The organism is Pseudomonas brassicacearum (assembly GCF_003732225.1).
In the GTDB taxonomy this organism is placed as follows: Bacteria; Pseudomonadota; Gammaproteobacteria; order Pseudomonadales; family Pseudomonadaceae; genus Aquipseudomonas; species Aquipseudomonas brassicacearum_E.
Map to the genome: position 1 here is coordinate 1 of NZ_MOBJ01000002.1, position 54,944 is coordinate 54,944.

Genomic DNA, 54,944 nt, shown 5'->3' on the forward strand with positions numbered 1-54,944 from the left:
GAAACCCCTATCTGCGACCGCAGGTAGGGGTTTTGTTTTGCCTGCGAGAAAGTGATTCTTACGATTTCTATGCAACGGCTCGGGGCATGGCTATCATGCGGGCCTCATTGTGAGGCGATACTTGCATGCTGACGTTGTTAAAGCTTCTGAAGGACGGTCGTTTCCATTCCGGCCAAGCGCTGGGTGCCGCTCTAGGCATTAGTCGTAGCGCTGTATGGAAGCAACTCCAGCACCTCGAGGCGGAGTTGGGTCTTTCTATCCACAAGGTGCGTGGTCGTGGTTATCAGTTGAGTGCGCCGTTGACTCTGCTCAACGCCGTGGAGATCTGTGAGCATTCACCTGCTTGCGGCTGGCCCGTACTAGTCTTTGATTCGATTGATTCCACCAACGCAGAAGCTTTGCGCTCTATAGAGCGCGGAATGGCTGCGCCGTTTCTTGTGCTTGCGGAGCGACAAACTGCTGGTCGCGGTCGACGCGGCCGCAAGTGGGTGAGTCCGTTTGCCGAAAATATCTACTATAGCCTCGTGCTGCGAATCGATGGTGGCATGCGACAGCTTGAAGGGCTTAGCCTGGTCGTCGGTCTGGCGGTGATGCAAACTCTGCGTGATCTGGGTATTGCCGGAGCTGGTTTGAAGTGGCCTAACGATGTCCTGGTTGGTGAGAAGAAAGTCGCCGGGATATTGTTGGAATTGGTCGGGGATCCCGCTGATGTCTGCCATGTCGTTCTGGGCGTGGGAATCAATGTAAATATGCAGATGGCTGATGAGGTTGATCAGCAATGGACCTCTATGCGTCTCGAAGCAGGTAGGGCGTTTGATCGTAATCTTCTAGTGGCGCGTTTGGGGATTGTTCTCCAGGAGCACCTGCGTCGTCACCAGTCGGAAGGGTTTTCGTCACTTCAGGCAGAGTGGGAGAAAGGACACTTATGGCAGGGGCGCTCGGTTTCACTGATTGCTGGAGTGAACCGAATTGACGGTGAGGTGATAGGGATTGATGGCCAGGGCGCATTGCGTTTGAACGTGGGTGGCGTAGAAAAAGTGTTTAGTGGTGGTGAGCTAAGTCTGAGGTTGCGCGATGATTCTTGAGCTCGACTGCGGGAACAGCTTTATTAAATGGCGTGTGCTGCATGCAGATGCGGCGCGTTTGGTTGCCGAGGGAGTTGTCGACTCGGATCAGGCCTTGCTGGACAGTTTGCACGGTTGTGATCCGCTGAATCTCAAATACTGTCGCCTGGTAAGCGTAAGAACCAATGAAGAGACCGATGCGCTTGTTTCGTTGCTGATTGATGCATTCGGCGTAACGGTGTCCTGCGCGGCGCCGGCCCGTGAAATGTCTGGAGTCCGCAACGGTTACGAGGATTATCAGCGACTGGGTCTTGACCGCTGGCTTGCGATGCTTGGGGCATTTCATCTTGCCTCGGGAGCTTGTCTGGTTCTCGATTTTGGTACTGCGCTTACCGCAGACCTTATTGCGGCAGATGGTGAACACCTGGGAGGGTTCATTTGTCCGGGAATGCCCTTGATGCGTAATCAGTTACGCACCCATACCCGGCGGATTCGCTATGACGATCTCGCGGCATCCAGGGCGCTCGAGAGCTTTGAGCCAGGGCGAAATACGGTGGAGGCCGTCGAGCGTGGCTGTTCATTGATGTTGAGAGGGTTTGTCCTGACGCAGCTGGAGCTGGCGCGCAGCTATTGGGGGCAGGATTTTTCGGTGTTCCTTACTGGTGGTGATGCAGGCCTGGTTTCCGGAATCGTGCCAGAGGCGCGGGTGGTACCGGATCTCGTATTCGTAGGTTTGGCCATGGCTTGCCCATTGTCCTGAGGTTTTTATGCGTTGGTTGTTTCTGCTGTTGCTGGTCCTCAATGTGTTTTATTACGTTTGGCATCAGCAGGAGGCGCCCTTGCGTGCGAAGGACGTCACTCCGTTGAGTTTGTATAAAGGTTCGCAGCAGGACATTCGCCTGTTGAGTGAAACGCCTGACGCAGCAGCTGTGCGTGACAAGGGTAAATCTGCGCAGGCGGATAACAGTTGTCTTTATTTGGGTGGCTTTGCTCGTCAGGAAACGGCGAAGGCGCTCGAGCAGCGATTGACTGCTCTCGACATCAAGGTTCAACAGCTATCGGTTTCTCTTCCTGATTCTGTTGGATATTGGATGCGCGTGACCCCGGAAAGCCGGCGTTTGGCTGATGATTCCGTATTGCAGAACCTTGCTAAAGAATTCAATGAGTTAAAACATAAAATAATGCCGTGCGAGGGGGTTGCAACTGCTGAATAGGTTGCATAGAATGGCGCCCGCTTCGCAGTGAAGACCTTTAACGGTCAGCAGCGCGAAGCGAGGTCAACGCAGCTAACCTCAGGTTTTTAATGAGAAAATGCTTGACAGAAGGCTGGCATGATGTAGAATGCCGGCTCGCTTAGGAGGGGTTCCCGAGCGGCCAAAGGGATCAGACTGTAAATCTGACGTCTACGACTTCGAAGGTTCGAATCCTTCCCCCTCCACCATTTTTAGCGTGAGCTGCAAGCTTACGCGGGTATAGTTTAGTGGTAGAACCTCAGCCTTCCAAGCTGATGATGCGGGTTCGATTCCCGCTACCCGCTCCAAGTTTGCAGGTTGTGCAAAGTGTTTCGCTCTTGTAGCTCAGTTGGTAGAGCACACCCTTGGTAAGGGTGAGGTCAGCGGTTCAAATCCGCTCAAGAGCTCCATATAACAAGGCAGATATGAAAATATCTGCCTTTGTTTTAATGGCTGGTGTGACTTGCTTAATTCTTCTCCTGGGGGTGATTTCGATGGCTAAGGAAAAGTTCGAACGTAATAAGCCGCACGTCAACGTAGGCACCATTGGTCACGTCGACCACGGTAAGACTACCCTGACTGCTGCGCTGACCCGTGTCTGCTCCGAGGTTTTCGGTTCGGCCAAGGTTGACTTCGACAAGATCGATAGCGCCCCAGAAGAAAAAGCTCGTGGTATCACCATCAATACCGCTCACGTTGAGTACGATTCGGCTGCGCGTCACTACGCACACGTTGACTGTCCAGGTCACGCCGACTACGTAAAAAACATGATCACCGGTGCTGCTCAGATGGATGGCGCTATCCTGGTTTGCTCGGCCGCTGATGGTCCGATGCCGCAAACCCGTGAGCACATCCTGCTGTCCCGTCAGGTAGGCGTTCCGTACATCGTTGTCTTCCTGAACAAGGCTGACATGGTTGACGATGCTGAGCTGCTGGAGCTGGTTGAGATGGAAGTGCGCGATCTGTTGAGCGCTTACGATTTCCCAGGTGATGACACTCCAATCATCATCGGTTCGGCTCTGATGGCTCTGAACGGTCAAGACGACAACGAGATGGGTACTACTGCCGTCAAGAAGTTGGTTGAGACTCTGGATAGCTACATTCCGCAACCAGAGCGTGCTATTGACAAGCCGTTCCTGATGCCGATCGAAGACGTATTCTCGATCTCTGGTCGCGGTACTGTTGTAACTGGTCGCGTTGAGCGTGGCATTGTCCGCATTCAGGAAGAAGTTGAGATTGTTGGTCTTCGTGACACTGTCAAAACTACTTGTACTGGTGTTGAAATGTTCCGCAAGCTGCTCGACGAAGGTCGTGCTGGCGAGAACTGCGGTGTGCTTCTGCGTGGCACCAAGCGTGATGACGTCGAGCGTGGTCAGGTTCTGGTTAAGCCGGGGACCGTTAAGCCACACACCAAGTTCACTGCAGAAGTTTACGTTCTGAGCAAGGAAGAAGGCGGTCGTCATACTCCGTTCTTCAAAGGCTACCGTCCACAGTTCTACTTCCGTACTACTGATGTGACTGGTAACTGCGAGCTGCCGGAAGGCGTTGAAATGGTGATGCCAGGTGACAACATTCAGATGACTGTCACTCTGATCAAAACCATCGCGATGGAAGATGGCTTGCGTTTCGCTATCCGTGAAGGCGGTCGTACCGTCGGCGCTGGTGTCGTAGCCAAAGTCATCGAGTAAGTTGTTGTAATGTCTTTTTTAGGCCGGCATAATGGTCGGCCTAATTTTGTTTTAGGTCAGTAGCTCAATTGGCAGAGCGACGGTCTCCAAAACCGTAGGTTGGGGGTTCGATTCCCTCCTGACCTGCCAGATTCACTTGGTGTGTCTGGCTTTCTTTTCACAGGATCTTCATAGATGACTCCTAAAGCTGAAGCTCAAGGCTCTCGCTTCGATCTGCTCAAGTGGCTTGTAGTAGTCGCCTTGGTGGTTGTTGGCGTTGTCGGCAATCAGTACTACCATGCTGTGCCGATCCTGTACCGTGTACTCGCTTTGCTTGTTATTGCTGCTGTAGCTGCCTTTGTAGGCCTGCAGACTGTCAAGGGCAAGTCTTTCTTTGTACTGGTTAAGGAAGCTCGCACCGAGATTCGTAAAGTCGTGTGGCCAACTCGCCAAGAAACCACGCAGACCACCCTGATTGTGGTGGCTGTTGTTCTGGTTATGGCGTTGCTGTTGTGGGGGCTTGATTCCCTGCTCGGCTGGCTTGTTTCCTTGATTGTTGGCTAAGGGTGTCCCGTGGCTAAGCGTTGGTACGTTGTGCATGCTTACTCGGGTTACGAGAAGCATGTCATGCGCTCGTTGGTAGAGCGCGTAAAGCTGGCTGGCATGGAAGATGGCTTCGGCGAAATTCTGGTTCCCACTGAAGAAGTGGTTGAAATGCGTAATGGCCAGAAGCGCAAAAGCGAACGTAAGTTCTTCCCTGGTTATGTGCTGGTCCAGATGGATATGAACGAGGGGACTTGGCACTTGGTCAAGGACACTCCTCGGGTGATGGGCTTCATCGGCGGTACTGCTGATAAGCCGGCACCAATCACTGATAAAGAGGCAGAAGCAATTCTGCGTCGTGTTGCTGATGGTAGCGACAAACCGAAGCCTAAGACTCTGTTCGAGCCGGGTGAAGTGGTTCGTGTCACCGATGGTCCGTTCGCCGATTTTAATGGCACGGTCGAAGAAGTTAACTACGAAAAGAGCCGGATTCAAGTCGCTGTGCTCATTTTCGGTCGCTCTACTCCGGTAGAGCTAGAGTTCAGCCAGGTCGAAAAGGTCTAGCCGAACAAGCATCCCAACCCCGCAGCCCTAGGCTGTGGGGTTTTGTCGTCACTGGGATAAACGCGCAAGTAACCGGGGAGCCTCTCGAGGCGTTCGAACCCGTAATTGGAGTGCCTCATGGCCAAGAAGATTACCGCTTACATCAAGCTGCAAGTGAAGGCCGCTCAGGCTAACCCAAGCCCACCTGTTGGTCCTGCTCTGGGTCAGCACGGCGTGAACATCATGGAATTCTGCAAGGCTTTCAACGCCCGTACTCAGGGTATTGAACCAGGTCTGCCGACTCCAGTGATCATCACTGTCTACAGCGACCGTAGCTTCACTTTCGAAACTAAAAGCACCCCGGCTTCGGTTCTGCTGAAGAAGGCTGCTGGTTTGACTAGCGGTTCCGCTCGTCCAAACACCGTTAAGGTTGGCACTGTAACTCGTGCTCAGCTGGAAGAAATCGCGAAAACCAAAAACGCGGATCTGACTGCAGCTGATATGGAAGCAGCCGTGCGTACTATCGCCGGTTCTGCTCGTAGCATGGGCCTTAACGTGGAGGGTGTGTAATGGCTAAGCTGACCAAGCGCCAAAAGGCTATCGCCGGCAAAATCGAAGCAGGCAAGGCCTACAATTTTGTAGACGCCGCTGCTCTGCTGGCTGAGCTGTCGACTGTCAAGTTCAGCGAGTCGTTCGACGTTGCTGTGAACCTGGGTGTTGACCCGCGTAAATCTGACCAGGTTGTTCGTAGCGCTACTGTGCTGCCACACGGCACTGGCAAGACCGTTCGCGTTGCTGTGTTCACCCAAGGTCCAGCAGCTGAAGCTGCTCTGGCCGCCGGCGCTGATCGCGTAGGCATGGACGACCTGGCTGCCGAAATGAAAGGCGGCGACCTGAACTATGACGTAGTTATTGCTTCCCCGGATGCAATGCGCGTTGTAGGTCAGTTGGGTCAGATCCTCGGCCCACGTGGCCTGATGCCTAACCCTAAAGTCGGCACCGTAACTCCAGACGTAGCTACCGCGGTTAAAAACGCAAAAGCTGGTCAGGTTCGTTATCGCACCGACAAAAACGGCATTATCCACACCTCCGTTGGCAAAGTCGGCTTCGATGCCGTCAAGCTGAAGGAAAACGTTGAAGCCCTGATCGCTGATCTGAAGCGTATCAAGCCAGCTTCCTCGAAAGGTATCTACGTCAAGCGCGTTACCCTGAGCACCACTATGGGCCCAGGTCTGGTCATCGACCAGGGTTCGCTCGACGCATAAGACACAAATTGGCGCGAGCGATCGCGTCAATTGAAAGATTGGGGTCCCTGCCTGGCGGGGGCTATCCAAGACCGTAGGCGACGCAAGTCTTAAACCTCAAGCCTACGCAGATGGTGCTCCCGGTTCCTTACCGAATCAGACACCAAAACGACATCCGGCTTCGGCTGGATGAAACGGTAACAAGCAGGAGTTAAACCCGTGGCAATTAAACTCGAAGACAAGAAGGCCATCGTCGCTGAAGTCAACGAGGCTGCCAAAGCTGCTCTGTCCGCTGTCGTGGCTGATGCCCGTGGCGTAACAGTAGGCGCTATGACCGGACTCCGTAAAGAGGCTCGTGAAGCTGGCGTTTACGTACGTGTTGTACGTAACACCTTGCTCAAGCGCGCTGTTGCTGACACTGAATACAGTGTTCTCAACGACGTGTTCACTGGCCCGACCTTGATCGCGTTCTCCAACCAACATCCTGGCGCTGCTGCCCGTTTGTTCAAGGAATTCGCCAAAGGTCAGGATAAGTTCGAGATCAAGGCAGCTGCGTTCGAGGGCAAGTTCCTCGCAGCTAATCAGATCGACGTACTGGCAACTCTGCCGACCCGTGACGAAGCAATTTCCCAGCTGATGAGCGTGATTCAAGGCGCTACCAGCAAATTGGCTCGTACTCTGGCGGCTATTCGCGACCAAAAAGAAGCTGTTGCAGCCTAAGGCTGAGCACTTCCTTTCGCGCTTTTTTGTTTATTTCGATGGTCGCGTAGGCCGTCCCCAAATCAGGAATTAGAGTCATGTCTATCTCTCAAGACGATATCCTCAACGCCGTAGCTGAAATGTCGGTTATCCAGGTTGTTGAGCTGATCAAAGCTTTCGAAGAAAAATTCGGCGTTACCGCTGCTGCTGCTTCGGCTGGTCCAGCTGTTGCTGCTGCCGTTGCTGAAGAGCAAACCGAATTCAACGTCATGCTGACCGAAGCTGGCGAGAAGAAAGTTAACGTGATCAAGGCTGTACGTGAACTGACCGGTCTGGGCCTGAAAGAAGCCAAGGCTGTAGTTGACGGCGCTCCTGCCATGGTTCTGGAAGCTGTTGCCAAAGACGCAGCTGACAAAGCCAAAGCAGTTCTGGAAGAAGCAGGCGCTAAAGTCGAGCTGAAGTAAGCTTCGACTTTGCGTCTCCAGCCCGAGCGTTAAGCGAAAGGCTGATGGCTGGTGGCTCTTGCCACCGGCCTTTTTCCGTTATTGGCAGCCGACTGGGTCGGTGCCGATAACGAGCTGTACCACCCGATGCGGTGGCGCAAACCATGGGGTTTGCACGATTTTCTGGCTGCTCCCGTCGGGAGGGGCCAAACAAGCAGGTGACCAAGCTGGGGAACGCTGATGGCTTACTCATATACTGAGAAAAAACGTATCCGCAAGGACTTTAGCAAGTTGCCGGACGTCATGGATGTGCCGTACCTCCTGGCCATCCAGCTGGATTCGTATCGTGAATTCTTGCAAGCGGGAGCGACTAAAGATCAGTTCCGCGACGTGGGCCTGCATGCGGCCTTCAAATCCGTTTTCCCGATCATCAGCTACTCCGGCAATGCTGCGCTGGAGTACGTCGGTTATCGCCTGGGCGAACCGGCATTTGATGTCAAAGAATGCGTATTGCGCGGTGTAACTTACGCCGTACCTTTGCGGGTAAAAGTGCGCCTGATCATTTTCGACAAAGAATCGTCGAACAAAGCGATCAAGGACATCAAAGAGCAAGAAGTCTACATGGGTGAAATCCCCCTGATGACTGAGAACGGTACCTTCGTAATCAACGGTACCGAGCGTGTAATCGTTTCCCAGCTGCACCGTTCCCCGGGCGTGTTCTTCGACCACGACCGTGGCAAGACGCACAGCTCCGGCAAACTGCTGTACTCCGCGCGGATCATTCCTTACCGCGGTTCGTGGCTGGACTTCGAGTTCGACCCGAAAGACTGCGTATTCGTGCGTATCGACCGTCGTCGCAAGCTGCCTGCATCGGTACTGCTTCGCGCGCTCGGTTACACCACCGAAGAAGTGCTGGACGCGTTCTACACCACCAACGTCTTCCACGTGCAAGGTGAAAACCTCAGCCTGGAACTGGTGCCTCAGCGCCTGCGTGGTGAAATTGCTGTCCTGGATATCCTGGATGACAAAGGCAAGGTTATTGTCGAGCAAGGTCGTCGTATCACTGCTCGCCACATCAACCAGCTGGAAAAGGCCGGGATCAAAGAGCTGCAAGTGCCTCTGGACTACGTCCTGGGTCGCACTACCGCCAAGGTCATCGTGCATCCGGCTACCGGCGAAATCCTGGCAGAGTGCAACACCGAGCTGAACACCGAGATCCTGGCAAAAATCGCCAAGGCCCAGGTTGTTCGCATCGAGACTCTGTACACCAACGATATCGACTGCGGTCCGTTCGTCTCCGACACGCTGAAGATCGACTCTACCAGCAACCAATTGGAAGCGCTGGTCGAGATCTATCGCATGATGCGTCCTGGCGAGCCGCCAACCAAAGACGCTGCCGAGACTCTGTTCAACAACCTGTTCTTCAGCCCTGAGCGCTATGACCTGTCTGCGGTCGGCCGGATGAAGTTCAACCGTCGTATCGGTCGTACCGAGATCGAAGGTTCGGGCGTGTTGTGCAAAGAAGACATCGTCGCGGTACTGAAGACTCTGGTCGACATCCGCAACGGTAAAGGCATCGTCGATGACATCGACCACCTGGGTAACCGTCGTGTTCGCTGCGTAGGCGAAATGGCCGAGAACCAGTTCCGCGTTGGCCTGGTACGTGTTGAGCGTGCGGTCAAAGAGCGTCTGTCGATGGCTGAAAGCGAAGGCCTGATGCCGCAAGACCTGATCAACGCCAAGCCAGTGGCTGCGGCGGTGAAAGAGTTCTTCGGTTCGAGCCAGCTGTCCCAGTTCATGGACCAGAACAACCCGCTGTCCGAGATCACTCACAAGCGTCGTGTCTCCGCACTCGGCCCTGGCGGTTTGACTCGTGAGCGTGCTGGCTTTGAAGTTCGTGACGTACACCCGACTCACTATGGTCGTGTATGCCCGATTGAAACGCCGGAAGGTCCGAACATCGGCCTGATCAACTCCCTGGCCGCCTATGCGCGCACCAACCAGTACGGCTTCCTCGAGAGCCCGTACCGTGTGGTGAAAGACGCTCTGGTCACCGACGAGATCGTGTTCCTGTCCGCCATCGAAGAAGCTGATCACGTGATCGCTCAGGCTTCGGCCACGATGAACGACAAGAAAGTCCTGATCGACGAGCTGGTAGCTGTTCGTCACTTGAACGAGTTCACCGTCAAGGCGCCGGAAGACGTCACCTTGATGGATGTATCGCCGAAGCAGGTAGTTTCGGTTGCTGCGTCGCTGATCCCGTTCCTTGAGCACGACGACGCCAACCGTGCGTTGATGGGTTCGAACATGCAGCGTCAAGCTGTACCAACCCTGCGCGCTGACAAGCCGCTGGTAGGTACCGGTATGGAACGTAACGTGGCTCGCGACTCCGGCGTTTGCGTCGTGGCTCGTCGTGGCGGCGTGATCGACTCCGTTGATGCCAGCCGTATTGTGGTTCGTGTTGCTGATGACGAAGTTGAAACCGGCGAAGCTGGTGTCGACATCTACAACCTGACCAAGTACACCCGCTCCAACCAGAACACCTGCATCAACCAGCGTCCGCTGGTGAGCAAGGGTGATCGGGTTCAGCGTAGCGACATCATGGCCGACGGTCCGTCCACCGACATGGGTGAACTGGCTCTGGGTCAGAACATGCGTATCGCGTTCATGGCATGGAACGGCTTCAACTTCGAAGACTCCATCTGCCTGTCCGAGCGTGTGGTTCAGGAAGACCGCTTCACCACGATCCACATCCAGGAACTGACCTGTGTGGCGCGTGACACCAAGCTTGGGCCAGAGGAAATCACTGCAGACATCCCGAACGTGGGTGAAGCTGCACTGAACAAACTGGACGAAGCCGGTATCGTTTACGTAGGTGCTGAAGTTGGCGCAGGCGACATTCTGGTCGGTAAGGTCACTCCGAAAGGCGAGACCCAACTGACTCCGGAAGAGAAACTGTTGCGTGCGATCTTCGGTGAAAAAGCCAGCGACGTTAAAGACACTTCCCTGCGCGTACCTACCGGTACCAAGGGTACTGTCATCGACGTACAGGTCTTCACCCGTGACGGCGTTGAGCGTGATGCTCGTGCTCTGTCGATCGAGAAGACTCAACTCGACGAGATCCGCAAGGACCTGAACGAAGAGTTCCGTATCGTTGAAGGCGCTACTTTCGAACGTCTGCGTTCCGCTCTGGTCGGCCACAAAGCCGAAGGCGGCGCCGGTCTGAAGAAAGGTCAGGAAATCACCGACGAAGTTCTCGACGGTCTTGAGCACGGCCAGTGGTTCAAACTGCGCATGGCTGAAGATGCTCTGAATGAGCAACTCGAGAAGGCTCAGGCCTACATCGTTGATCGCCGCCGTCTGCTGGACGACAAGTTCGAAGACAAGAAGCGCAAACTGCAGCAGGGCGATGACCTGGCTCCAGGCGTGCTGAAAATCGTCAAGGTTTACCTGGCAATCCGTCGCCGCATCCAGCCGGGCGACAAGATGGCCGGTCGTCACGGTAACAAAGGTGTGGTCTCCGTGATCATGCCGGTTGAAGACATGCCGCACGATGCCAATGGCACCCCGGTCGACGTCGTCCTCAACCCGTTGGGCGTACCTTCGCGTATGAACGTTGGTCAGATCCTTGAAACCCACCTGGGCCTCGCGGCCAAAGGTCTGGGCGAGAAGATCAACCGGATGATCGAAGAGCAGCGTAAGGTTGCCGAGCTGCGTAAGTTCCTGCACGAGATCTATAACGAGATCGGCGGTCGTCAGGAAAGCCTCGATGACTTCTCCGACCAGGAAATCCTGGATCTGGCGAAGAACCTGCGCGGCGGCGTACCGATGGCCACTCCGGTGTTCGACGGTGCCAAGGAAAGCGAAATCAAGGCCATGCTGAAACTGGCAGACCTGCCAGAAAGCGGCCAGATGCAGCTGACTGACGGCCGTACCGGCAACAAGTTCGAGCGCCCGGTTACCGTTGGCTACATGTACATGCTGAAGCTGAACCACTTGGTAGACGACAAGATGCACGCTCGTTCTACCGGTTCGTACAGCCTGGTTACCCAGCAGCCGCTGGGTGGTAAGGCACAGTTCGGTGGTCAGCGTTTCGGGGAGATGGAGGTCTGGGCACTGGAAGCATACGGTGCTGCATACACTCTGCAAGAAATGCTCACAGTGAAGTCGGACGATGTGAACGGTCGGACCAAGATGTACAAAAACATCGTGGACGGCGATCACCGTATGGAGCCGGGCATGCCCGAGTCCTTCAACGTGTTGATCAAGGAAATTCGTTCCCTCGGCATCGATATCGATCTGGAAACCGAATAACACGTGACGCGAATGAGAGCGGGGCAGGATTGCCCGCTCTCTGCTCCGCCAGGAGGAAAGGCCTTGAAAGACCTACTGAATTTGCTGAAAAACCAGGGTCAAGTCGAAGAGTTCGACGCCATCCGTATCGGATTGGCATCGCCTGAGATGATCCGTTCGTGGTCGTTCGGTGAAGTTAAAAAGCCGGAAACCATCAACTACCGTACGTTCAAACCTGAGCGTGACGGCCTGTTCTGCGCCAAGATCTTTGGCCCGGTAAAGGATTACGAGTGCCTGTGCGGTAAGTACAAGCGCTTGAAGCACCGTGGTGTGATCTGCGAGAAGTGCGGCGTTGAAGTCGCGCTGGCAAAAGTTCGTCGTGAGCGCATGGCGCACATCGAACTGGCCTCGCCGGTTGCTCACATCTGGTTCCTGAAATCGCTGCCGTCCCGTATCGGCTTGCTGATGGACATGACCCTGCGTGATATCGAACGCGTTCTCTACTTCGAGAGCTATGTCGTTATCGATCCAGGCATGACCACCCTTGAAAAAGGTCAGTTGCTCAACGACGAGCAGTACTTCGAAGCGCTGGAAGAGTTCGGCGACGATTTCGATGCCCGCATGGGTGCCGAAGCTGTCCGTGAACTGCTGCACGCTATCGACCTGGAACACGAGATTGGCCGTCTGCGTGAAGAAATTCCGCAAACCAACTCCGAAACCAAAATCAAGAAGCTGTCCAAGCGTCTGAAGTTGATGGAAGCCTTCCAGGGTTCCGGCAACTTGCCAGAGTGGATGGTGCTGACCGTTCTGCCGGTTCTGCCGCCAGATCTGCGTCCACTGGTCCCATTGGATGGCGGTCGTTTCGCGACTTCCGACCTCAACGACCTGTATCGTCGAGTGATCAACCGTAACAACCGCTTGAAGCGCCTGCTTGATCTGTCCGCTCCGGACATCATCGTGCGCAACGAAAAGCGTATGTTGCAGGAAGCTGTCGACGCCTTGCTCGACAACGGTCGTCGTGGCCGCGCTATCACCGGTTCCAACAAGCGTCCTCTGAAATCCCTGGCTGACATGATCAAGGGTAAGCAGGGTCGTTTCCGTCAGAACTTGCTCGGTAAGCGTGTTGACTACTCCGGTCGTTCGGTAATTACCGTTGGTCCGACCCTGCGTCTGCACCAGTGCGGTCTGCCGAAGAAAATGGCTCTCGAGCTGTTCAAGCCGTTCATTTTCGGCAAGCTGGAAATGCGTGGTCTCGCTACCACCATCAAAGCTGCCAAGAAGATGGTTGAGCGCGAGTTGCCGGAAGTCTGGGACGTTCTCGCTGAAGTTATCCGCGAACACCCAGTGCTTCTCAACCGTGCGCCGACCCTTCACCGTCTGGGTATCCAGGCATTTGAACCGGTTCTGATCGAAGGTAAGGCTATCCAGCTGCACCCGCTGGTCTGCGCCGCGTACAACGCCGACTTCGACGGCGACCAAATGGCCGTGCACGTACCGCTGACACTGGAAGCCCAGTTGGAAGCGCGTGCGTTGATGATGTCGACCAACAACATTCTGTCGCCAGCCAACGGTGAGCCAATCATCGTTCCGTCGCAGGACGTTGTATTGGGTCTGTACTACATGACTCGTGAAGCGATCAACGCCAAAGGCGAAGGTCGTGTGTTCGCGGATCTGCAAGAAGTTGACCGTGTGTTCCGTGCCGGCGAAGCCGCACTGCACGCCAAGGTTAAAGTGCGGATCAACGAAACCGTCAACGACCGTGATGGCGGCAGCGTGAGCAACACCCGTATCGTCGACACCACTGTCGGTCGTGCGCTGTTGTTCCAGGTTGTGCCAAAAGGTCTGTCGTACGACGTCGTCAACCTGCCAATGAAGAAAAAGGCGATCTCCAAGCTGATCAACCAGTGCTACCGCGTGGTTGGTTTGAAAGAGACCGTGATCTTCGCTGACCAGTTGATGTACACCGGTTTTGCCTATTCGACCATTTCCGGCGTTTCCATCGGTGTTAACGACTTCGTTATCCCGGATGAAAAAGCCCGCATCATCAGTGCTGCTACCGATGAAGTGAAGGAGATCGAAAGTCAGTACGCCTCCGGCCTGGTAACCCAGGGCGAGAAGTACAACAAAGTGATCGACCTTTGGTCCAAGGCGAACGACGAAGTTTCCAAGGCGATGATGGCCAACCTCTCGAAAGAGAAAGTCATCGACCGTCATGGCGTCGAAGTCGACCAGGAATCCTTCAACTCGATGTACATGATGGCCGACTCGGGCGCACGGGGTTCTGCTGCGCAGATCCGTCAGCTCGCCGGTATGCGTGGTCTGATGGCCAAGCCGGACGGTTCCATCATTGAAACGCCGATTACTGCGAACTTCCGTGAAGGTTTGAGCGTACTTCAGTACTTCATCTCCACTCACGGTGCTCGTAAAGGTCTGGCGGATACCGCGTTGAAAACTGCGAACTCCGGTTACCTGACTCGTCGTCTGGTAGACGTGGCGCAGGATCTGGTAGTAACCGAGATCGATTGCGGCACCGAACACGGTCTGCTGATGACTCCGCACATTGAAGGCGGTGACGTTGTAGAGCCGTTGGGTGAGCGCGTATTGGGTCGTGTTATTGCCCGTGATGTATTTAAGCCGGGTACCGAGGAAATCATCGTTCCTGCCGGCACTCTGGTAGACGAGAAGTGGGTTGAATTCATCGAGCTGAACAGCATCGACGAAGTGATCGTGCGTTCGCCGATCAGCTGCGAAACCCGCTACGGCATTTGCGCCAAGTGCTACGGCCGTGATCTGGCTCGTGGTCACCAAGTGAACATCGGTGAAGCTGTCGGCGTAATCGCTGCACAGTCGATCGGTGAGCCGGGTACCCAGCTGACAATGCGTACGTTCCACATCGGTGGTGCGGCAAGCCGGACCTCCGCAGCCGACAGCGTTCAGGTGAAGAATGGCGGTACCGTCCGTCTGCATAACCTGAAGCACGTTGAGCGAGTGGATGGTTGCCTGGTAGCTGTGTCCCGTTCCGGTGAACTGGCAATCGCAGACGACTACGGTCGTGAGCGCGAGCGTTACAAGCTGCCGTACGGTGCTGTGATTTCGGTTAAAGAAGGTGACAAGGTCGACGCTGGCGCAATCGTGGCCAAGTGGGATCCGCACACTCACCCAATCGTTACCGAAATGAAAGGTACCGTGACCTACGTGGGCATGGAAGAAGGCATCACGATCAAGCGTCAGACTGACGAATTGACCGGTATGACCAACATTGAAGTACTCGATGCCAAAGACCGTCCAGCTGCCGGCAAGGACATCCGTCCTGCTGTGAAGATGGTCGACGACAATGGCAAGGATCTGTTGCTGCCGGGTACTGACGTAATCGCTCAGTACTTCCTGCCTGCCAACGCCCTGGTCGGTGTGGCGGACGGTGCGAAAATCGCGATCGGTGATGTTATCGCTCGTATTCCGCAAGAGACTTCGAAGACCCGTGACATCACCGGTGGTCTGCCGCGTGTTGCCGACTTGTTCGAAGCTCGTCGTCCGAAAGAAGCCTCGATTCTGGCTGAAGTCAGCGGCACCATCGCGTTCGGTAAAGAGACCAAAGGCAAGCGCCGTCTGGTCATTACCCCGAACGACGGTAGTGATCCGTATGAAGAGCTGATTCCGAAGTGGCGTCACCTGAACGTGTTCGAAGGCGAACAGGTAAACCGCGGCGAAGTTATCTCCGACGGTCCAAGCGATCCACACGACATCCTGCGTCTGCTGGGTGTGAGTGCGCTGGCCAAGTACATTGTTAACGAGATCCAGGACGTTTACCGTCTGCAAGGCGTGAAGATCAACGATAAGCACATCGAGACCATCCTGCGTCAGATGCTGCGTAAAGTTGAAATCGCTGAATCCGGCGATTCCACTTTCATCAAGGGCGACCAGATGGAATTGACTCACGTACTGGTAGAGAACGAGCGTTTGGCTGGCGACGACAAGTTCGTTTCCAAGTTCACTCGCGTTCTGCTGGGTATCACCAAGGCGTCGTTGTCCACCGAATCGTTCATCTCGGCGGCCTCTTTCCAAGAGACCACTCGCGTACTGACCGAAGCGGCGGTAACCGGCAAGCGCGATTACCTGCGCGGCCTGAAAGAAAACGTAGTCGTGGGTCGTCTGATCCCGGCTGGTACCGGTCTGGCTTATCACAGCGAGCGCAAGCGCCGCCGTGATGCTGACAAACCGTTGCGCGTAAGCGCCAGTGAAGTGGAAGCTGCACTGACCGAAGCGCTGAACTCGAGCGGTAACTGAGTTCTGCGATAAATAAGTGTGGGGCCCTGGCGGCCCCGCTCATCGAATCGAGACAATTTGTCGAGGTTGGATGAGCGGGGAGGTCGGGGCCTTGCCTTGACTGGGGACAAGATCCTCTTTAGACTCTTGTACCCCTAAATTTGGCGGGAATTCGTTCCTGCCATTTTGCTTTTCTTGCAAGACAATAGCGTCGCAAGACAACAGTGGAGCTAGTAGATGGCAACTATCAACCAGCTGGTACGTCAGCCGCGTAAGCGTATCGTCGAGAAATCCGACGTGCCTGCGCTGCAGAACTGCCCGCAACGTCGTGGCGTATGCACCCGTGTGTATACCACCACGCCGAAAAAACCTAACTCGGCACTGCGTAAAGTATGCCGTGTGCGTCTGACCAACGGTTTCGAGGTTTCCTCGTACATCGGCGGTGAAGGCCACAACCTGCAAGAGCACAGCGTGGTACTGATCCGCGGCGGTCGTGTAAAAGACTTGCCAGGTGTTCGTTACCACACCGTACGCGGTTCTTTGGATACTTCCGGCGTTAAAGGTCGTAACCAGGGTCGCTCGAAGTACGGTACCAAGAAGCCTAAGTAGTAGCGGCTTTTTGTAAATACTGAATTATCTATTTTTCTGAGTCGATAAGAGTAAGGTCGGAGGCGTCCCGAAAGGGCACCGATTCCGAGCGAACCTGAAGACCGTTTGAGGGCTTATCCATGCCAAGAAGACGCGTAGCAGCCAAGCGCGAAGTGCTTGACGATCCAAAATACGGAAGCCAAATCCTGGCCAAGTTCATGAACCACGTGATGGAAAGCGGCAAGAAAGCCGTTGCCGAGCGTATCGTTTATGGCGCGCTGGAAAAGGTTAAAGAACGCAAGAACAGCGACCCCCTGGAAATCTTCGAGAAAGCTCTCGACGCCATCGCTCCGCTGGTCGAAGTGAAGTCGCGCCGTGTAGGCGGTGCTACTTACCAGGTTCCGGTCGAAGTTCGTCCGTCCCGTCGTAACGCCCTGGCAATGCGCTGGTTGGTAGACTACGCCCGTAAGCGCGGCGAGAAGTCTATGGCTCTGCGTTTGGCTGGCGAACTGTTGGACGCTGCTGAAGGTAAAGGTGCTGCTGTTAAGAAGCGTGAAGACGTGCACCGTATGGCTGAAGCCAACAAGGCTTTCTCGCACTACCGCTTCTAATTTTAGCGTCACTCATTTTGCGAGGGCTTTATGGCTCGTACAACACCGATTAACCGCTACCGTAACATTGGTATCGTTGCTCACGTGGATGCTGGTAAAACCACCACCACCGAGCGCGTCCTTTTTTACACTGGCAAAAGTCACAAAATGGGCGAGGTGCATGACGGCGCCGCGACCACAGACTGGATGGTGCAGGAGCAGGAGCGTGGTATTACCATTACTTCTGCTGCTATTACCGCTTTCTGGCAGGGTTCCGAGAAGCAGCACAAGGACCAATACCGTTTCAACGTCATCGACACCCCGGGCCACGTAGACTTCACTATTGAAGTTGAGCGTTCCCTGCGTGTTCTCGACGGCGCGGTCGTTGTGTTCTGCGGTACCTCGGGCGTTGAGCCTCAGTCCGAAACCGTATGGCGTCAAGCCAACAAGTACGGTGTTCCACGTCTTGTTTACGTAAACAAGATGGACCGTGCTGGTGCCAACTTCCTGCGCGTGATCGGTCAGATCAAGCAGCGTCTGGGTCACACCCCGGTGCCAATCCAGTTGGCTATCGGTTCCGAAGACAACTTCCAGGGTCAGATCGATCTGATGGCCATGGAAGCGGTTTACTGGAACGACGCTGACAAAGGCATGACTCCACGTCGCGAGCCTATCCCTGCTGAGCTGCAGGAATTGGCTGACGAGTGGCGCGGCAATATGGTTGAGGCTGCGGCTGAAGCCAGCGAAGAGCTGATGAACAAGTACCTCGAAGGTGAAGAACTCACCAACGCGGAAATCAAGGCCGCTCTGCGTCAGCGTACTATCGCTGGTGAGATCGTTCTGGCTGTTTGCGGTTCTTCCTTCAAGAACAAGGGTGTTCCCCTGGTTCTCGACGCCGTTATCGACTACCTGCCAGCTCCTACCGACATTCCTGCCATCAAGGGTACTGACCCGGATGACGAGACCAAGGAAATGGAGCGTCATGCGAACGACGACGAGCCGTTCTCGGCTCTGGCGTTCAAGATCGCTACCGACCCATTCGTGGGTACCTTGACCTTCGTCCGTGTTTACTCGGGCGTGTTGGCCTCCGGCGACGGCGTGATCAACTCGGTTAAAGGCAAGAAAGAGCGCGTGGGTCGTATGGTGCAAATGCACGCAAACGCCCGTGAAGAAATCAAGGAAGTGCGCGCTGGTGACATCGCGGCCTTGATCGGCATGAAGGACGTCACTACTGGCGAAACTTTGTGCAACGCTGACAAGCCAATCATCCTGGTTCGCATGGACTTCCCGGAGCCGGTTATTTCGGTTGCCGTTGAGCCTAAGACCAAGGATGACCAGGAAAAAATGGGTATCGCACTGGGCAAGCTTGCTCAGGAAGACCCGTCTTTCCGCGTCAAGACTGATGAAGAGACTGGTCAAACGATCATCTCTGGCATGGGCGAGTTGCACCTGGACATCCTGGTTGACCGGATGCGCCGTGAGTTCAACGTCGAAGCCAACATCGGTAAGCCTCAGGTTTCGTACCGTGAGCGCATCACGAAGAGCTGCGAGATTGAAGGCAAGTTCGTTCGTCAGTCCGGCGGTCGTGGCCAGTTCGGCCATTGCTGGATTCGTTTTGCTCCTGCTGACGAAGGTCAGGAAGGTCTGCAATTCCTGAACGAAGTAGTGGGTGGTGTGGTTCCTAAGGAATACATCCCGGCTATCCAGAAAGGTATCGAAGAGCAGATGAAGAACGGCGTTGTCGCCGGCTATCCGCTGATCGGCCTGAAGGCTACCGTGTTTGATGGTTCCTACCACGACGTCGACTCCAACGAGATGGCGTTTAAGGTGGCTGCTTCCATGGCGACCAAGCAACTGGCCCAGAAGGGTGGTGGTGAGTTGCTTGAGCCGATCATGGCGGTAGAGGTTGTTACGCCTGAAGACTATATGGGTGACGTGATGGGCGACCTTAACCGTCGTCGCGGCATGATCCTGGGTATGGAAGACACGGTTTCCGGCAAAGTGATTCGCGCCGAGGTTCCGTTGGGTGAGATGTTCGGTTATGCGACCGACGTTCGCTCCATGTCCCAAGGTCGCGCAAGCTACTCTATGGAATTCAAAAAATACAATACAGCTCCGTCGCATATCGTCGAAACTGTTACCAAAAAACAAGGCTGATTCAGCCCCTTTAGGCTAGGAGTTAATTGTCGTGGCTAAAGAAAAATTTGATCGTTCCCTACCGCACGTCAACGTTGGCACCATTGGTCACGTTGACCACGGTAAAACCACTCTGACTGCTGCTCTGACTCGCGTCTGCTCCGAAGTTTTCGGTTCGGCCGTTGTTGCTTTCGACAAAATCGATAGCGCTCCGGAAGAAAAGGCTCGTGGTATCACCATCAACACTGCGCACGTTGAATACAACTCGGCGATCCGTCACTACGCTCACGTTGACTGCCCAGGTCACGCTGACTATGTGAAGAACATGATCACCGGTGCTGCCCAGATGGACGGCGCTATCCTGGTTTGCTCGGCCGCTGATGGTCCGATGCCACAAACCCGTGAGCACATCCTGCTGTCCCGTCAGGTAGGCGTTCCGTACATCGTTGTCTTCCTGAACAAGGCTGACATGGTTGACGACGCTGAGCTGCTGGAACTGGTTGAGATGGAAGTGCGCGATCTGCTGAGCACTTACGACTTCCCAGGTGACGACACTCCGATCATCATCGGTTCGGCTCTGATGGCTCTGAACGGCCAAGACGACAACGAAATGGGTACCACCGCTGTCAAGCGCCTGGTAGAAACTCTGGACAGCTACATTCCAGAGCCAGTTCGTGTTATCGACAAGCCGTTCCTGATGCCAATCGAAGACGTATTCTCGATCTCTGGTCGCGGTACTGTTGTAACTGGCCGTATCGAGCGCGGTATCGTCAAGGTTCAGGATCCACTGGAAATCGTTGGTCTGCGTGACACTACCGTCACCACCTGCACCGGTGTTGAAATGTTCCGTAAGCTGCTCGACGAAGGTCGTGCTGGCGAGAACTGCGGCGTTCTGCTGCGTGGTACCAAGCGTGACGACGTTGAGCGTGGCCAGGTTCTGGTTAAGCCAGGTTCGGTTAAGCCGCACACCAAGTTCGAAGCTGAAGTGTACGTTCTGAGCAAAGAAGAAGGCGGTCGTCACACTCCGTTCTTCAAAGGCTACCGTCCACAGTTCTACTTCCGGACCACTGACGTGACCGGTAACTGCGAACTGCCGGAAGGCGTTGAAATGGTAATGCCAGGCGACAACATCAAAATGGTTGTCACCCTGATCAAGACCATCGCAATGGAAGACGGTCTGCGTTTCGCTATTCGTGAAGGCGGTCGTACCGTCGGCGCTGGCGTCGTAGCCAAAATCATCGAGTAATCGTTGATTTGATAAAAAGCCTCCGCTTGCGGGGGCTTTTTTATTGGGTTGACACTATGTTGGCCCGTCTATAGAATTGCGCCTCCTTTTAACGGGCGCAGTGCGCCCGGTGGGAATAGCAGCCGGAGTCTGAAATCCAATGCAAAATCAGCAAATCCGTATCAGGTTGAAGGCTTTTGACCATCGCCTGATCGACCAATCCACCCAGGAAATCGTGGAAACCGCGAAACGTACTGGTGCTCAAGTGCGTGGTCCAATTCCACTGCCTACCCGTAAAGAGCGGTTCACCGTTCTGGTCTCCCCGCACGTCAACAAAGACGCGCGTGACCAGTACGAGATCCGTACTCATAAGCGCGTTCTGGACATCGTCCAGCCAACGGATAAAACCGTTGATGCACTTATGAAGCTTGATCTTGCGGCCGGTGTGGAAGTGCAGATCAGCCTCGGCTAAGACTCGGTCTTAGTCGTGTAACGCTCTGAAATGGGCGGCCATAGCGGGTGAAAGCCCCGTACACTCATGAGGTTTACAACATGACTATTGGTGTAGTCGGTCGTAAATGCGGTATGACCCGTATTTTCACCGAAGAAGGTGTCTCCATTCCGGTCACGGTCATTGAGATCGAGCCGAATCGCGTCACCCAGTTCAAAACTGAAGAGACCGATGGCTATCGTGCAGTGCAAGTCACTGTCGGCGAGCGTCGTGCTTCGCGTGTAACAGCTGCTCAAGCTGGCCACTTCGCTAAAGCGAACGTTGCCGCTGGTCGTACCGTAATGGAATTCCGTCTTGAAGAAGGCGAGTACCAGGCCGGCGATCTGATCAACGCTGAAATCTTCGCTGCTGGTCAACTGGTTGATGTAACCGGTCAGTCCAAAGGTAAAGGCTTCCAGGGTACGATCAAGCGTTGGAATTTCCGCGGGCAAGATAACACCCACGGTAACTCCGTATCCCACCGCGTCCCAGGCTCTATCGGCCAGTGCCAGACTCCTGGTCGTGTATTCAAGGGCAAAAAAATGTCCGGTCATATGGGCGCTGAGCGCGTGACCGTGCAGTCCCTGGAAGTAGTGCGCGTGGACGCTGAACGCAATCTGTTGTTGGTCAAGGGTGCTGTTCCTGGCGCTACTGGCGGCAACCTGGTTGTACGTCCAGCAGCCAAGGCTCGCGGTTAAGGGGAAGCTGACATGCAATTAAATGTAAATGACGCTCAAGCGATCGAAGTTTCCGAACTGACATTTGGCGGCGATTTCAACGAGACGCTGGTTCACCAAGCAGTCGTGGCCTACATGGCCGGCGGCCGTCAAGGTAGCAAGCAGCAAAAGACCCGTTCCGACGTTCGTGGTGGCGGTAAGCGCCCATGGCGTCAGAAAGGTACTGGCCGTGCTCGTGCCGGTACTATCCGTAGCCCAATCTGGCGTGGCGGCGGTACCACTTTCGCAGCTCGTCCTCAGGATCACACCCAGAAGCTGAACAAGAAGATGTATCGCGCAGCAATGCGTTCCATCCTTGCTGAGCTGGTGCGTACTGATCGTCTGGTCGTGGTTCAGGACTTCGCTGTTGATGCACCGAAGACCAAAGATCTGCTGAACAAACTGACTGGCATGGGCCTGACTGACGTCTTGATCGTGTCTGAAGTGATTGATCAGAACCTGTACCTGGCTGCTCGTAACCTGCCACACGTTGATGTACGTGACGTGCAAGGTTCCGATCCAGTTAGTCTGATCGCATACGACAAGGTGTTGATCACCGTGTCGGCCGTGAAGAAATTCGAGGAGCTGCTGGGATGAACCAGGAACGCGTATTTAAAGTTCTGCTTGGCCCGCACGTTTCCGAGAAGGCTACGGTTCTGGCTGACAAGAAAGGCCAGTTCGTTTTCAAGGTTGCAACTGACGCAACCAAGCTGGAAATCAAGAAGGCCGTCGAAAGCCTGTTCAGCGTGAAAGTAGAGCGTGTTACTACCCTGAATGTTCTGGGTAAGAGCAAGCGCACTGCTCGCGGTCTGGGCAAGCGTAATGACTGGAAGAAGGCAGTTATCTCCCTTCAGCCAGGCCAAGATCTCGATTTCAGCAGCAGTGCTGAGTAAGGAAGGGGTGCATCATGGCAATCGTTAAATGCAAACCGACTTCCCCTGGCCGCCGTTTTGTGGTCAAGGTGGTCAACCAGGAGCTGCATAAAGGCGCTCCTCACGCACCGCTGCTCGAGAAAAAATCGAAGACTGGTGGTCGTAACAACAATGGTCGTATTACCACTCGTCACATCGGTGGTGGCCATAAGCAGCATTATCGTCTGGTCGATTTCCGTCGCAACGACAAAGATGGCATCGCTGCCACTGTCGAGCGTATTGAATACGATCCAAACCGTACTGCTCACATCGCTCTGCTGCTGTACGCAGATGGCGAGCGTCGCTACATCATCGCCCCTAAAGGCGTGAGTGCTGGCGACCAGCTGATCGCAGGTGCTCTGGCACCGATCAAGCCGGGCAACGCTCTGCAACTGCGTAACATTCCAGTTGGTAGCACCGTACACGGCATCGAATTGAAGCCAGGTAAAGGCGCGCAAATCGCTCGTTCCGCTGGTGCTTCGGCTCAGCTGATCGCTCGTGAAGGTGTCTACGTGACCCTGCGTCTGCGTTCTGGTGAGATGCGTAAAGTGCTGGCTGAATGCCGCGCGACCCTGGGTGAAGTCTCGAACTCCGAGCACAGCCTGCGTTCGCTGGGTAAAGCTGGTGCCAAACGCTGGCGTGGCGTTCGCCCAACCGTTCGTGGTGTTGCCATGAACCCGGTTGACCACCCACATGGTGGTGGTGAAGGTCGTACCTCTGGTGGTCGTCATCCGGTATCGCCATGGGGCTTCCCGACTAAGGGCGCGAAGACTCGTGGTAATAAGCGTACCGACAAAATGATCGTCCGTCGTCGCAAGTAAATAGAGGGATACGACAGTGCCACGTTCTCTGAAAAAAGGTCCTTTTATCGATCTTCACCTACTGAAGAAGATCGAAGTGGCGGCGGAAAAGAACGATCGCAAACCAGTTAAAACCTGGTCGCGCCGTTCGATGATCCTGCCACAAATGGTCGGTCTGACCATCGCAGTACACAACGGTCGTCAACACGTCCCAGTTCTCGTTAACGAAGACATGGTCGGCCACAAACTGGGCGAGTTCGCCGGTACCCGCACATATCGCGGGCACGTGGCTGACAAGAAAGCCAAGCGTTAAGGGGTTAGGAAATGGAAGTAGCCGCTAAGTTGTCGGGCGCTCGAATCTCCGCCCAGAAAGCCCGCTTGGTCGCCGACCAGATCCGCGGGAAGAAGGTGGGCGAAGCGCTCAACCTGTTGGCTTTCAGCAGTAAGAAAGCCGCCGAGATCATGAAGAAAGTGCTGGAGTCGGCCGTAGCCAACGCCGAGCATAACGAAGGCGCAGACGTTGATGACCTTAAAGTCAGCACCGTTTTCGTCAACGAAGGGCGTTCGCTGAAGCGCATCATGCCACGTGCCAAAGGCCGTGCTGATCGCATCGTCAAGCGGTCTTGCCATATCACTGTCAAGGTTGCTGACAAGTAACGGAGTCGAAGAGATGGGTCAGAAAGTACATCCCATTGGCATTCGCCTGGGAATCGTCAAGGAGCACACCTCCGTCTGGTACGCAGACGGTCGGACTTATGCGGACTATTTGTTCGCTGATCTGAAGGTGCGTGAGTATCTCCAAGACAAACTAAAAAGCGCGTCCGTAAGCCGTATCGATATCCATCGTCCGGCCCAAACTGCACGTATCACCATCCACACCGCTCGTCCAGGTATCGTTATCGGGAAGAAAGGTGAGGATGTTGAGAAACTGCGTCAGGACCTGACCAAGCAAATGGGTGTGCCTGTGCACATCAATATCGAAGAGATCCGTAAGCCGGAACTCGACGGTATGCTGGTTGCGCAGAGCGTAGCTCAGCAGCTGGAGCGTCGTGTAATGTTCCGTCGCGCTATGAAGCGCGCTGTTCAGAACGCCATGCGCATTGGTGCCAAAGGCATCAAAATCCAAGTGAGCGGTCGTCTCGGCGGTGCTGAAATCGCACGTACTGAATGGTATCGCGAAGGTCGTGTGCCACTGCACACCCTGCGTGCCGACATCGACTATGCCAACTACGAAGCTCACACCACTTATGGTGTGATCGGTGTAAAGGTTTGGATCTTCAAAGGCGAAGTAATTGGTGGTCGCCAAGAAGAGCTGAAACCACAAGCACCAGCGCCTCGTAAAAAAGCTGCTAAGTAAGGGGTACGCCAAATGTTGCAACCAAAGCGTACGAAGTTCCGCAAGCAGATGACTGGCCACAACCGTGGTCTGGCATTGCGCGGTAGCAAAGTCAGCTTCGGCGAGTTCGCGCTGAAGTCTGTTGCTCGTGGTCGTCTCACCGCTCGTCAGATCGAGTCAGCGCGTCGTGCTCTGACCCGTCACGTAAAACGTGGCGGCAAGATCTGGATCCGTGTGTTCCCGGACAAGCCTGTAACCAAAAAGCCACTCGAAGTTCGGATGGGTAAAGGTAAGGGTAACGTGGAATACTGGGTTGCCCAGATTCAGCCAGGCAAAGTCCTGTATGAAATCGAGGGCGTTTCTGAAGAGCTGGCGCGTGAGGCTTTCGCCCTGGCTGCTGCAAAGCTGCCGCTCGCCACCTCCTTTGTTAAACGGACGGTGATGTGATGAAAGCGAATGAACTTCGTGAAAAAGACGCGCCGCAGCTAAACGAGCAACTGCTCGGCCTGCTGCGCGACCAGTTCAATCTGCGTATGCAGAAAGCAACTGGCCAGTTGGGGCAGTCTCACCTGCTCCGGCAAGTTAAGCGTGACATCGCTCGCGTGAAGACTGTGCTCAAACAGCAGGCAGGTAAGTAATCATGGCTGAAGCCGAAAAAACCGTCCGTACGCTGACTGGCCGTGTTGTCAGCGACAAAATGGACAAGACCATCACCGTTCTGATCGAGCGTCGCGTAAAGCACCCGATCTACGGTAAATACGTTAAGCGTTCGACTAAGCTGCACGCGCACGACGAAACCAATCAGTGCCACATCGGCGACAAAGTCACTATTCGTGAAACTCGTCCTTTGGCCAAGACCAAGTCTTGGGCACTGGTTGATGTTCTCGAACGCGCTGTGGAAGTCTAAGGACTAGGGGTCGGAGAAATTATATGATTCAGACTCAATCCATGCTCGATGTGGCCGATAACAGCGGCGCTCGCCGTGTTATGTGCATCAAGGTGCTGGGTGGCTCCCATCGTCGTTACGCTGGTATCGGTGACATCATCAAAGTTACCGTCAAGGAAGCAATTCCTCGCGGTAAAGTGAAAAAAGGCCAAGTGATGACTGCTGTTGTAGTCCGCACTCGTCACGGCGTACGTCGTGCTGATGGCTCCATTATCCGCTTTGATGGCAACGCTGCTGTTCTTCTGAACAACAAGCAAGAGCCGATCGGCACCCGTATCTTTGGGCCAGTGACCCGTGAACTTCGTACTGAGAAGTTCATGAAGATCGTCTCGCTCGCCCCAGAAGTGCTGTAAGGAGATCCGACATGCAAAAGATTCGTCGTGACGACGAGATCATCGTGATCGCCGGCAAAGACAAAGGTAAGCGCGGTAAGGTGCTTAAGGTTCTCGCTGACGACCGTCTGGTCGTTGGTGGTCTGAACCTGGTTAAGCGTCATACCAAGCCTAACCCGATGTCGGGCGTACAAGGCGGTATCGTCGAAAAAGAAGCGCCACTGCACGCTTCCAACGTCGCCATTTTCAACGGCGAAACCAACAAGGCTGACCGCGTTGGTTTCAAAGTAGAAGACGGCAAGAAAATTCGTGTCTTCAAGTCGACCCAAAAAGCGGTTGATGCTTGAACACTGCTAGGTAGAAGACCATGGCACGACTAAAAGAGATTTACCGGAAGGAAATCGCACCGAAACTTAAGGAAGAACTTAAGCTTTCGAACGTGATGGAAGTTCCGCGCGTTACCAAAATCACCCTGAACATGGGTCTGGGCGAAGCGATCGGCGACAAAAAAGTCATCGAGCACGCTGTTGCTGACCTGGAAAAGATCACCGGCCAGAAAGTCGTTGTGACCTACGCTCGGAAATCCATCGCTGGCTTTAAAGTCCGTGAAGGTTGGCCGATCGGCGTCAAAGTGACCCTGCGCCGTGAGCGTATGTACGAGTTCCTGGATCGTCTGCTGTCGATCTCCCTGCCTCGGGTTCGCGACTTCCGCGGCCTGAATGCCAAGTCCTTCGATGGTCGTGGTAACTACAGCATGGGCGTAAAAGAGCAGATCATTTTCCCGGAAATCGATTACGACAAGATCGATGCTCTCCGCGGTCTGGACATTACCCTGACCACCACTGCCAAGAACGATGACGAAGGTCGCGCATTGCTGCGTGCTTTCAAATTCCCGTTCCGCAACTGATTGGAGTAGGAAAATGGCCAAGATGAGCATGAAAAACCGCGAGCTGAAGCGTCAGCTCACGGTTGCCAAGTACGCCAAAAAGCGTGCAGCACTGAAAGCTATCATCGTTGATCTGAACGCAAGTCCAGAAGCGCGTTGGGAAGCTACAGTAGCTCTGCAGAAGCAGCCACGTGACGCAAGCGCTTCGCGCATGCGTAACCGCTGCCGCCTGACCGGTCGTCCACACGGCGTTTACCGCAAGTTCGGCCTCGGCCGTAACAAACTGCGTGAAGCGGCAATGCGTGGTGACGTACCTGGTCTGGTTAAAGCCAGCTGGTAAGCACTATCAAAGTCTCGGTGCTCGGGGTCGCAAGATCCTGACCGCCGGTGACCTTGAACTTGAATCAAGCCCCTATTGGGGCTTGATTCATTTGTGGGGTGTGTCTAGAATACCCGGCTCGCCTGAGCCCGTGCTTTTTTCGTGCGGAGTTTCTCGGCGAAGGTAGTAGCCGCAAGGCTTATTTTTTTGTATTAGGAGCGTCTAGCCCATGAGTATGCAGGACCCGTTAGCGGACATGCTAACTCGAATCCGTAATGCCCAGATGGCTGAAAAGTCCGTCGTAAGCATGCCATCTTCTACTTTGAAGGTAGCTGTTGCCAAAGTCCTGAAGGACGAAGGTTACATTGCGGGTTATCAGATCAGCAGCGAAATCAAACCACTGCTGTCCATCGAGCTGAAGTACTTCGAAGGCCGTCCGGTCATCGAGGAAGTGAAGCGCGTTAGCCGTCCAGGCCTGCGTCAGTACAAGTCCGTCGATGATCTGCCAAAAGTTCGTGGCGGTCTCGGTGTGTCTATCGTCTCCACCAACAAAGGTGTGATGACGGATCGTGCTGCGCGCGCTGCCGGTGTCGGCGGCGAAGTTCTTTGCACTGTGTTCTAAGGGGGGATAAGCATGTCACGCGTCGCTAAGAACCCCGTTAAGCTGCCAGCCGGTGTCGAAGTTAAATTCGCAGGCCAACAGCTTTCGGTGAAGGGTGCCAAGGGCACTCTTGAACTGAACATCCATTCGTCCGTTGAGATCGTTGAAGAAGCTGGTGAGCTGCGTTTCGCTGCTCGCAATGGCGATCAACAAACTCGCGCAATGGCTGGTACCACTCGTGCGTTGGTAAACAACATGGTCCAAGGCGTAAGCCAAGGCTTCGAGCGCAAGCTCCAGCTGGTCGGTGTTGGTTACAAAGCGCAAGCAAAAGGCACAGTGCTGAACCTGGCTCTTGGCTTCTCGCACCCAGTGGATTACGAACTGCCGGAAGGCATCACCGCTGAGACTCCTAGCCAAACCGACATCCTGATTCGGGGTATCGATAAGCAGCTGGTAGGTCAAGTGGCCGCCGAGATCCGCGACTTCCGTCCACCAGAGCCTTACAAAGGTAAAGGTGTGCGCTACGCGGACGAAGTCGTCCGTCGTAAAGAAGCCAAGAAGAAGTAGGGCATAGCAAATGACCGACAAAAAAGTTACTCGACTGCGTCGCGCTCGCAAAGCACGCCTGAAAATGCACGAACTCGAAGTCGTGCGTCTCTGCGTGTTCCGTTCGTCGCAGCACATCTACGCCCAGGTCATTTCGGCCGACGGCAACAAAGTCCTGGCAAGTGCCTCGACTTTGGATAAAGAACTGCGTGATGGCGCCACTGGCAACATCGACGCGGCCACTAAGGTTGGCCAGCTGGTCGCTACGCGTGCTAAAGCCGCTGGCGTCTCGCAGGTGGCTTTCGACCGCTCTGGCTTCAAGTACCACGGTCGCGTCAAGGCGCTGGCTGATGCTGCTCGTGAAGCTGGGCTGGAGTTCTAAGTTATGTCAAATAACGACCAAAAGCGCGACGAAGGCTACATCGAGAAGCTGGTTCAAGTTAACCGCGTAGCCAAAACCGTTAAAGGCGGCCGTATCTTCACTTTCACCGCGTTGACCGTGGTTGGTGATGGTAAAGGGCGCGTTGGCTTCGGCCGTGGCAAGTCGCGTGAAGTGCCTGCTGCGATCCAGAAGGCAATGGAAGCTGCTCGCCGCAACATGATCCAAGTTGATCTGAACGGCACCACTCTGCAGTACGCAATGAAGTCCGCCCATGGCGCTTCGAAGGTGTACATGCAGCCTGCTTCTGAAGGTACCGGTATCATCGCTGGCGGCGCTATGCGTGCTGTCCTCGAAGTTGCTGGCGTTCAGAACGTTCTGGCCAAGTGCTACGGCTCGACTAACCCGGTAAACGTGGTTCACGCCACTTTCAAAGGTTTGAAAGCTATGCAGTCTCCTGAATCCATTGCCGCCAAGCGTGGCAAAAGCGTCAAGGAGATCTTCTGATCATGGCTACCGTTAAAGTAACGCTGATCAAAAGCATGACCGGCCGCATCCCTAACCACAAACTGTGCGTTAAGGGTCTGGGTCTGCGTCGCATCGGTCACACTGTAGAAGTGCTGGATACTCCCGAGAATCGCGGGATGATCAACAAGGCTTACTACATGCTGCGTGTCGAGGGTTAATCGATGAAACTCAATGATCTGAGTCCAGCGCCGGGTTCCCGTCGCGAAAAGCATCGTCCGGGCCGTGGTATCGGTAGTGGTTTGGGTAAGACTGGTGGCCGTGGTCACAAAGGTCAAACCTCCCGCTCCGGTGGCACCATTGCTCCAGGCTTTGAAGGCGGTCAACAGCCGCTGCATCGTCGCCTGCCGAAGTTCGGTTTCGTTTCCCTGAAAGCCATGGATCGCGCAGAAGTGCGTCTGTCCGAGCTGGCTAAAGTGGAAGGCGACATCGTCACCGTGCAGTCCCTGAAAGATGCCAACGTAATTAACGTCAACGTTCAGCGTGTGAAAATCATGCTGTCCGGCGAAGTTACTCGCGCTGTCACCATCGGAAAGGGAATCGGCGCCACCAAAGGTGCGCGTGCGGCTATCGAAGCAGCTGGCGGCAAGTTCGAGGAATAAATGGCTAAGCAAGGTGCTCTCTCTGCGCTCGGCAAAGGCGGTATGTCTGAACTCTGGGCTCGTCTGCGTTTTCTGTTCCTGGCGATTATCGTCTACCGAATAGGCGCACACATCCCGGTTCCAGGTATCAACCCGGACCGACTCGCAGACCTGTTTCGACAGAATGAGGGGACCATTCTTAGCTTGTTCAACATGTTTTCCGGCGGCGCGCTGGAGCGGATGAGCATCTTTGCACTGGGGATCATGCCGTACATTTCGGCATCGATCATCATGCAACTGATGACAGCCGTCAGCCCGCAGCTGGAGCAGTTGAAGAAGGAAGGTGAAGCTGGCCGTCGCAAGATCAGCCAGTACACCCGCTACGGCACTGTCGTTCTCGCTCTCGTTCAGGCTATTGGCATGTCCATTGGCCTGGCGGGGCAGGGCGTTGCGTTCACTGGTGACTTTGGCTTCCATTTCGTCGCGGTATCCACTTTTGTGGCTGGTGCGATGTTCATGATGTGGCTGGGTGAGCAGATTACTGAGCGTGGTGTTGGCAACGGTATCTCGATGTTGATTTTTTCGGGTATCGTCGCCGGTCTTCCGAGAGCAATCGGGCAGTCTTTCGAGTCTGCGCGTCAGGGTGATATCAACATCTTCGCCCTGGTTGCCATCGGTTTGCTGGCAGTAGCGATTATCGGTTTCGTGGTGTTCATTGAGCGTGGTCAGCGTCGTATTGCTGTTCACTACGCCAAGCGTCAGCAGGGCCGCAAGGTGTTTGCTGCGCAGACTAGCCACTTGCCGCTGAAAGTGAACATGGCCGGTGTTATCCCGGCTATTTTCGCGAGCAGCATTTTGCTGTTCCCGGCTTCGTTGGGTGCCTGGTTTGGTCAGTCTGAAGGTATGGGCTGGTTGCAGGACATCTCGCAGTCGATCGCTCCTGGTCAGCCGTTGAATATTCTGCTGTTTAGTGCAGGGATTATTTTCTTCTGCTTCTTCTATACGGCGTTGATGTTCAATCCGAAAGACGTAGCGGAAAACCTGAAGAAGTCCGGTGCCTTTATTCCGGGTATCCGTCCAGGTGAGCAGTCTGCGCGCTATATTGATGGCGTTCTGACTCGCTTGACCATGTTCGGTGCTCTTTATATGACGGCCGTGTGCTTGTTGCCCCAGTTCCTGGTGGTTGCAGCAAACGTTCCGTTCTACCTTGGCGGGACCTCGTTGCTGATCGTGGTCGTGGTTGTGATGGACTTCATGTCCCAAGTACAATCGCACCTCGTTTCGCACCAGTACGAATCCCTGATGAAGAAAGCCAACCTGAAGGGTTACGGCAGCGGCATGCTGCGCTGACCCATAAGGTTCGAGGAGTTGGTGATGAAAGTTCGTGCATCGGTGAAAAAGCTGTGCCGTAACTGCAAGATTATTCGCCGCGAAGGTGTTGTTCGAGTAATTTGCAGCGCGGAACCGCGTCACAAACAGCGCCAAGGCTGAGTGTGATTGTGCTTCAAGCCCAGCAGCTAGTGCGCTGCTGGGTTGATTATTTGTTATTACAGCGATATTATCTCGCGCCCTATTTCTTGGCTTCCGGGGCGTAGGTAGCTGTCAATTGGAGTCCCACTGAATGGCCCGTATTGCAGGCGTCAACATTCCAGATAACAAGCATACTGTTATCTCGCTGACCTACATCTATGGTGTTGGTCGCACAACTGCACAGAAGATCTGTGCAGTGACTGGGGTAAACCCAGCCGCAAAGATCAAGGATCTGAGCGACGAGCAGATTGAACAGCTGCGTGGCGAAGTGGCGAAGTTCACCACTGAAGGTGACCTGCGTCGCGAAATCAACATGAAAATCAAGCGCTTGATGGACCTCGGTTGCTATCGCGGTCTGCGTCATCGTCGTGGTCTGCCAGTACGCGGTCAGCGTACCAAGACCAACGCGCGTACCCGTAAAGGTCCGCGTAAGCCGATCCGCAAGTAATCGCCCCAGCGAATCGACAGGAATTTAATCATGGCAAAACCTGCTGCTCGTCCTCGTAAAAAAGTCAAAAAGACAGTGGTTGATGGCATCGCCCACATCCACGCGTCTTTTAACAACACAATCGTGACCATCACCGACCGTCAAGGTAACGCTCTTTCCTGGGCTACCTCTGGTGGTTCGGGTTTCCGCGGTTCCCGCAAGTCCACCCCGTTTGCTGCTCAAGTAGCTGCTGAACGTGCTGGTCAAGCTGCGCTGGAATATGGCCTGAAAAACCTCGACGTTAACGTCAAAGGTCCAGGTCCAGGTCGTGAGTCCGCTGTCCGTGCTTTGAACGGCTGTGGCTATAAGATCGCCAGCATCACCGACGTGACGCCAATCCCGCACAACGGGTGCCGTCCGCCGAAGAAGCGCCGCGTGTAATCCAGGAGATTGTAAAGAATGGCTCGTTACATTGGTCCAAAATGCAAACTCGCTCGTCGCGAAGGCACCGATCTCTTCCTGAAGAGCGGCGTGCGCGCGATCGAATCGAAGTGCAACATTGAAGCAGCACCTGGTATCCACGGCCAACGCCGCGGTCGCCAGTCCGATTACGGCACCCAACTGCGTGAAAAGCAGAAGGTCCGTCGTATCTACGGCGTTCTCGAGCGTCAATTCAGCGGCTACTACAAAGAAGCTGCTGGCAAGAAAGGCGCAACTGGCGAAAACCTGTTGCAGCTGCTCGAATGCCGTCTGGACAACGTTGTATACCGTATGGGCTTTGGTTCGACTCGTGCCGAATCCCGTCAGCTGGTATCGCACAAATCCGTCAGCGTTAACGGTCAGACCGTAAACGTTCCGTCCTACCAGGTTCGTGCTGGTGACGTGGTCGCGATTCGCGAGAAAGCAAAGAACCAACTTCGCATTGTCCAAGCTCTCGATCTGTGTGCCCAACGTGGCCGCGTAGAATGGGTAGAAGTAGACACTGAGAAGAAGTCGGGCGTTTTCAAGAACGTTCCAGCTCGCAGTGATCTGTCCGCCGACATCAACGAAAGCCTGATTGTCGAGCTCTACTCCAAGTAAGGGCTAGAAAATAGGTGCATCCATGCAGATTTCGGTAAATGAGTTCCTGACACCCCGCCATATTGATGTGCAGGTTGTCAGTCCAACCCGCGCCAAGATCACTCTCGAGCCTCTCGAGCGTGGTTTTGGCCACACCCTGGGCAACGCGCTGCGCCGCATCCTGTTGTCCTCAATGCCCGGCTGTGCAGTAGTCGAGGCCGAGATTGACGGTGTGCTCCACGAGTACAGCGCCATCGAAGGTGTACAGGAAGACGTAATTGAAATCCTGTTGAACCTTAAAGGTCTGGCTATCAAGCTGCACGGCCGTGACGAAGTTACGCTGACCTTGTCGAAGAAGGGTTCGGGGGTGGTTACCGCTGCCGATATTCAGCTGGATCATGATGTCGAGATCGTTAATCCCGATCACGTAATCGCTAACCTGGCGTCTAACGGCGCCCTGAACATGAAGCTAGTAGTAGCTCGTGGTCGTGGTTATGAACCGGCCGACTCGCGTCAGAGCGATGAAGACGAAAGCCGCAGCATTGGTCGCTTGCAGCTTGACTCTTCGTTCAGCCCGGTTCGCCGTATCGCATACGTGGTGGAAAACGCCCGTGTCGAGCAGCGTACTAACCTGGACAAGCTGGTTATTGATCTGGAAACCAACGGTACTCTGGATCCTGAAGAGGCTATCCGCCGCGCTGCAACCATTCTGCAACAGCAGTTGGCTGCGTTCGTCGACCTCAAAGGTGACAGCGAGCCAGTGGTAATCGAGCAAGAAGACGAGATCGATCCGATCCTGCTTCGCCCGGTTGACGATCTGGAACTGACTGTACGTTCGGCTAACTGCCTTAAGGCGGAAAACATTTACTACATCGGTGACCTGATTCAGCGTACCGAAGTAGAACTGTTGAAGACTCCGAACCTTGGCAAGAAATCCTTGACTGAAATCAAGGACGTTCTGGCCTCCCGCGGTCTGTCCCTCGGCATGCGCCTCGACAACTGGCCGCCTGCAAGTCTTAAGAAGGACGACAAGGCGACTGCCTGATCGTCGTAATCACCGAACGTTGTGTTTGGTAAGGAATGAACCATGCGTCATCGTAAAAGTGGTCGTCACCTGAGCCGCACCAGCTCGCACCGCAAGGCCATGTTTCAAAACATGGCGGTGTCGCTGTTCGAGCACGAGCTGATCAAAACTACACTGCCAAAAGCTAAAGAACTGCGTCGCGTTGCTGAGCCGCTGATCACTTTGGCCAAGACAGACAGCCTGGCTAACCGCCGTCTGGCTTTCGACCGTACTCGTTCGAAAGCTATCGTTGGTAAGCTCTTCAACGACCTGGGCAAGCGTTACGCTACCCGTGAGGGTGGCTACCTGCGCATCCTCAAGTGCGGTTTCCGCGCTGGCGACAACGCGCCTATGGCGTACGTCGAGTTGGTTGATCGTGCTGTCGGCGGTGAAGCTGTATCCGCTGAGTAAGACGTCAGTCTGAAACGAAGAACCGGGCCTAGTGCCCGGTTTTTTGTGCCTGCAAGAAAAGTGCACTGAAGCGTTACGTTGATACCCTTGCTGACTGCAAGGGTTGATCGTTAGTTAATTTCTATCGATCAAGACAATTTAATGAATTTGATGCTGCCATGTTCGTGTTCAATACTCCCTCCCAGCCGATTAGCCGGCAGTTTCCAAGACGGAAGAGGAAGATTGAGCATGAGCCAGAGTAAAACGCTTACTACCGCCAGTGGCGCACCCGTCGCCGACAACCAGAATTCCCGCTCTGCCGGCCCTCGTGGCCCGCTGCTGCTCGACGACTTTCACCTGATCGAGAAGCTTGCCCACTTCAACCGTGAAAACATCCCGGAGCGCCGTGTACATGCCAAGGGCTCGGGTGCTTACGGTACGTTCACCGTGACCCGCGACATTACCCAGTACACCAGCGCCAAGCTGTTTGAATCCGTTGGCAAGCAAACCCCGACCTTTTTGCGTTTCTCCACTGTCGGCGGTGAGCGCGGTTCGGCAGATACCGAACGCGATCCGCGTGGTTTTGCGTTGAAGTTCTACACCGAAGAAGGCAACTGGGACATCGTTGGCAACAACACGCCAGTGTTCTTCATTCGTGATCCGCTGAAATTTCCAGACTTTATCCACACCCAAAAACGTCTGCCGCAAAGCAACCTGAAAAGCGCGCAGATGATGTGGGACTTCTGGTCGCATTCGCCTGAGGCGCTGCACCAGGTCACCATTCTGTTTTCCGATCGCGGTATCCCTGACGGCTACCGTCATATGCACGGCTTCGGCAGCCACACCTACAGCCTGATCAACGCCAAAGGCGAGCGTCACTGGGTGAAGTGGCACTACAAGACCAAACAAGGCATCAAGAACCTGGCGCCGGCAGAGGCTGCACGCCTGGCCGGTACTGATCCTGATTACGCTCAACGCGACCTGTTCGGTGCGATCGAGTGCGGTGACTTCCCGAAATGGCGCGTGTGCGTTCAGATCATGACCGAGGCCCAGGCCGCGGCGCATTACGAGAACCCGTTCGACGTGACCAAAACCTGGTCGCAGCAAGAGTTCCCGTTGATCGAAGTCGGTGAGCTTGAGCTCAATCGCAACCCGCAGAACTACTTCGCTGAAGTCGAGCAGGCGGCGTTTGGTCCAAGCAACATGGTGCCCGGTGTAGGTCTGTCGCCGGACCGTATGCTGCAAGGTCGGGTATTCGCCTACGCTGATGCGCATCGCTACCGTGTTGGTACCAATCACCAGCAATTGCCGGTGAATGCGCCACGTAGCCCGGTCAACAGCTATCAGCGCGACGGCTCCATGGCATTTGGCAGCAACGGTGGCAGTACACCGAACTACGAGCCCAATAGCTACGCCGGTGCGCCGAAGCAAGCTCCACAATACGCAGAGCCAGCACTGGCCCTGAGCGGCGCGGCCGATCGTTACGATCACCGTGAAGATACTGATTACTACAGCCATGCCGGTGCGTTGTTCCGCTTGATGAGCAATGAGCAGAAAGCCCTGCTGATCAACAACATTGCCGGTGCAATGTCCGGCGTTTCCAGTGATGTGGTTCAACGTCAGCTGCAGCACTTCTACAAGGCAGATGCTGCTTACGGAGAAGGCATCGCAAAGGCCTTGGGTGTACAGCTTAACTAAGTCTAAACGATAAGCAGAACCGCCCTCATTTGGGCGGTTTTTGCGTTATTTGAACCACTTTTCTCAGAATATCTTCGCTTTTATCGCGCTATTCGAGTGACCAATCGGTCCGCTTGGTTCAAACTACAGCCTTTCAAGCAGGGAGATGTAGGGCGATGCAAGGCCACCCAGACGTAATCGATTACCTCAACACGTTGCTCACGGGCGAACTGGCAGCACGTGATCAATATTTCATCCATTCGCGGATGTATGAGGACTGGGGCTTTACCGAGCTCTACGAGCGCATCAATCACGAGATGGAAGAAGAAGCCCAGCACGCCGATGCACTGATGCGTCGGATCCTCATGCTCGAAGGCACGCCACGTATGCGTCCAGACGATCTGGACATCGGCACCACGGTGCCTGAGATGCTCGCTGCCGACTTGCGCCTGGAGTACAAAGTCCGTGCCGCGCTGTGCAAGGGCATCGAGCTCTGCGAGCTGCACAAGGACTACGTCAGCCGCGAGATCCTGCGGGTTCAACTGGCCGACACCGAAGAAGATCACACTTACTGGCTGGAGAAGCAGTTGGGTCTGATCAAGCTGGTCGGTCTGGAAAACTACCTGCAATCGCAGTTCTAACGGCGATTGAGTGTGGGAGTGAGCTTGCTCGCGATGAGGCCATAACATTCGACATCGATGTCGACTATTACACCGCTATCGCGAGCAAGCTCGCTCCCACAAAAGCAAAAAGCCCCGGTCACTGATGAAGTGACCGGGGCTTTTTCATGTGCCGACGTTAAGCCCGGTCGCGCTCCAGCAGCGGCTTGAGGTAATAGCCGGTATAAGACTGCTTCATCTCGGCGACTTCCTCCGGTGTACCCACGGCGATGATTTGCCCGCCCTTGGAACCGCCTTCCGGCCCAAGGTCCACCAGCCAGTCAGCAGTCTTGATCACATCCAGGTTGTGCTCGATTACCACGACAGTGTTGCCGTGATCGCGCAGGCGGTGGAGTACATCGAGCAGTTGCTGGATATCCGCGAAGTGCAAACCGGTGGTCGGCTCATCAAGGATGTACAGGGTTTTGCCGGTATCGCGCTTGGACAGCTCGCGGGATAGCTTGACCCGTTGCGCTTCACCGCCCGACAGGGTGGTCGCCGATTGCCCCAGCTTGATGTACGACAGGCCAACATCCATCAACGTCTGAAGCTTGCGCGCCAGGGCCGGAACCGCATCGAAGAACACTCGCGCTTCTTCGATGGTCATTTCCAGAGTTTCGTGGATGCTCTTGCCCTTGTACTTGATCTCCAGGGTTTCGCGGTTGTAGCGCTTGCTCTTGCAGACGTCGCACGGGACATAGATGTCCGGCAGGAAGTGCATTTCTACCTTGATCAGGCCGTCGCCCTGGCAGGCCTCGCAGCGTCCGCCCTTGACGTTGAAGGAGAAACGCCCCGGACCGTAGCCGCGTGAGCGGGATTCCGGCACGCCGGCAAACAGTTCGCGAATCGGTGTGAACAACCCGGTGTAGGTCGCCGGGTTGGAGCGCGGCGTACGGCCGATCGGGCTTTGGTCGATATCGACGACTTTGTCCAGATGCTCAAGGCCCTTGATGCTGTCGTGGGCTGCGGCTTCCAGGGTGGTCGCGCCGTTCAGTGCGGTGGCACTGAGCGGGAACAGGGTGTTGTTGATCAGCGTCGACTTGCCCGAGCCGGACACGCCGGTCACGCAGGTCAGCAAGCCGATTGGAATGTCCAGGTCGACATCGCGCAGGTTGTTGCCCCGAGCGCCTTTGAGCGACAGCGAGAGCTTTTTGTTGCGCGGCGTACGTTTGGCCGGGACTTCGATCTTCACGCGGCCGGACAGGTATTTACCGGTCAGCGAATCAGGGTGCGCCATGACCTCGGCGGGTGTGCCTTCGGCGACGATATGTCCGCCGTGTACACCGGCACCCGGGCCGATGTCCACTACGTAGTCGGCCAGACGAATCGCATCTTCGTCGTGCTCGACCACGATCACCGTGTTGCCGATATCCCGCAGGTGCTTGAGCGTCCCCAGCAGTCGATCGTTGTCACGCTGGTGCAAGCCAATCGACGGTTCGTCGAGGATGTACAACACGCCTACCAGACCAGCGCCGATCTGGCTGGCCAGACGAATACGTTGTGCTTCACCGCCAGACAGCGTGTCGGCGCTGCGGTCCAGCGACAGGTAGTCGAGGCCGACGTTGACCAGGAACTGCAAACGCTCGCGGATTTCCTTGAGAATCTTGTCGGCAATTTCGCCGCGTCGACCGGTCAGTTTCAGCGTGCCGAAGTAATCGGACGCATCGCCAATCGGCAGGTTGGTCACCGCTGGCAGTGTTTTTTCACCGACCCACACATGCCGCGCTTCACGACGCAGGCGAGTGCCGCGGCAATCCGGGCAAGGCTGGGTGCTGAGGAACTTGGCCAGTTCTTCGCGTACCGAAGCGGACTCGGTTTCGCGATAGCGACGGTCCAGGTTCGGCACGATGCCTTCGAACGGGTGCGAGCGTTTGACGATATCGCCACGGTCGTTCAGGTACTTGAAGTCGACGTTCTGCGTGCCGCTGCCGTGCAGGATGACTTTCTGCTGGTCGGCCGGCAGCTGGTTGAACGGCACTTCCAGGCTGAAGCCGTAATGCGAAGCCAGTGAACCAAGCATCTGGAAGTAATAGACATTACGCCTGTCCCAGCCGCGAATCGCACCCTCGGCCAGGGTCAGTTCGCCATTGACCAGACGCTTGATGTCGAAGAACTGTTTAACCCCCAAACCGTCGCAGGTCGGGCAGGCGCCGGCCGGGTTGTTGAAGGAGAACAGCTTGGGTTCCAGCTCGCTGATCGCGTGACCGCAGATCGGGCAGGCGAAGCGTGCGGAAAAGATCATTTCTTCGCCCGGCTCGTCGTCCATCGGCGCGACCAGGGCAATCCCGTCTGCCAGCTTCAGCGCAGTCTCGAACGACTCGGCCAGCCGCTGTTGCAGGTCGGCGCGGACCTTGAAGCGGTCGACCACGACATCGATCGAGTGCTTCTTCTGTTTATCCAGCTTCGGCAACTCGTCCAGCTCGAAGAGCTTGCCGTTGACCCGAGCCCGGACAAAGCCCTGGGCGCGCAGTTCTTCGAAGACCGAAAGGTGTTCGCCCTTGCGCTCGCGGATCACCGGCGCCAGCAGCATCAACTTGCTGCCTTCAGGCTCGGCGAGGACCAGGTCGACCATCTGGCTGACGGTCTGCGCTTCCAGCGGAATGTCGTGATCCGGGCAGCGCGGAATACCCACGCGAGCATAAAGCAGGCGCAAGTAGTCGTAGATTTCGGTGATGGTGCCGACCGTCGAACGCGGGTTGTGCGAGGTCGACTTCTGTTCGATGGAGATCGCTGGCGACAGGCCTTCGATGGTGTCGACGTCAGGTTTTTCCATCATCGACAGGAACTGCCGGGCGTAAGCCGACAGCGATTCGACATAGCGTCGCTGACCCTCGGCGTACAGGGTGTCGAATGCCAGGGAAGACTTGCCGGATCCGGACAAGCCGGTGATGACGATCAGTTTGTCCCGTGGCAGGGTCAGGTCGATGTTCTTCAGGTTGTGGGTTCGAGCCCCACGAATCAGGATCTTGTCCAAGGTGGCCTCGCTTGGCGGGCGTCGAAAACGTAGGAGTATACGGGCAAATACTGGATGGATGCACACTATCGAATGACGCTTGCTGAACGGCGCCTGACAAGTGCGCGAGGCAGGCTCGCGACAAAGCGTCGCCCTATACCCCGTCAACCGATGGGACTGGTAGAATCGCCGCCGGTTCACATGAGGTTATTCCATGCACGATCCCCACAGCGAACGCATGAGTGGTGGCGAGACCCGCGCAGCAAGCGGTCTGGCCCTGGTGTTCGCCTTCCGTATGCTTGGCATGTTTATGGTGTTGCCGGTATTGGCGACCTATGGAATGGATCTCGCAGGAGCGACCCCGGCCCTCATCGGTCTGGCGATTGGCGCTTACGGCCTGACTCAGGCGATTTTTCAGATTCCGTTCGGGATCATTTCCGACCGTATCGGCCGCCGCCCGGTGATTTACCTGGGGCTGATCGTCTTCGCGCTCGGTAGCGTTTTGGCCGCCAATGCCGATTCGATCTGGGGCGTGATCGCCGGACGAATCCTGCAAGGCGCCGGGGCGATTTCGGCGGCGGTCATGGCTTTGCTGTCAGACCTGACCCGCGAACAGCACCGTACCAAAGCCATGGCAATGATTGGCATGACCATCGGTCTGTCGTTCGCCGTGGCCATGGTGGTCGGACCATTGTTGACCCGCGCCTTTGGTCTGTCCGGGTTGTTCCTCGCCACTGGCGGTATGGCGTTGTTCGGCATAGTGATTGTGATGTTCATGGTGCCGCACTCTACCGGTCCGTTGCAGCACCGCGAATCCGGCGTTGCACGTCAGGCGCTGATCCCGACGCTCAAGCATCCGGACTTGCTGCGTCTGGACCTGGGTATTTTTGTGTTGCACGCGATGTTGATGTCGAGCTTCGTCGCGTTGCCGTTGGCGCTGGTCGAGAAAGCCGGGCTGCCCAAGGAGCAGCACTGGTGGGTGTACCTGACCGCGCTGCTGATTTCGTTCTTCGCCATGATCCCGTTCATTATCTACGGCGAGAAAAAACGCAAAATGAAACGAGTTTTACTCGGTGCGGTCAGTACGCTGATGCTCACTGAGCTATTCTTCTGGCAGTTCGGCGACAGCTTGCGGGCGCTGGTGATTGGTACGGTGGTGTTCTTCACCGCGTTCAATCTGCTCGAAGCTTCGTTGCCGTCGCTGATCAGCAAGGTTTCACCGGCAGGCGGCAAGGGCACGGCGATGGGGGTTTATTCCACCAGTCAGTTCCTCGGTTCGGCACTGGGCGGGATCATGGGTGGCTGGATGTTCCAGCACGGCGGTTTGTCGGTTGTGTTCCTTGGATGCGCAGGACTGGCTGCCCTCTGGTTGGCCTTTGCTGTTACCATGCGTGAACCTCCCTATGTGACGAGCCTGCGCTTGCCGTTATCGCCTGAAGCGATCCGCGAGGCTGGTCTGGTCGAGCGCCTGCTGGCCGTCGTTGGGGTAACAGATGCAGTGGTGGTTGCTGATGAAGCGGCCATTTACATCAAATTGGACACCGAACTATTGGATCGCACGACCCTCGAGAGCCTGGTCAACAACCCGGCCCCGACAGCGTGCGAAGCCTAGGAGAACGTTATGGCCCGTGGGGTTAACAAAGTCATATTGGTCGGCACTTGCGGCCAGGATCCCGAAGTTCGCTACTTGCCTAACGGTAATGCCGTGACCAACCTGAGTCTGGCGACCAGCGAACAATGGACCGACAAGCAAACCGGTCAGAAAGTCGAAAAAACCGAATGGCACCGTGTATCGATGTTCGGCAAAGTTGCGGAAATCGCCGGCGAATACCTGCGTAAAGGTTCGCAGGTCTACATCGAAGGCAAGCTGCAAACCCGCGAGTGGGAAAAAGACGGTATCAAGCGTTACACCACTGAAATCGTGGTCGACATGCAAGGCACCATGCAACTGCTGGGCGGCCGTCCACAGGGCGACCAACAAGGCCAGGGTGGCGGTAACAACTACCAGCAACCCGCTCCGCGTCAGCAGGCCCCGCGTCCGCAGCAGTCGGCTCCGCAACAGCGTTCGGCTCCGGCACCACAGCAGGCCGCACCGCAGCCAGCTCCGGATTTCGACAGCTTCGATGACGATATTCCGTTCTGATTTGTCGCTGCATCCGCTCTAAATAAAAAGGCCCGTCGCTTGATGCGATGGGCCTTTTTTGTGGGCGCGTTTTTCAGTCGAGTATCAGATGCGGCAGGAAGCGGCTTGAGTCTTTGGTGATCAGGCTGTTGTCCTCGCGCACGCCGATGCCGGCGGCCTGATCGCCAATCACCCAGGAGCCGATCAGCGTGTAGCTGTCACCGAACTTCGGCAGCGGGGCGAACTCCTGAAGGATGAACGGTGCATCGGTGTACGGCCCGTCTTCCTTCACGACTTGCCCATCCAGGGTGTGCAGTTCGATGTTGGCGCCTTCGCGGGAGAAGAACGGCTTGCGCACCCAGCCTTTCGGCAGCGCTTTGCCGGGCTCGGGGTCCAGATGGCTGGCGAGCAGGTTCGGGTGCCCTTTGTTGAATTCCCACAGCAGGGGAAGGATGCCTTTGTTCGAGATGATCGATTTCCAGGCAGGCTCGAAAAACTGCGTGTCACTGGCGGCAATGGCTTCACCAAACGGCTCGTGGAAAATGAATTCCCAGGCGTGCAGTTTGAACAGGTGAGGGATCCAGCGCTCTTCGAGATCGACGAAGCGTCCTTCGCTGTTGAGGCCGATGTCTTCGATATCGATGTGGCGTGACTCGATCCCGACTTTTTCGGCGATCAGTCGCAAGTAGTCGGTGGTGCCCTTGTCTTCGACCGAGGTTTTCATCGAGGCGAAGTAGAAAGGCTGCTTGATCTGCAATTGCGCAAAGGCCTGATGCAGCTTGGTGTCGATGCTGTTGAACTGATCGGCATGGCTGGGCAGCAAGCCGCGCTCGATGCATTGCTCCAGCCAGCCCCACTGAAACGCCGACGCCTCGTACAGGCTGGTGGGCGTGTCGTAGTTGAGTTCCAGCAATTTGGCGGGGCCGGTGCCGTTGTAGGAGAAGTCCAGGCGACCGTAAAGGTGCGGATGGCCTTCGCGCCATGACGTACGAATCATGTCAAAGAAGGGCGCCGGAATGCTCAGGCGCTCCAGCAGCTCTTCGCTCTGCACCACCCGGTCGACCAGGTCCATGCACATCTCATGGATTTCGGTGGTGGGGTCTTCGAGATCGTTCTCGATCTGCTTGAGCGTGAATTGGTAATACGCGCTCTCGTCCCAGTAGGGTTCGTCGTCGATGGTGTGAAACATGAAGCCGAGGTTTTCGGCGGTCTGCTTCCAGTCGTGACGTTCCTGGCAGAGGATTTTCTTCATGGCGCTCGCTCCTTAACTGCTCGATCGACCGAAACTGCTTGAGCCACCCCAGCCGCTGCGGGCGCTGGCCTGGCTACCAAATCCGCCCCGGGATGTGGACGACGCCACCGAGATGGGCTTGGAGCTGCTCGACTTGAACGTGGAGCTGTTGTAGCCGTTGCCGTATTTCGCCTGGTCGGATCTGGTGAAGCTCGAGCCCGTGGCGATGCGCTGGCTGAGCGTCGAGGATGAGAAGTCACCGCGTGAGTCGCGGTAGCGGTAAACCGGTTCGGAGGAATAGCTGCCCCGGTTGCTGTTCAGCATGTTGCTGATCAGCATGCCGGCCAGAAGACCGTTTACCATTCCTCCTGAACCGCCAGAGCTCGCTGCGGAGGCGGGCAGTTGTGCGTTGGCGGCGTCCAGTTGGGTCTGCGTGACCTGGCCATTGGCTGCCAGCTCGAAGCCGCCGAGCTTCGGAATGAACTTGCCGGTGGAGTCCTGCTGGCACCAGTCGGCGACAAAGTCGGCGTCGCAATCGGCCTGGCTGTCGTACAGCGGCGCGAGGCGACGGTGTTCGGCGATGGCGGTCATGTAGGCATCGGAGCAGACATTCACCGGAAACTTTTGATCCACGCACTGCTGCACGGATTGAAAGTTGAACTTTTGATTCACTGCGTAGGTTTTTTCTGTCGGCCCGCAACCTGATATCGCGATGGCGACCGACGCTGCCAGGGACAGTTGAACGTACTTGCTTCGTTTCATCGACGTCTCCGTGTCGCAGTCAGTTCTGGGAAGGGGTCATGCATGCGGCATTGAGCAGGCCAACGCTGATGGCGACAGCTGCGACGTAGATCGCTGCTGCGATTTCACCGTTACGGATGCGCTCGGAGGTGCCTTTGAGCACCAGGCTGGTCATCAGGAATGCCAGCAGTTGCACCACGGCGGCAATCAGCGCCCACACGGCGAAGTCCAGCAGACTGACCGAGTAGGCAATCACATTGCTCGCCGGGATCGCGAAACCGATGATGGCGCCGGACAGGGCGATGGCGGCCGCGGTGTTGCCGGAGCGAATCAGTTCGAACTCTTTGTGCGGCGTGATGCGGGTGTAGACGAACTGGAAAATCGCGAACAGCAGGGCGGCACCGATGATGTACGAAACAAATCCCAGGACGGCGGCTTTGTTCAGCGAGACGGAGAGTGCTTCTAGCATGGGCTGTTCCCTTTTAAAGAGTAGTGAGGTCGGTGGTGTACAGCGAGATACCCAGTGAGGTGCTCAAGCTGATGCTGCCTTCGGCGTCTTCTTCGACGGAAAACAGCAGGAATTCGCGGCGGTCGGTCAGGCCGGTCTCGCGGGCGTAGAGCATTGAGCGATGTTCCACGACGTAGGACTGATCCGGATTACTGACCTGCTCAGTGAAGGCCACCAGCTCGGTCTGCCCGGCCTCGGTGCCCCATTCACGGGTGTATTCGACGCCGTCATGGGTGTAGGTCGGCAGGCCGATCAGGCTGTCCGGCCCCGCGAGCCTGCGCAATTCGGCTTCACTGTTGAGGGTGACGTAGCTTTGATAGTTGAACAGGATCACCGACTCGACCTGGCCGGCGATGGCGCCGGTGGTGTGAACCTGCAGCCAGAAGTCTTCGTCGTCCATGTAGTAGCGCGAAAGCCACGTCGACTGGCCCAGGTTAACAGTGCCGACGCTCCAGATCTGCTGGGTGCCGGGAATGACCACGCTGGTTTTTTCGTCGAGCAATAGCTTAAGAGTGGTGTCGAATATCAGCGCTTTTCCCTGGCCGAGCCCGAGAGGGCCGGCAACCGGCGCACTGTCCTTGGGTGTCGGGGCCTCAAGGCCCATCAACTGTTTAAACCATCCCATTGGCGATTTCCTTCAGGCGGGTGGAGGCAATTTAGATGAGTTCGCCGCCCTGGATGCGGGTGGCGCAGAGAGCAGTAGTCTGGCTGCAATAAAGCCGGCGAATGCGCCGCCAATGTGCCCTTCGACTGAAACGCCCTGGCGTGGGATAAAGCCGAAAATCAGACCTCCGTAGAGGAGGGCGACAGTGCCCGCGATCAGCACGTTGCTCCAGCTGCGGTGGAACCAGGCGCGTCCCAGAAGGTACGCCCAGAGGCCAAAGACCCAGGCGCTGGCGCCCACATGAACGCCGTTGAAACCGAACAGCCAGACCAGCGAGCCGCCGAGCAGAATGATGATTGCGCTGACCGCCGCAAAGCGTTTGAAGCCCTCGGCGATCACCAGGGTTCCCAGCACCAGAAACGGCACCAGGTTGGCGATCAAGTGCGCAAAGGATACGTGCAGAAACGGTGAGGTCACAATTCCGACGAGGCCGTGGGCGGTTCGGGGGACCAGACCAAACATCGTCAGGCTGTAGCCTGTCAGCATGTTCAGCAGGTGTATCGCGACCATCAACATGGCCAGGCCTGCGATGATCTTGAAGCCGGTTACCCTGTCCATCCTTGTCCTCGAATCGACAAAAAGAAGGGCACACCAGTTAATGCCGATCAGTTAAGGCACAAACCTGTGGGAGCGAGCCGGCTCCGGGCGGCGTTCCGACGATGACGGCATCACATTCAACATCAACGTTGACTGACCCACCGCTATCGCGAGCAAGCTCGCTCCCACATGGATTTCGCTTAACTGATCGGCATTAGGCGTGCCGGTGCCCTTCCTTTCGAGTGCGTGCGTGAGCCGGTTACTCGGCCGATTGCTTTTTCAGGCGGTCCAGAATCGCGTTTGCGCTGCCCTGGTCCGGGGTGATGCCGGCTTCGCGCAGCTTGCGCTCCAGGTCGTTACCGGTGGACGCGTCCGCCAGTTCGTCACTCGCTTCCAGCTCGGCAGCACGTTGTTCCTGCTTGGCTTGCAGGCGATTCAAGGTGCTGACCGCGGTTTCCAGCTTGCCGTTGGCGCCGCCGCTGGCGATGGAGGCGCTGACCTGCGCTTTCTGTACACTTTCACGGGCCTTGGCCATGTCCACTTGCTGGCGCAGGCTCTTGATGCGGGCTTCGGCCTTGGTGATGTCCTTGCGCATTTTGTCGGCGTAGGCGCCGAACTCGGTGGTTTGTTTCTGTTCGGCGTCGTGTTCGTTGGTCAGGGTCGAAATGGCTTCGGCCACTTCCAGTGCCAGGTCTTCACGGTTGGCCTGGATCGCGGCCATGGCCTTGGATTCCAGGTCCTTGATCTTGGCGTTGTACTGCGCCACGCGCTCGGCCGAGAGTTTGTGCTTGGCCATGATGGTGACCAGTTCGCGCTTGGCGTTTGCCAGAGCGTTGTCGGCGTCGCGGATTTCCTGGTCGAGGATGCGCAGGGCCTGTTGGTCGGCGATGGCTTCGCCGGCTTCGCTGGCGCCGCCGCGCAGAGCGGTGAACAACTTGCTCCAGATCGATTGGTTTTGCATGACTCGGTACTCCCGGAAATTAGTTGAAGAAGCCTTCGAAGGCTTCGCTGGCGCGCTGAACGTTGTCGACGAGGGTTTTGATTTCGGTCACGACGTTGGTCAGGCTGGACTCGGAACTGAGTGCACCGAACATGCTGTAGACGGTCTGGCCGTTGGGCATGGATTCGATACCGATCGACGACAGCGGGAACATTTCCCGGCTACGCAGCACGGCATCGTTGAAGCGCTGCACATCCTTGATGGATTCGAGATCGACCAGCACGGTGTCGACGATGATTTGCTCGCCGACGACGGCGATGTAAATCGGCAGCCCGCCAAACTCGTTCATTTCCAGCTTGATGCTTTGCTCGGAGCCTTGAATCAGCGTCGGGGTGATTTCATTGGATGTCACCTCATCGAGGGCCTGCAGGGCGCTGAAGAGGCGATCGATGTTCCAGTTGTTACCTGCGCTCATGTAATCCTCCAACATGAATGAACCAGCCAGGATCGGCTGGCGTAGCTGTTTCTCCATTTGCTTGAGCAGGCTTCGGTTTTCGGGAAGCACCCAAGTTTCATGTTTCACATAGCCGGCGGCGCTAAGTCCTCCGCGCATCTGCTTCATGTAGAAGCTCGATGGTTTTTTCGCGGAAGGTTTCGAGCGCTCTCCCTGGCTGCTCGCGGGTGTTGTGTCTGAGGCGGGTGGAGAGCGACGTTTCATAGCAGTGGCTCCGCTTTTATTTGTATCACGCGTGAGAACACTACAGATAAATTCAAGCGCTCTCAACAACTCACGCGTGATATTTTTAATCGACTGATTTTCATCACAAAAAAAGGCCCGCAGCGTGTCAGCGCTGCGGGCCTTCGGGTTTTGCTGGGGGCAGATTCAGTGACTGGCCGCCAGGAAGTCATCGGTGGACAGCACTGTTGCGTAGGCAAAACCCAGGGCCGACATGAAGGCCGCATGTACATGGGCCGCCGGAACCACAACACCGTTGAACTCCAGGTCACGGGTGGCACAGGCGTCGTGGATCACCGTGACGCTGTAGCCAAAGTCGGCTGCGGCTCGAGTGACGCCGTCGATGCACATGTGGCTCATGCTGCCAACGATCACCAGATTTTTGATGCCATGGTGGTCGAGTATCGACTGTAGTTCGGTTTCACGGAACGCGTTGACGAAGTGTTTGAGCAGCACTGGCTCATCGCTGCGGTTGAGGACTTTGCGGTGCAGCTTCGCACCCTCCGAACCCGGCGTGAAGAACGGCGCGGCGTCAGAGGTGAACTCGTGGCGGATATGCACCACCTGATCGCCGGCATCACGGAAGGCCTGGATCACCCGCGCTGCGTTGTCGGCAGCTGCATCGGCACCGACCAGCGGCCACTTGCCTTGAGGGAAGTAGTCATTCTGGATATCGACTACGATGAGTGCTTGCTTGGCCATGGGTGTTTCCTCGGATGGGTTGGTGTGGAACGAAGTATTGGGTTTCGCCGGCCGTTCGAGGATTGGCCGCACCGACAATAGAAGGGGGAAAACTGACAATGGGCATAGAACGCGCAGTCGCCGAATTGGGCGTGCTGATCTATCCCGGCGCGCAGATGGCGGCGGTACACGGTTTGACGGATCTGTTCGGTGTCGCGAATCGCATCGCCGCCGAGCATCAGAGTGCGCAGCTGCCATTGTTGCGGGTCAGCCACTGGCAGGCCGATGCCGAAAACGCGCCTCAACGCATTTACGACAGTCATCCCGTTGCCGACGGCGCACTGATCGCGCTGTTGATCCCGCCGTCGATTGGCGGTTTTTCCGAAGACCAGGCCCCGCCGACGCTGATTCGCTGGATTCGCCAGCAACACGCAGCCGGCGCGACCCTCGGTGGGGTGTGCGTGGGCTCGATTTTGTTGGCCGAAAGCGGTCTGCTCGACGGTCGCAGCGCCACCACTCACTGGACCTCGGCGAAAAAATTCGCCGAGCGTTACCCGAAGATCACACTCAACGCCGACAAACCCATTGTTGACGACGGTGACCTGATTACCACGGCCGGGTTGATGGCCTGGTCGGAGCTGGGGTTGCGCCTGGTCGATCGTCTGATGGGACCGAGCATCGCCACCAGCACCGCGCGTTTTCTGGTGATCGAACACAGTGACAGCGCGAGCGAATGCGGGAGTAACTTCGCGCCGATTCTGAGCCATGGCGATGCAGCGATTCTCAAGGTTCAGCACTGGCTGCAAGCCAACGGGGCGGTGGAGGTGTCGCTGAGCGTGATGGCGCAGCAGGCAGGGCTGGAGGAGCGGACATTCCTGCGGCGCTTTCGAGCCGCGACCGGTTTGAAACCGACCGAGTACTGCCAGCACCTGCGAGTCGGCAAGGCCCGGGAAATGCTCGAGTTCACCAACGGCACCATCGATCACATCGCCTGGAGCGTGGGGTATTCGGACCCGAGCGCGTTTCGCGCCACGTTCAAGAAAATCACCGGCCTTGCACCGAGTGACTATCGAGCACGGTTTGGGGTGTCGGCCCCCGCGCGGGTGTAAGCAACACGGCCCCCGTAGCAGCTGCCGAGCCCGCGAGGCTGCGTTCGGCTGCGCAGCAGTCGTGAAATCAGGCTATGCGGTCTTTCAGTTAAATCGTGCATTTAGTGTTTACGACTGCTGCGCAGCCGAACGCAGCCTCGCGGGCTCGGCAGCTGCTACGTGAAGCACACAAAAACGCAGCCCGAAGGCTGCGCTGGTGTTCAGTCCACTAAGCGTGGGAACAGTCGGTCTGTAGATCAGTGTTGTATCAGCTTTCTGCGAACTTCGGTCGCCGCTGCTTGATCCAGTTCCAGCCAGTAATGCTGCGTGCCGGCGATTTCGGCGGCGGCCGGCAGGCCATCGCGGTACACCAGTCGGTTGCTGGCGAGAGCGGGGACTTTGTGCCCCGGCAGCAGGGTGCCGGCGAGGTTCAGTGGGTCGACGCCGCAGACGCCGATCAGGCTGCCGTCATGCGGGCGGCGGCGTACTTCGCGCAGTAACGGGATCGCTTCGGGCAAGGCGAATTGTTCGCCCGCCAGACCGCTGACAAAGCGCCCGCCGCGAATCTCTCCACGAGCTTCCAGTCGATGAAAAGTGCGCAGCAATTCACGCCAGTTCGGCAGCCAGTCGGCCTCGCGTTCCAGCAAACGCCAAAATACTACGCCATAGCGCCGGAGCAAGGTCCGGGCGATGTGTTCGAGAGTGTCGTTCGCCGTGCCACGGTTATCCACAACCGCTGGCGTCGATTGACGTCGCAGCAAAGCCCAGCGTCCGGCATCGTCCATTCCACCGACAAACGCCCCGCGTCCACGTCGGCTGCTGCGCGCCTGGCGTTTGCTGGCGGGCGTAATCAACGCACGCAGGCCGGCGAAGCTGTCGGCGTTGACCAGTCCGGCGCCGACCAGTTCCTGCAAAGCGATCTCCAGTTCACTGCGCAGCAAATGGGCTTCGTGCAGTAGCTCATCGAAAAACAGCGCGCCATGTTGGCTCAGCGCTTGATGGGCTTTCCGGGTTTTGGGTGACAATTCGCTGACGTCCGGTTGCTCGGTCAGACTGCTCCAGAGCGCCACCTGCGCCCGTGGCAGCAACACAATCGGTGTGCTGCGCAGCGCCACGCCAGCGGCCTTGTTGCGGGCGGTCAGCCGGGTCCAGACCAGTTTGCCGCTGCGGCACAGTTCATCCAGCCACGTCGATGAATAGCCCTTGAGCCGCGCTGGCAGAAGATCGCTGTCCCAGGCCGACGCGGCGGCCGGGTAGCCTTCGAACTGACTGACAATCGCCGGTAATACTGCATTGCCCTGGCCTTGCGTTGCCAGTGACAGATGCTGCCAGTCAAACAGAAAACGCATGAAATCCTGCAACGTCACGGGCTCGATTTCCCGCCGCAGGCGTTTGACCGTGTAGCGATGAATACGCGCCAGCAAGTGCCGTTCGCACCATTCTTCTTGCGTGTCGGCAGGGCTGAAACGCCCACGCATTACGTAACCTTCACGCTCCAGATGCGCCAGGGCTTGCGTGACGTGAGTCGTCGAAAGTCCCAGTGGTTGAGCAATCGCCTGAGTCGGTAGCGGGCCAAAGGCACTGAGGCGCGCGCGGATCAATTCGACCAGCGCCTCATCGACGTCCCAGGTGTCATCGAACCCCGCCAAGGCCTGCAACGGTGGCTGTAACGCAGCGTGTGGATAGATCGCTTGCAGGCAGGTCAGCCGTTCCAGCGCCAGCCATAACGCTTGATTCGCATTGATCTGCAAACGGCTGGCGCGCCCCCCGTCCGCCAGGGCTTGCAGCCAACCCGACCACTGCGGATTGGCCTGCGCTTCGGCGTCGCTGATGGCGGCGAGGCTCATCAACGCTTCATGCATTTCATCGACGTTGGCGGGCTGCGGCCAGGCCTCTTCGCGTACCGATTGAATGGCCTCGGCATCCAGCGCACCGAGGTCATCGGTCGATTGCGGGTCGCTCCAGCGCCGGTTGAGCACCGCTTGGGTACGGCGTTCTTCCAGCGGCGCGTCGTCGAGAAAAGTGTAAGGCCGGGCGCTGAGGATTTCTGCCGCTAGCGGCGAGGGCGCCGGCAAGTCGCGGCTGATCAAGCGCACTTCACCGCGCTCCATGCGCCGCAACAGCGCCAGCCAGCCATCGCAGTCCATGGCTTCGTGCAGGCAATCGTCGAGGGTTTGTTCCACCAGCGGGTGATCGGGAATTTCGCGCTCGCCGGCGAGGTTTTCCAGGCAGGCGATCTGGTCGGGAAACACGCTGGCGATCAGGTCCTCGCTTTTCATCCGCTGGATCTGCGGCGGCACTTTGCGTCCGCCGCTGTAACGCGGCAGTGCCAGTGCAACACCGGCATTCCAACGCCAACGCACGCCAAATAACGGGGCGTCGAGCACGGCCTGAATCAGGATCTGTTCGGCGCTGTTGCTGTGCAGATAACGCCAGACTTCATCCAGCTCGAAACTGTGGCTGGTGGACAGCGACAAGACGATCGCGTCTTCGCTGGCGGCGGCCTGCAATTCGAAGTTGAAGGTGCGGCAAAAACGCTTGCGCAGGGCCAGGCCCCACGCGCGGTTGATGCGGCTGCCGAACGGGGAGTGGATGATCAGTTGAGTGCCGCCGGACTCGTCGAAAAACCGCTCCATCAGCAGCGTGTCCTGAGACGGCAGGGCACCGAGCGTCAGCCTGGCGCGGGCGAGGTAGTCCACCAGTTGCTCGGCGCTGGCAAGGTTCAGGCCGAGGGTCTCGGTCAGCCAGTCGATGCTCGGCTGTACATCGCCGGGCGTGGCGCTCAGCAGCTCATCGAGGTGCGCGTGCAGGCGCGCTACAGCGAACGACAATTCGGCGCTGCGCCCCGGTGCTTCGCCGAGCCAGAAGGGGATGGTCGGCGGCTGGCCTTGAGCGTCTTCGACGCGGATCTTGCCGGTTTCGACCCGCAGGATCCGGTACGAAGTGTTGCCCAGCTGAAAGACATCGCCAGCGATGCTTTCCACCGCGAAGTCTTCGTTGACGCTGCCGATGTTCAACCCTTGCGGCTCCAGCAATACGGCGTAATCGGCGTTGTCGGGAATCGTCCCGCCGCTGGTCACCGCCGTCAGCTTGGCGCCGCGTCGGCCGCGCAAGGTACGCGTGACCGCGTCGCGGTGCAGGTAAGCGCTGCGGATTCCCTGGCGGCCGTTGTAGCCTTCGGCGAGCATTTGCAGCAGCGCTTGATAGTGTTTGTCGTCGAGTTCGGTATAGGGCGATGCGCGGCGCAACATGTCGAGCAGCGCCTGTTCCTGCCATTCCTGACAACTGACCTCGGCGATGATCTGCTGCGCCAGTACGTCCAGCGGCGCTTGCGGGATCAGCAAGGTGTCGAGTTCGCCCCGGCGCACGCAATCAAGCAGGGCGGCGCATTCGATCAGGTCGTCGCGGGTGGTGGCGAACAGGCGGCCCTTGGGTGTGCCGCCGACCTGATGCCCGGAGCGTCCGACCCGTTGCAGAAAACCGGCAATCGAGCGCGGCGAGGCGATCTGGCAGACCAGGTCGACGTCGCCAATGTCGATGCCCAGCTCCAGTGACGCGGTGGCGATCAGCACTTGCAGTTCGCCGCGCTTGAGCCGCTGCTCGGCATCGAGGCGAAACTCCTTGGCCAGGCTGCCGTGATGGGCGGCGACTGCGTCTTTGCCCAGACGCTCGCTGAGGTGGCGGCTCAAGCGCTCGGCCAAACGTCGGGTGTTGACGAAGATCAGCGTGGTCCGGTGTTCGCGTGCCAGTGCGGCGATACGGTCGTAAACCAGCTCCCAGACATCGTTGGCCATCACCGCCGACAACGGCACCGGCGGCACTTCGATGCCGAGGTCCCGTGGACGGGCATGGCCGATATCGACGATCTCGCACGGGCGGTCGGTGCCCACCAGAAAGCGCGAAACCGCTTCGATGGGTTTCTGCGTGGCGGACAGGCCGATGCGCATCAGCGGCTCGCCGCCCGTCTTACTTGAGGTCAGCGCCTGCAAGCGCTCCAGGCTCAGGGCCAGATGGCTGCCGCGTTTGCTGCCGGCGATGGCGTGGATTTCGTCGACAATCACCGTGCGGGTGCTGGCGAGCATGCGCCGGCCAGAGTCGGAGCCGAGCAGCACGTACAGCGATTCCGGGGTGGTGACCAGTATGTGCGGCGCGCTTTTGCGCATTGCCAAACGGTCCTTTTGCGGCGTATCGCCAGTGCGCACGGCGGTGTTGATCTGTAATTCGGGGAAGCCCAGCCGTTGTAGTTGCTCGGTGATACCGGCCAACGGGTTTTGCAGGTTGATCTGAATGTCGTTGGACAGCGCCTTGAGGGGCGAGACGTAGACCACCAGGGTTTCATCGGGCAGCTCGCCACCCTGAGCCAGGCCTTGATGGACCAGGTCATCGATGACCGCGAGAAACGCCGTGAGGGTTTTGCCTGAGCCGGTAGGCGCGGCGACCAGCGTTGAGCGACGCTGGCGGATCAACGGCCACGCGCCGGCTTGAGCGGCGGTGACCGCCGGGAAGGTGCTGTTGAACCAGGCGCTGACGGCAGGGTGAAAGCCGCTCAGGACGCTGTCCGCGGATTCGGGGAGATTCATGGGGGTAATTTATGCGGCTGTAAGCGCGAAGTTGCAAGTCATACGCCGCCCCGTAGCAGCTGCCGAAGGCTGCGTTCGGCTGCGCAGCAGTCGTAAAATCATACTGCGTGGTTTTTCAGGAGGATGGTAATTACCGGATTACGACCGCTTCGCGGCCGAACGCAGCCTTCGGCAGCTGCTACGGGGGTAGTCGTGGGGGCTGTGCAGCACTTTATAAGTGACGGTTGCGCTTTAAACCCGCAAAATGCAACGATTCTGACAATCAAACAGACTGGGCCTGCTGACTCTATGCGAATGCGCCTTATGTTACTGGGTGGCGGAAATGCCCTTGGGCAGGCGCTGATTCGCCTCGGTGCGGAGGAAGACATCAGTTTCCTCGCTCCCCGTCCACCGCAAGACGGCTGGGACGCCGCGAGCCTGACGCAACTGCTCGACGACACGCGTCCGGACGCGCTGATCAATCTCGCCTACTACTTCGACTGGTTTCAGGCGGAGAGCGTGGCCGAGGCGCGCCTCGCTGCACAGGAGCGGGCGGTCGAGCGGCTGGCCGAACTGTGCCAGCATCACAATATTGTCCTGGTGCAGCCTTCCAGCTATCGGGTATTCGATGGTTCGCGGGCGACCGCCTATAGCGAAAAAGACGAACCCGTACCGCTGGGCCTGCGTGGTCAGGCCTTGTGGCGCATCGAGCAAAGCGTGCGCGCCACTTGTCCGCAACATGTGATGCTGCGATTTGGCTGGTTGCTCGATGACAGCGTCGACGGCACGCTCGGGCGTTTTCTTGCGCGCGCCGAACTGCCTGAAGAACTGTTGATGGCCGACGACCGGCGCGGCAACCCGACGCCGGTGGACGATGCCGCGCGGGTGATCATTTCGGTGCTCAAGCAACTCGATTGCGCAGCACCACTGTGGGGCACTTACCACTACGCCGGGCATGAGGCGACCACGCCGCTGGCGCTGGGGCAGGCGATCCTCACGGAAGCGCGCAATCTGCACCCGCTGGCCATCGAAGCTCCGACCGCGCAGGCCCACGCCGCACGGCCGGATGCCGCCGAAGAACCGCAGCACGCGGTACTGGCCTGCAAGAAAATTCTGCACACTTTCGGGATCAAGCCGCGCGCCTGGCGCGCAGCACTCCCGGGCTTACTGGATAGGTTTTATCGTCATGGCTGATGGCCCTGTTTTGATCACCGGCGGTGCCGGTTTCATTGGTTCGCACCTTGCTGACGCCTTGCTCGCCAAGGGCCATTCGGTACGTATCCTCGATGACCTGTCCACCGGTAAACGCAGCAACCTGCCGCTGGATGATCCACGGGTCGAGCTGATCGAAGGTGACGTTGCCGATGCCGCTCTGGTGGCCCAGGTGATGATCGGTTGCAGCGCCGTGGCGCATTTGGCCGCCGTGGCTTCGGTGCAGGCATCGGTGGACGATCCGGTGCGCACGCACCAGAGTAATTTCA

At 56.8% G+C, this 54,944-nt stretch carries 61 protein-coding genes and 4 tRNA genes (1 of these 65 running past the window's edge); 55 read left to right on the top strand and 10 right to left on the bottom strand.

Annotated elements, in window-relative coordinates:
* The first annotated feature begins 125 nt into the window (after window positions 1-125).
* The 50 genes from birA to bfr all read left to right on the top strand — a co-directional run bounded on the left by birA (window position 126) and on the right by bfr (window position 36,685).
* The gene (birA, locus tag BK659_RS01475; RefSeq protein WP_123423420.1) at window positions 126-1,085 is read left to right on the top strand and encodes a bifunctional biotin--[acetyl-CoA-carboxylase] ligase/biotin operon repressor BirA; all 960 of its coding nucleotides are present in this window, start codon (window positions 126-128) and stop codon (window positions 1,083-1,085) included.
* Window positions 1,075-1,824: a pantothenate kinase gene (locus tag BK659_RS01480; RefSeq protein ID WP_123423421.1), complete on the top strand. Its 750-nt coding sequence runs from the start codon at window positions 1,075-1,077 to the stop codon at window positions 1,822-1,824. The genes birA and BK659_RS01480 overlap by 11 nt, the downstream gene beginning before the upstream one ends.
* 7 nt (window positions 1,825-1,831) lie before the next feature.
* Window positions 1,832-2,278, top strand: coding sequence for a hypothetical protein (locus tag BK659_RS01485; RefSeq protein WP_123423422.1), 447 nt, complete (start codon window positions 1,832-1,834; stop codon window positions 2,276-2,278).
* Between the two features lie 142 nt (window positions 2,279-2,420).
* A tRNA-Tyr gene (locus tag BK659_RS01490) sits at window positions 2,421-2,505 on the top strand.
* 25 nt (window positions 2,506-2,530) lie between these two features.
* A tRNA-Gly gene (locus BK659_RS01495) sits at window positions 2,531-2,604 on the top strand.
* A gap of 26 nt (window positions 2,605-2,630) precedes the next feature.
* Window positions 2,631-2,706: transfer RNA gene (locus BK659_RS01500), tRNA-Thr, on the top strand.
* A gap of 84 nt (window positions 2,707-2,790) precedes the next feature.
* Window positions 2,791-3,984, top strand: a complete 1,194-nt coding sequence (gene tuf / locus BK659_RS01505) for an elongation factor Tu (RefSeq protein ID WP_123423423.1) — start codon at window positions 2,791-2,793, stop codon at window positions 3,982-3,984.
* A 53-nt stretch (window positions 3,985-4,037) separates the two neighbouring features.
* A tRNA-Trp gene (locus tag BK659_RS01510) sits at window positions 4,038-4,113 on the top strand.
* Window positions 4,114-4,158: 45 nt separating this feature from the next.
* On the top strand, window positions 4,159-4,527 hold the full coding sequence (secE, locus tag BK659_RS01515) for a preprotein translocase subunit SecE (RefSeq protein ID WP_123423424.1): 369 nt from the start codon (window positions 4,159-4,161) through the stop codon (window positions 4,525-4,527).
* 9 nt (window positions 4,528-4,536) lie between these two features.
* On the top strand, window positions 4,537-5,070 hold the full coding sequence (gene nusG / locus BK659_RS01520) for a transcription termination/antitermination protein NusG (protein WP_003186097.1): 534 nt from the start codon (window positions 4,537-4,539) through the stop codon (window positions 5,068-5,070).
* A 117-nt stretch (window positions 5,071-5,187) separates the two neighbouring features.
* Window positions 5,188-5,619, top strand: coding sequence for a 50S ribosomal protein L11 (rplK, locus tag BK659_RS01525; protein ID WP_008008888.1), 432 nt, complete (start codon window positions 5,188-5,190; stop codon window positions 5,617-5,619).
* Window positions 5,619-6,314 (top strand): 50S ribosomal protein L1, encoded by a 696-nt coding sequence (gene rplA / locus BK659_RS01530; RefSeq protein WP_019693883.1) that lies wholly within the window; start codon window positions 5,619-5,621, stop codon window positions 6,312-6,314. Before rplK ends, rplA begins: the two co-directional genes overlap by 1 nt.
* Before the next feature lie 198 nt (window positions 6,315-6,512).
* On the top strand, window positions 6,513-7,013 hold the full coding sequence (gene rplJ / locus BK659_RS01535; RefSeq protein ID WP_123423425.1) for a 50S ribosomal protein L10: 501 nt from the start codon (window positions 6,513-6,515) through the stop codon (window positions 7,011-7,013).
* 77 nt (window positions 7,014-7,090) lie between these two features.
* Window positions 7,091-7,456, top strand: coding sequence for a 50S ribosomal protein L7/L12 (gene rplL, locus BK659_RS01540; RefSeq protein WP_123423426.1), 366 nt, complete (start codon window positions 7,091-7,093; stop codon window positions 7,454-7,456).
* 219 nt (window positions 7,457-7,675) lie between these two features.
* Window positions 7,676-11,749 carry a DNA-directed RNA polymerase subunit beta gene (gene rpoB, locus BK659_RS01545; protein ID WP_123423427.1) on the top strand — a complete coding sequence of 1,358 codons (4,074 nt, stop codon included), beginning with the start codon at window positions 7,676-7,678 and terminating at the stop codon, window positions 11,747-11,749.
* 63 nt (window positions 11,750-11,812) lie between these two features.
* Window positions 11,813-16,012 (top strand): DNA-directed RNA polymerase subunit beta', encoded by a 4,200-nt coding sequence (rpoC, locus tag BK659_RS01550; RefSeq protein ID WP_123423428.1) that lies wholly within the window; start codon window positions 11,813-11,815, stop codon window positions 16,010-16,012.
* A gap of 216 nt (window positions 16,013-16,228) precedes the next feature.
* Window positions 16,229-16,600 carry a 30S ribosomal protein S12 gene (gene rpsL / locus BK659_RS01555; RefSeq protein ID WP_002555494.1) on the top strand — a complete coding sequence of 124 codons (372 nt, stop codon included), beginning with the start codon at window positions 16,229-16,231 and terminating at the stop codon, window positions 16,598-16,600.
* A gap of 119 nt (window positions 16,601-16,719) precedes the next feature.
* On the top strand, window positions 16,720-17,190 hold the full coding sequence (rpsG, locus tag BK659_RS01560; RefSeq protein WP_093426586.1) for a 30S ribosomal protein S7: 471 nt from the start codon (window positions 16,720-16,722) through the stop codon (window positions 17,188-17,190).
* Window positions 17,191-17,220: 30 nt separating this feature from the next.
* Window positions 17,221-19,326, top strand: coding sequence for an elongation factor G (gene fusA, locus BK659_RS01565; RefSeq protein WP_123423429.1), 2,106 nt, complete (start codon window positions 17,221-17,223; stop codon window positions 19,324-19,326).
* A 31-nt stretch (window positions 19,327-19,357) separates the two neighbouring features.
* A complete protein-coding gene (gene tuf / locus BK659_RS01570) occupies window positions 19,358-20,551 on the top strand; it encodes an elongation factor Tu (protein WP_123423430.1) in 1,194 nt (397 codons plus the stop codon).
* A 139-nt stretch (window positions 20,552-20,690) separates the two neighbouring features.
* Window positions 20,691-21,002 carry a 30S ribosomal protein S10 gene (gene rpsJ / locus BK659_RS01575; RefSeq protein WP_003186070.1) on the top strand — a complete coding sequence of 104 codons (312 nt, stop codon included), beginning with the start codon at window positions 20,691-20,693 and terminating at the stop codon, window positions 21,000-21,002.
* A gap of 80 nt (window positions 21,003-21,082) precedes the next feature.
* A complete protein-coding gene (gene rplC, locus BK659_RS01580; RefSeq protein WP_003186059.1) occupies window positions 21,083-21,718 on the top strand; it encodes a 50S ribosomal protein L3 in 636 nt (211 codons plus the stop codon).
* Window positions 21,719-21,730: 12 nt separating this feature from the next.
* Entirely contained in the window at window positions 21,731-22,333 is a 603-nt protein-coding gene (rplD, locus tag BK659_RS01585) for a 50S ribosomal protein L4 (RefSeq protein ID WP_123423431.1), read from the top strand.
* Window positions 22,330-22,629, top strand: coding sequence for a 50S ribosomal protein L23 (gene rplW / locus BK659_RS01590; protein ID WP_002555488.1), 300 nt, complete (start codon window positions 22,330-22,332; stop codon window positions 22,627-22,629). The genes rplD and rplW overlap by 4 nt, the downstream gene beginning before the upstream one ends.
* A gap of 14 nt (window positions 22,630-22,643) precedes the next feature.
* Window positions 22,644-23,468 carry a 50S ribosomal protein L2 gene (gene rplB / locus BK659_RS01595; protein WP_003210080.1) on the top strand — a complete coding sequence of 275 codons (825 nt, stop codon included), beginning with the start codon at window positions 22,644-22,646 and terminating at the stop codon, window positions 23,466-23,468.
* Window positions 23,469-23,484: 16 nt separating this feature from the next.
* Window positions 23,485-23,760: a 30S ribosomal protein S19 gene (rpsS, locus tag BK659_RS01600; protein WP_002555486.1), complete on the top strand. Its 276-nt coding sequence runs from the start codon at window positions 23,485-23,487 to the stop codon at window positions 23,758-23,760.
* Between the two features lie 11 nt (window positions 23,761-23,771).
* The gene (rplV, locus tag BK659_RS01605) at window positions 23,772-24,104 is read left to right on the top strand and encodes a 50S ribosomal protein L22 (protein ID WP_003103908.1); all 333 of its coding nucleotides are present in this window, start codon (window positions 23,772-23,774) and stop codon (window positions 24,102-24,104) included.
* Window positions 24,105-24,117: 13 nt separating this feature from the next.
* Window positions 24,118-24,804, top strand: coding sequence for a 30S ribosomal protein S3 (gene rpsC / locus BK659_RS01610; RefSeq protein WP_003176422.1), 687 nt, complete (start codon window positions 24,118-24,120; stop codon window positions 24,802-24,804).
* A 12-nt stretch (window positions 24,805-24,816) separates the two neighbouring features.
* Window positions 24,817-25,230 (top strand): 50S ribosomal protein L16, encoded by a 414-nt coding sequence (gene rplP / locus BK659_RS01615; RefSeq protein ID WP_003186052.1) that lies wholly within the window; start codon window positions 24,817-24,819, stop codon window positions 25,228-25,230.
* Complete coding sequence (gene rpmC / locus BK659_RS01620; protein ID WP_008030901.1) at window positions 25,230-25,421, top strand: 50S ribosomal protein L29; 192 nt, start codon at window positions 25,230-25,232, stop codon at window positions 25,419-25,421. The genes rplP and rpmC overlap by 1 nt, the downstream gene beginning before the upstream one ends.
* A gap of 2 nt (window positions 25,422-25,423) precedes the next feature.
* A complete protein-coding gene (gene rpsQ / locus BK659_RS01625) occupies window positions 25,424-25,690 on the top strand; it encodes a 30S ribosomal protein S17 (RefSeq protein WP_003176419.1) in 267 nt (88 codons plus the stop codon).
* A gap of 23 nt (window positions 25,691-25,713) precedes the next feature.
* Window positions 25,714-26,082, top strand: a complete 369-nt coding sequence (gene rplN / locus BK659_RS01630) for a 50S ribosomal protein L14 (RefSeq protein WP_002555479.1) — start codon at window positions 25,714-25,716, stop codon at window positions 26,080-26,082.
* Between the two features lie 11 nt (window positions 26,083-26,093).
* Complete coding sequence (gene rplX / locus BK659_RS01635; protein WP_007896770.1) at window positions 26,094-26,408, top strand: 50S ribosomal protein L24; 315 nt, start codon at window positions 26,094-26,096, stop codon at window positions 26,406-26,408.
* A 20-nt stretch (window positions 26,409-26,428) separates the two neighbouring features.
* Window positions 26,429-26,968, top strand: coding sequence for a 50S ribosomal protein L5 (gene rplE / locus BK659_RS01640; RefSeq protein WP_003210069.1), 540 nt, complete (start codon window positions 26,429-26,431; stop codon window positions 26,966-26,968).
* A 13-nt stretch (window positions 26,969-26,981) separates the two neighbouring features.
* Window positions 26,982-27,287, top strand: a complete 306-nt coding sequence (gene rpsN, locus BK659_RS01645) for a 30S ribosomal protein S14 (RefSeq protein ID WP_003176414.1) — start codon at window positions 26,982-26,984, stop codon at window positions 27,285-27,287.
* A 208-nt stretch (window positions 27,288-27,495) separates the two neighbouring features.
* Window positions 27,496-27,888 carry a 30S ribosomal protein S8 gene (rpsH, locus tag BK659_RS01650; RefSeq protein WP_003186040.1) on the top strand — a complete coding sequence of 131 codons (393 nt, stop codon included), beginning with the start codon at window positions 27,496-27,498 and terminating at the stop codon, window positions 27,886-27,888.
* A gap of 12 nt (window positions 27,889-27,900) precedes the next feature.
* A complete protein-coding gene (gene rplF / locus BK659_RS01655) occupies window positions 27,901-28,434 on the top strand; it encodes a 50S ribosomal protein L6 (protein WP_007896774.1) in 534 nt (177 codons plus the stop codon).
* 10 nt (window positions 28,435-28,444) lie between these two features.
* On the top strand, window positions 28,445-28,795 hold the full coding sequence (gene rplR / locus BK659_RS01660) for a 50S ribosomal protein L18 (RefSeq protein WP_003186037.1): 351 nt from the start codon (window positions 28,445-28,447) through the stop codon (window positions 28,793-28,795).
* A gap of 3 nt (window positions 28,796-28,798) precedes the next feature.
* A complete protein-coding gene (gene rpsE, locus BK659_RS01665; protein WP_003186035.1) occupies window positions 28,799-29,299 on the top strand; it encodes a 30S ribosomal protein S5 in 501 nt (166 codons plus the stop codon).
* A gap of 2 nt (window positions 29,300-29,301) precedes the next feature.
* Window positions 29,302-29,478, top strand: a complete 177-nt coding sequence (gene rpmD / locus BK659_RS01670) for a 50S ribosomal protein L30 (protein ID WP_003186033.1) — start codon at window positions 29,302-29,304, stop codon at window positions 29,476-29,478.
* Between the two features lie 3 nt (window positions 29,479-29,481).
* Window positions 29,482-29,919 carry a 50S ribosomal protein L15 gene (rplO, locus tag BK659_RS01675; protein WP_003228720.1) on the top strand — a complete coding sequence of 146 codons (438 nt, stop codon included), beginning with the start codon at window positions 29,482-29,484 and terminating at the stop codon, window positions 29,917-29,919.
* Window positions 29,920-31,248 carry a preprotein translocase subunit SecY gene (gene secY, locus BK659_RS01680; RefSeq protein WP_003228718.1) on the top strand — a complete coding sequence of 443 codons (1,329 nt, stop codon included), beginning with the start codon at window positions 29,920-29,922 and terminating at the stop codon, window positions 31,246-31,248. It begins immediately after the preceding gene.
* Window positions 31,249-31,272: 24 nt separating this feature from the next.
* A complete protein-coding gene (gene rpmJ, locus BK659_RS01685) occupies window positions 31,273-31,389 on the top strand; it encodes a 50S ribosomal protein L36 (protein ID WP_002555468.1) in 117 nt (38 codons plus the stop codon).
* A 130-nt stretch (window positions 31,390-31,519) separates the two neighbouring features.
* Window positions 31,520-31,876, top strand: coding sequence for a 30S ribosomal protein S13 (gene rpsM, locus BK659_RS01690; RefSeq protein ID WP_003186020.1), 357 nt, complete (start codon window positions 31,520-31,522; stop codon window positions 31,874-31,876).
* Between the two features lie 30 nt (window positions 31,877-31,906).
* On the top strand, window positions 31,907-32,296 hold the full coding sequence (gene rpsK, locus BK659_RS01695; RefSeq protein WP_002555466.1) for a 30S ribosomal protein S11: 390 nt from the start codon (window positions 31,907-31,909) through the stop codon (window positions 32,294-32,296).
* Window positions 32,297-32,314: 18 nt separating this feature from the next.
* Complete coding sequence (gene rpsD / locus BK659_RS01700) at window positions 32,315-32,935, top strand: 30S ribosomal protein S4 (protein ID WP_003210056.1); 621 nt, start codon at window positions 32,315-32,317, stop codon at window positions 32,933-32,935.
* Between the two features lie 22 nt (window positions 32,936-32,957).
* Window positions 32,958-33,959: a DNA-directed RNA polymerase subunit alpha gene (locus BK659_RS01705; protein WP_007924176.1), complete on the top strand. Its 1,002-nt coding sequence runs from the start codon at window positions 32,958-32,960 to the stop codon at window positions 33,957-33,959.
* 42 nt (window positions 33,960-34,001) lie between these two features.
* Window positions 34,002-34,388, top strand: coding sequence for a 50S ribosomal protein L17 (rplQ, locus tag BK659_RS01710; RefSeq protein WP_007924175.1), 387 nt, complete (start codon window positions 34,002-34,004; stop codon window positions 34,386-34,388).
* A gap of 228 nt (window positions 34,389-34,616) precedes the next feature.
* A complete protein-coding gene (locus BK659_RS01715; RefSeq protein ID WP_123423432.1) occupies window positions 34,617-36,065 on the top strand; it encodes a catalase in 1,449 nt (482 codons plus the stop codon).
* A 155-nt stretch (window positions 36,066-36,220) separates the two neighbouring features.
* A complete protein-coding gene (gene bfr, locus BK659_RS01720; RefSeq protein WP_123423433.1) occupies window positions 36,221-36,685 on the top strand; it encodes a bacterioferritin in 465 nt (154 codons plus the stop codon).
* Window positions 36,686-36,842: 157 nt separating this feature from the next.
* On the opposite strand, the gene uvrA is transcribed toward bfr, so the two are convergent.
* On the bottom strand, window positions 36,843-39,677 hold the full coding sequence (gene uvrA, locus BK659_RS01725; RefSeq protein WP_123423434.1) for an excinuclease ABC subunit UvrA: 2,835 nt from the start codon (window positions 39,675-39,677) through the stop codon (window positions 36,843-36,845).
* A gap of 193 nt (window positions 39,678-39,870) precedes the next feature.
* On the opposite strand from uvrA, the gene BK659_RS01730 reads away from it, so the two are divergent.
* On the top strand, window positions 39,871-41,268 hold the full coding sequence (locus BK659_RS01730) for an MFS transporter (protein ID WP_123423435.1): 1,398 nt from the start codon (window positions 39,871-39,873) through the stop codon (window positions 41,266-41,268).
* A 9-nt stretch (window positions 41,269-41,277) separates the two neighbouring features.
* Window positions 41,278-41,799: a single-stranded DNA-binding protein gene (locus tag BK659_RS01735; RefSeq protein WP_123423436.1), complete on the top strand. Its 522-nt coding sequence runs from the start codon at window positions 41,278-41,280 to the stop codon at window positions 41,797-41,799.
* 73 nt (window positions 41,800-41,872) lie between these two features.
* Here the strand turns inward: BK659_RS01735 and BK659_RS01740 are convergent, their stop codons facing one another.
* The 8 genes from BK659_RS01740 to BK659_RS01775 all read right to left on the bottom strand — a co-directional run bounded on the left by BK659_RS01740 (window position 41,873) and on the right by BK659_RS01775 (window position 47,837).
* The gene (locus BK659_RS01740; protein ID WP_123423437.1) at window positions 41,873-43,030 is read right to left on the bottom strand and encodes a glutathionylspermidine synthase family protein; all 1,158 of its coding nucleotides are present in this window, start codon (window positions 43,028-43,030) and stop codon (window positions 41,873-41,875) included.
* 12 nt (window positions 43,031-43,042) lie between these two features.
* A complete protein-coding gene (locus BK659_RS01745; protein WP_123423438.1) occupies window positions 43,043-43,771 on the bottom strand; it encodes a DUF1190 domain-containing protein in 729 nt (242 codons plus the stop codon).
* A gap of 19 nt (window positions 43,772-43,790) precedes the next feature.
* Window positions 43,791-44,219 (bottom strand): DUF350 domain-containing protein, encoded by a 429-nt coding sequence (locus BK659_RS01750; RefSeq protein WP_123423439.1) that lies wholly within the window; start codon window positions 44,217-44,219, stop codon window positions 43,791-43,793.
* A gap of 13 nt (window positions 44,220-44,232) precedes the next feature.
* Entirely contained in the window at window positions 44,233-44,883 is a 651-nt protein-coding gene (locus BK659_RS01755) for a DUF2491 family protein (protein WP_123423440.1), read from the bottom strand.
* Window positions 44,884-44,895: 12 nt separating this feature from the next.
* Window positions 44,896-45,480 carry a rhomboid family intramembrane serine protease gene (locus BK659_RS01760; RefSeq protein ID WP_123423441.1) on the bottom strand — a complete coding sequence of 195 codons (585 nt, stop codon included), beginning with the start codon at window positions 45,478-45,480 and terminating at the stop codon, window positions 44,896-44,898.
* Window positions 45,481-45,718: 238 nt separating this feature from the next.
* Entirely contained in the window at window positions 45,719-46,420 is a 702-nt protein-coding gene (locus BK659_RS01765) for a PspA/IM30 family protein (RefSeq protein ID WP_123423442.1), read from the bottom strand.
* Window positions 46,421-46,439: 19 nt separating this feature from the next.
* Window positions 46,440-47,117, bottom strand: a complete 678-nt coding sequence (locus BK659_RS01770) for a YjfI family protein (protein WP_123423443.1) — start codon at window positions 47,115-47,117, stop codon at window positions 46,440-46,442.
* Window positions 47,118-47,282: 165 nt separating this feature from the next.
* Complete coding sequence (locus BK659_RS01775; RefSeq protein ID WP_123423444.1) at window positions 47,283-47,837, bottom strand: cysteine hydrolase family protein; 555 nt, start codon at window positions 47,835-47,837, stop codon at window positions 47,283-47,285.
* 98 nt (window positions 47,838-47,935) lie between these two features.
* Here BK659_RS01775 and BK659_RS01780 point away from each other — a divergent pair, with 98 nt between their 5' ends.
* Window positions 47,936-48,925: a GlxA family transcriptional regulator gene (locus tag BK659_RS01780; protein ID WP_123423445.1), complete on the top strand. Its 990-nt coding sequence runs from the start codon at window positions 47,936-47,938 to the stop codon at window positions 48,923-48,925.
* A gap of 236 nt (window positions 48,926-49,161) precedes the next feature.
* On the opposite strand, the gene BK659_RS01790 is transcribed toward BK659_RS01780, so the two are convergent.
* A complete protein-coding gene (locus BK659_RS01790; RefSeq protein WP_123423446.1) occupies window positions 49,162-53,484 on the bottom strand; it encodes a DEAD/DEAH box helicase in 4,323 nt (1,440 codons plus the stop codon).
* A 288-nt stretch (window positions 53,485-53,772) separates the two neighbouring features.
* Between BK659_RS01790 and BK659_RS01795 the strand changes: the two genes are divergently transcribed.
* The gene (locus BK659_RS01795) at window positions 53,773-54,657 is read left to right on the top strand and encodes a sugar nucleotide-binding protein (RefSeq protein ID WP_123423447.1); all 885 of its coding nucleotides are present in this window, start codon (window positions 53,773-53,775) and stop codon (window positions 54,655-54,657) included.
* Window positions 54,650-54,944: the 5' portion of an NAD-dependent epimerase/dehydratase family protein gene (locus BK659_RS01800; protein WP_123423448.1), read on the top strand. The gene runs 635 nt beyond the window's last position; only the first 295 of its 930 coding nucleotides appear in the window; the start codon lies at window positions 54,650-54,652; the stop codon falls past the right edge of the window. Before BK659_RS01795 ends, BK659_RS01800 begins: the two co-directional genes overlap by 8 nt.

Bases quoted from the DNA above. Each gene is read 5' to 3' on its own strand.
- birA (WP_123423420.1), top strand. From the start codon at position 126: ATGCTGACGTTGTTAAAGCTTCTGAAGGACGGTCGTTTCCATTCCGGC.
- BK659_RS01480 (WP_123423421.1), top strand. From the start codon at position 1,075: ATGATTCTTGAGCTCGACTGCGGGAACAGCTTTATTAAATGGCGTGTG.
- BK659_RS01485 (WP_123423422.1), top strand. From the start codon at position 1,832: ATGCGTTGGTTGTTTCTGCTGTTGCTGGTCCTCAATGTGTTTTATTAC.
- tuf (WP_123423423.1), top strand. From the start codon at position 2,791: ATGGCTAAGGAAAAGTTCGAACGTAATAAGCCGCACGTCAACGTAGGC.
- secE (WP_123423424.1), top strand. From the start codon at position 4,159: ATGACTCCTAAAGCTGAAGCTCAAGGCTCTCGCTTCGATCTGCTCAAG.
- rplK (WP_008008888.1), top strand. From the start codon at position 5,188: ATGGCCAAGAAGATTACCGCTTACATCAAGCTGCAAGTGAAGGCCGCT.
- rplA (WP_019693883.1), top strand. From the start codon at position 5,619: ATGGCTAAGCTGACCAAGCGCCAAAAGGCTATCGCCGGCAAAATCGAA.
- rplL (WP_123423426.1), top strand. From the start codon at position 7,091: ATGTCTATCTCTCAAGACGATATCCTCAACGCCGTAGCTGAAATGTCG.
- rpoB (WP_123423427.1), top strand. From the start codon at position 7,676: ATGGCTTACTCATATACTGAGAAAAAACGTATCCGCAAGGACTTTAGC.
- rpsL (WP_002555494.1), top strand. From the start codon at position 16,229: ATGGCAACTATCAACCAGCTGGTACGTCAGCCGCGTAAGCGTATCGTC.
- rpsG (WP_093426586.1), top strand. From the start codon at position 16,720: ATGCCAAGAAGACGCGTAGCAGCCAAGCGCGAAGTGCTTGACGATCCA.
- fusA (WP_123423429.1), top strand. From the start codon at position 17,221: ATGGCTCGTACAACACCGATTAACCGCTACCGTAACATTGGTATCGTT.
- rpsJ (WP_003186070.1), top strand. From the start codon at position 20,691: ATGCAAAATCAGCAAATCCGTATCAGGTTGAAGGCTTTTGACCATCGC.
- rplC (WP_003186059.1), top strand. From the start codon at position 21,083: ATGACTATTGGTGTAGTCGGTCGTAAATGCGGTATGACCCGTATTTTC.
- rplD (WP_123423431.1), top strand. From the start codon at position 21,731: ATGCAATTAAATGTAAATGACGCTCAAGCGATCGAAGTTTCCGAACTG.
- rplW (WP_002555488.1), top strand. From the start codon at position 22,330: ATGAACCAGGAACGCGTATTTAAAGTTCTGCTTGGCCCGCACGTTTCC.
- rplB (WP_003210080.1), top strand. From the start codon at position 22,644: ATGGCAATCGTTAAATGCAAACCGACTTCCCCTGGCCGCCGTTTTGTG.
- rplV (WP_003103908.1), top strand. From the start codon at position 23,772: ATGGAAGTAGCCGCTAAGTTGTCGGGCGCTCGAATCTCCGCCCAGAAA.
- rpsC (WP_003176422.1), top strand. From the start codon at position 24,118: ATGGGTCAGAAAGTACATCCCATTGGCATTCGCCTGGGAATCGTCAAG.
- rplP (WP_003186052.1), top strand. From the start codon at position 24,817: ATGTTGCAACCAAAGCGTACGAAGTTCCGCAAGCAGATGACTGGCCAC.
- rpmC (WP_008030901.1), top strand. From the start codon at position 25,230: ATGAAAGCGAATGAACTTCGTGAAAAAGACGCGCCGCAGCTAAACGAG.
- rpsQ (WP_003176419.1), top strand. From the start codon at position 25,424: ATGGCTGAAGCCGAAAAAACCGTCCGTACGCTGACTGGCCGTGTTGTC.
- rplN (WP_002555479.1), top strand. From the start codon at position 25,714: ATGATTCAGACTCAATCCATGCTCGATGTGGCCGATAACAGCGGCGCT.
- rplX (WP_007896770.1), top strand. From the start codon at position 26,094: ATGCAAAAGATTCGTCGTGACGACGAGATCATCGTGATCGCCGGCAAA.
- rplE (WP_003210069.1), top strand. From the start codon at position 26,429: ATGGCACGACTAAAAGAGATTTACCGGAAGGAAATCGCACCGAAACTT.
- rpsN (WP_003176414.1), top strand. From the start codon at position 26,982: ATGGCCAAGATGAGCATGAAAAACCGCGAGCTGAAGCGTCAGCTCACG.
- rpsH (WP_003186040.1), top strand. From the start codon at position 27,496: ATGAGTATGCAGGACCCGTTAGCGGACATGCTAACTCGAATCCGTAAT.
- rplF (WP_007896774.1), top strand. From the start codon at position 27,901: ATGTCACGCGTCGCTAAGAACCCCGTTAAGCTGCCAGCCGGTGTCGAA.
- rplR (WP_003186037.1), top strand. From the start codon at position 28,445: ATGACCGACAAAAAAGTTACTCGACTGCGTCGCGCTCGCAAAGCACGC.
- rpsE (WP_003186035.1), top strand. From the start codon at position 28,799: ATGTCAAATAACGACCAAAAGCGCGACGAAGGCTACATCGAGAAGCTG.
- rpmD (WP_003186033.1), top strand. From the start codon at position 29,302: ATGGCTACCGTTAAAGTAACGCTGATCAAAAGCATGACCGGCCGCATC.
- rplO (WP_003228720.1), top strand. From the start codon at position 29,482: ATGAAACTCAATGATCTGAGTCCAGCGCCGGGTTCCCGTCGCGAAAAG.
- secY (WP_003228718.1), top strand. From the start codon at position 29,920: ATGGCTAAGCAAGGTGCTCTCTCTGCGCTCGGCAAAGGCGGTATGTCT.
- rpmJ (WP_002555468.1), top strand. From the start codon at position 31,273: ATGAAAGTTCGTGCATCGGTGAAAAAGCTGTGCCGTAACTGCAAGATT.
- rpsM (WP_003186020.1), top strand. From the start codon at position 31,520: ATGGCCCGTATTGCAGGCGTCAACATTCCAGATAACAAGCATACTGTT.
- rpsK (WP_002555466.1), top strand. From the start codon at position 31,907: ATGGCAAAACCTGCTGCTCGTCCTCGTAAAAAAGTCAAAAAGACAGTG.
- rpsD (WP_003210056.1), top strand. From the start codon at position 32,315: ATGGCTCGTTACATTGGTCCAAAATGCAAACTCGCTCGTCGCGAAGGC.
- BK659_RS01705 (WP_007924176.1), top strand. From the start codon at position 32,958: ATGCAGATTTCGGTAAATGAGTTCCTGACACCCCGCCATATTGATGTG.
- rplQ (WP_007924175.1), top strand. From the start codon at position 34,002: ATGCGTCATCGTAAAAGTGGTCGTCACCTGAGCCGCACCAGCTCGCAC.
- BK659_RS01715 (WP_123423432.1), top strand. From the start codon at position 34,617: ATGAGCCAGAGTAAAACGCTTACTACCGCCAGTGGCGCACCCGTCGCC.
- bfr (WP_123423433.1), top strand. From the start codon at position 36,221: ATGCAAGGCCACCCAGACGTAATCGATTACCTCAACACGTTGCTCACG.
- BK659_RS01730 (WP_123423435.1), top strand. From the start codon at position 39,871: ATGCACGATCCCCACAGCGAACGCATGAGTGGTGGCGAGACCCGCGCA.
- BK659_RS01735 (WP_123423436.1), top strand. From the start codon at position 41,278: ATGGCCCGTGGGGTTAACAAAGTCATATTGGTCGGCACTTGCGGCCAG.
- BK659_RS01740 (WP_123423437.1), bottom strand. From the start codon at position 43,030: ATGAAGAAAATCCTCTGCCAGGAACGTCACGACTGGAAGCAGACCGCC.
- BK659_RS01745 (WP_123423438.1), bottom strand. From the start codon at position 43,771: ATGAAACGAAGCAAGTACGTTCAACTGTCCCTGGCAGCGTCGGTCGCC.
- BK659_RS01750 (WP_123423439.1), bottom strand. From the start codon at position 44,219: ATGCTAGAAGCACTCTCCGTCTCGCTGAACAAAGCCGCCGTCCTGGGA.
- BK659_RS01755 (WP_123423440.1), bottom strand. From the start codon at position 44,883: ATGGGATGGTTTAAACAGTTGATGGGCCTTGAGGCCCCGACACCCAAG.
- BK659_RS01760 (WP_123423441.1), bottom strand. From the start codon at position 45,480: ATGGACAGGGTAACCGGCTTCAAGATCATCGCAGGCCTGGCCATGTTG.
- BK659_RS01765 (WP_123423442.1), bottom strand. From the start codon at position 46,420: ATGCAAAACCAATCGATCTGGAGCAAGTTGTTCACCGCTCTGCGCGGC.
- BK659_RS01770 (WP_123423443.1), bottom strand. From the start codon at position 47,117: ATGAAACGTCGCTCTCCACCCGCCTCAGACACAACACCCGCGAGCAGC.
- BK659_RS01775 (WP_123423444.1), bottom strand. From the start codon at position 47,837: ATGGCCAAGCAAGCACTCATCGTAGTCGATATCCAGAATGACTACTTC.
- BK659_RS01780 (WP_123423445.1), top strand. From the start codon at position 47,936: ATGGGCATAGAACGCGCAGTCGCCGAATTGGGCGTGCTGATCTATCCC.
- BK659_RS01790 (WP_123423446.1), bottom strand. From the start codon at position 53,484: ATGAATCTCCCCGAATCCGCGGACAGCGTCCTGAGCGGCTTTCACCCT.
- BK659_RS01795 (WP_123423447.1), top strand. From the start codon at position 53,773: ATGCGAATGCGCCTTATGTTACTGGGTGGCGGAAATGCCCTTGGGCAG.